This is a genomic window from Candidatus Ancaeobacter aquaticus, assembly GCA_030765405.1.
GTDB lineage: Bacteria > Auribacterota > Ancaeobacteria > Ancaeobacterales > Ancaeobacteraceae > Ancaeobacter > Ancaeobacter aquaticus.
This window is the reverse complement of the sequence record JAVCCP010000067.1, coordinates 1-57,671: the sequence shown is the minus strand read 5'-3', so window position 1 is coordinate 57,671 and position 57,671 is coordinate 1. Positions and strand designations below refer to the sequence as shown.

The window sequence follows — 57,671 nt, the reverse complement described above, 5'->3', positions numbered from 1 at the left end:
GTTATATCTTCGCCAAAATACGTTCTGTATACAGCATTGATGAATATCGTATCCTTAAATTTTTCTTGTAGTTTTTCCCTGTTGGTTGCCTTATCTAAGAACATATCATTAAATCCGTAATATATCGCCTTATCATCCTTAAGCTGCGCCCTCTGAACATATAAATTAAATAAAAGTTCCATTTTCTTTAAATGGCCGGCAAAATCATTTATATCAATAAAACCCGCTTTTTCAATTCTTTCTCTTAGAGCTTTCTTTTTTATATCTGTCATTTCAGGATAACGGCTCAATTCATCGTTTGCGTTTTGAAATACACCGCGTATCCTGCTCATAATCCCTTTTTTATTCAGTAGGTCAAGGTCTTCCTCAACATCCTTACGTACAGCATCAAAAACTTTAAAAAGTCTATCTACCTCATGCCCCGGCTCTTTTCCATAATCAAAATATGACTTAAAAATGCGTTCTACCTCTTCTTGCGTTAACTTCTCCTGACTAAATTTTTTAGAAATTTTATTGTCCGTGCCAAAAGATTTTGCCTCCCCAATCAAGTTTTTCAAACCATCCTTAAAAGAAGTCATGTCCTTTTCCGCGGCTTTATTTAGTTTGGCACAAATATCAAGTAATTTTTTATCAAGTTTTTTATCAAGCGCTGCCTTTTTCTCCCCCTTCGATGTTTTTTTCCATTTAAGGTATAAACTTTTTGCCTTTTTAAGATCAATTTTACCCAATACGTCTTTAGAAACAACAGCGATACCGTCAAAATACTTTCTGAGATCCTGTACGCGCACAAAAGTTGTCCGTGTAGCTTTGGCGTTAAGCCTGTCAACTTCCTCAATAAGCGGTATAAGATTTATGGTTGGAATTTCGGTTTTTTCAATTTTGTGTCCCGCGTCAGGTGGTACTACGCTCATAATTTTTTCAATATCAAAATTTGGATAAAAAACTCTCGGATTTTCTATTTTAATAAGATCGCTCACAAGCTCGAGGTTAATATTTTTTGCCCAGTGAATATTTCCAAAGACTTCCTTTATATCCTTATCTTGAGTAATATCATACTTTCTGAGCCAGTCAACCCAGCTGTTTACCTCTCCTCCTTCAAGGGGACGGAATTCTTTTTTGGCAATTCTGGCCGCTGTATAACGATCTCTTAAAACCTGCTCGGATTCTTCACCTGTGTATCCACTTTTCATTAATTCCATTGTCTTTTGGACAACACCCTGCTCCATAAATTCATGCCAGAAAACATCATCATCATAGTGCGCGTTCGCAAATGTTTTGATATAACCCTTTATCTCCTCATTATCAACATCAACGTTTATCTGTTCAAAACTCTCTTTCGATACCTTCTCGGCATTTTTGACAGCGCCCCATTGCGCGCGATCATATTCTATTCCGCGGTCAGCAAATGAAATGATACCTTCATCAACAAGCCGTCTCACTACCTTATAAATTTCAGCGAAACGACTGGCTGTTTCCGGCACAAATTTTTCTTTTATATTTTTTGCGCGAGAATTAATTTCCTTTTCAGTAAGCTCTATTCTTTTTTCGGATATCGCAACTTTTTCTGCATCATTAACAATTTTATCAATTGGTACATAACTTCCAAGCGGGAAAACAGCCTGAGAATCAAGGTCGTTTTTGATCCGATTTTTAATAAGTTGTATCCTTGACAGGTAAATATCAAATCCAATCGCCGATACTCTGCCTTTTAAGAACTGTTGTTTAAATATTTTTTTGTATGCATCAAGATAAAGATCAATTTCTGCTCGTAATGTTTCTTCCTCTACCCCCATGTCCCTCAAGTCTTGTTTTATCTTTTCCTCTTGCAGTATAAGTGATTTCTCAAGAGCCTTTTCGTACAGGCGTTCTTCAACCCTTTGGTCTTTGAAAGCATTAAGCAACTCTTCTTGAATCTTCATATATTCGCCAATAGCTTCAATAGGTATATTCTTGCGCATAAGTTCATCAGAAACCGAAGATATTTCTCCATTACGTAGAATTATCTTAAATTTTTCTTCCCATACACCCTTATAAAACTCAAGAACATCATCACTTATATGTCCATATATCCCCTTCAGTTTTTCACGCTTAGTGGCACTGTTAAGATTCTCTCTCGCGGCCTCAAAATTTTCATCAGGCGGCATTTCCCGCAAATGTTCAGAAACTTTGATACGGTATGCAATTGCTTTTTTAAATTCTTCTGCATCGCCTTTATACGCAAGCGCAAGTTCCATGGAAAGATTTACCATAACACCCATATGATCGGGATCAGTCGGATCAAAATAAGTGATCGAAGGATTTTTAAGATATGTCTTCAATACTTTCGGAACATCAATTGTAGATGAGAGAAGCACGATATTATTGAAAAGGACATCAAGCCATTCTAAACGCAGGGTGTCGTTTTCATCAACAAAATAGATCTTTGCAAACTCGTCAAAATATCTCAGGAACCCGATCCACTGCTTAAATCTCGGATCAGCAAAATTTATCTTTAAAAATCCCACGTTCTCTGGATCCTTGAGATCTTCAATCATCTTGATGGCTACCTGATCAAGATTTCTCCCAATGAATAGCGGCGGTAACTGTATGCGTAAAGTATCTCTGTTTGCTTTAATGTATGCCTTGAGAGCCTCTGGTGACGGAACCGTACCTTTAAACGCTTTAAGCACTTTTTGGTATTCCGCGGTATATACGTCATTGAGGAATTTACCGGCAACCGGTATAAGCTTTTTAATCGTTTTTGACAGTTCGACCAGATTACCTTTCAGCAGTGCCCGTGTACTCTCATCGGAGAGATCCGGTGTTATATCGAGCTCACCGGTACGGTTTTGGGCAATCAGAAGCTTAACGCCCTTAACAGTAAATGTGCTATCGCCTTTTTCGAACTCGAAAATTTTATTTGTCTTGATATTTGTGAGGATATACCGATCGCCATCTTGTTTAACAAGGTAGCGGCTATCACCCAATAATACGTACTGATATGCCGGTACGGTAACCGGTATATATGTTTGGTATTTCTCTTTCATCCATGTCCCCAGATTAAAGAGATCGCCAAATTCTTTGGTTATTCTCATAGACTTTACTTCATTGAAAAGCGCTTCACAATCAGCATTGTGCTTCTGTATCCATGAACTAACTTTTGGAGGTGCTCTCTTAAGTGCATCGCCATAGGTTATCGCTATATTCAGGTTTAACTCGTCAAGGAGCGGATCAAGCATTTTTGCAAGGTCATTAGTGTTTTGTATCCCTGAATTCTTCTTGAGATCATTTACCATAACCAGCAGTTTTGCGGAATCAGGCATACCCATATATTGACCGAGCTTAAAGTCATAATACCCGTAAAAACTTCTTGATACCTCACTGATATCGATCAGGTAAGCTTTAAGCGCTTCAAGTCTTTCAGGGTCCTTATCCAGCCCGTTTAACTTGATATAGAGGTAAAACGCATTCACGATACCGTCATGTTGTAAATTATCAAATCTATAGAGATCCATATCAAAGAGCCGCTTGTAAAGTCCTGCCGCAAACTTATATGCAGGGTCCTTCATCTCTAGTTTCTGTTCTTTTGTGAGACCAAACTCTACCGTATCCATAAATTTAAAAAGCTCATTCTCTCCCTTAGCTAGACGTAGCACTTCTTCATCACTGAGCTCTTCACCTTGCTGCTTTTTAAGGAACAGTTTAAGCATTGTCTCGATATAAGGTAAAATATAACGTTTATACACATAGTTTCTCACATTACTTCTGGTAATAGGCTCAGGCAAACCACGAGGATTATCGGCTTTTGCTTCCTTATATAAAAACTCAACCATTCTTCCAGCAAAACTGGCAAGACCTATCTCGGATATATTTAAATTCTTATTTCCCACCAACCGTTCATCAAAACGTTCTTTTATGTCTACTCTGAAGAATGAATCAAAATGAACACCAAGCGCAAACGGTAATTCATCACCTTTTTTAAGCATATCATTAATGAGTGGATGAATTCCCTCTGCGAAAACCGCGACTTCTTTAAGATAGCGGAATCTGTCTTTTTTCTGAAGTTGCGGATGAGTCATAAAATATTGCAAAAACATTATCTGGAACGCTTCTTTATCAACAACTTTGTGATCCCTAAGATCTATGTCGAATGCTTTTGCAATGTCTGAAACAAGCGATTTAAATTCCTTTGCATCACTACCAAATAGCTGACTGATATAAAAATCTGCATTTCTGGGCTCAACCGGTTTATCAACGCTCCCTTCGCGAACAACGCGAACAAACGCTTTTTCGACTGTTTTTACCGGACCCATCATACCATCGATAGGAGGCGTTACAGGCCCCTCAGTACCTTTTTCTAACATTTCAATTTCTTTTTCAAGCCGCGCAATATCTTTTTTCGTACGATCGATCAAAAATACGTCTCCTACAGCACCGGCTATCTGAGAGGCCTGTAACGCCTGCTCACGTTCAAGCGCTGCCATACGATTTTGTTTCTTGGTTATCTCTGTCTCGAGTAAATCTCGCTGAATAATACTCATTTTAAGTTCTAATCTCTCACTTTCCAACTTTGTCTGCTCAACTGTACTCAATGCACCTTTTACTGCTTTCGGTAGTTTGTATTCATCCTCCAGAATAAATTGCGCATAATTCTCAAATTGAGCAAAAAGACTCCTATAGACTCCTAATGCCTGGTTATACCCTATTTCAGCATTTACATATTTTTCTTCCAGCGCTCTCACATCACCAAATAACTGCTCACCTTTTAAATACCGTTCAACGACACTTTGCAATGCATCATCAGCGCTCCCATACACAAGTGCGTACGCATTATTTCTCAAGAGGAGCTTATCTTTAACGTCCTGCATCGCATTATTTAGATTTTTTTGTAGTCGTGATAAATATGTCCGTAACTCCTCAATCTTTACATCAAGCGTAAGTTGCCCTATTTCTTTTTCCAATTCAACAATTTTTGTTTTTATTTTTTCTTCTGGAAAATCAAGCTTTTTGGTCCCGGTTAAAGAAAAGCTTTCGGGTGTCGCGGTAAGAATGACAGCATCAATCATGCCTTTTCGTTTACCGGCTATTTCTTCAAGTTCTGCTTTATCAATATCGATCTTTGCAATCTTTATCTTGGGATGCACTCCAAGTGCTTCTTTTAACTCTGCAAATACAGCATTAAATTCTTCCGGTGAAAGTGTGCTCAATTCTATTCTTACATTTTTCTCCGGTGAATACCCATATCCTGTCGCCCATGCAAATGCCTTGAGCCGTGCTTCTGATTTAGACAATTCCTTTTTTGCAACGTCTAATTGTGCGTTCAGTTCTTTGACAAATTGATCGGCTTTCGGATAATCTTTGCGTGTCTTATCAATTTTTATAATTTCTTTTTTATCTCTCTCCTTAATAACCTCACGCAATTTCACTCTTTGATTATAAATCGTCTCCAGAACGGCACACATTTGTTTTCTTGTAAAAAACTCATGTTTGAGACGTTCATATTCTGCACCGCTATCAAGCTTTAACTGGTCAAGCCCTATTTTTTCCTGAGCAATACCAAGTTCTGCCTGTGGAATATGTATTTCAGTAAAATCATGGTGTTTCTGAACATCAAAATAGAGCATTGTCCCAGGAATTTTCAGTGATTTCTTGAGTTCTACCTGAGACGCATACGAAAAGATCGGTGCTACATCAATAAATTCTTCACGTTCAAGAATGTTTCTTTCTCTCTCACTCTTTAGGATTCCGATTTCCAGGATAGTGGATTCGAGTCCACCAATAACATCAGCATAATCGCTTATTTGATAAGGCTCTTCAGCCCATTTGCTCATTTCCTCGCCCTTTATTAAGCGCTCAATCAGCACATCTTCAAGTGACTCAAACAAAAATACTTCTCCTGATATTTTTACTTCTTTCGGGAATTTCAAATCACGTGCGTCAACTCTTTCCATCATAGCATGTACAACTCTCTCAATAACATTAACATTAATATCCCGAACATTACCTTTACTATCCCGCTTTGTTTTTCCGTAATGTTTTGCGACCTTTTGTGCGAAACGCGATGTTTTCACTTTAACTTGAGCCATTTTTTCTTTTTCACGGAGCACCACTTCTTTTAATTCCCATAATAAGAAATTATGGTTCGCAGCGTCTCTGGCGATGACAGCTTTCTGATAATCTATTTCAGCTTTTAGTATTTCACCTTCCTCCGTTACCGTTACATCACCATCTTCCATTCTCTTTTTAAGATCGTTCATCATGTCTTTAAGATAAAGACTATAATCTTCAGCTAGTGTATAACGAAGCTTAGCGATACGGTATTGTGCGAGGATCTCTGCATCATTTTGCGTATCGTTATATATTGTTTTTATCGTTTGCCCTATTTGATGCACAAGATTCGATATGCTTATGCTTGTGTCAGGTATCTTGTATTCAGTGATATAATTTCTACTAGTAAAATCAACACCGCCAAATAATATCATCCAAGGTATCTTATCTATTCGACTCTCCGGATGCGTCTGTTTTCCCCGATAACGATCAAATCTTCGACGTTCTTCAGCCACTTTTATAAGATCAACCAGCATTTCTAGGCGATTTTTCAATGCTCCATACAAAGCATCATAATTATAGGTAATCCCCTTAGCATCCAATACCTCTTTCAAGTCCTTAGAGATCTTCTTCTGAGGGTACGTATCTATATCTTCTAAGATCACGACACTAAAAGGTCCATCACTGGTAAGATTACGGATCATGTCGAAGAATTTCTTTGTCGATGGAAGTTCGGGATTGTAATCACGAATGTTCTTTTTCAAAAACTTAGATAATTCAATAAATAATGCCGTAGGCTTCTTTTTCTCATTATTGCGTATCATTGTTAGCACTTGATCCCATAGCTCTTTACTCATACCATCATCATTTTCAAAGACAATAAGATCATTCTCGCGCCGCCGCGTCGCTTTTTTAAGCCGCGACAATGCAGCGGCGTAATCATCCCGGGCTATTTTCTCTTCATTTATTGCTTCATCTCTCTCCATCTCGGCGCTGGCGATCTTTATCTTATCCGCTGTTTTCTTAGTTTTTTTAACCCACTCATTATAAGTGCCGATAAGCTGCGATTCTCGCTGTTGCCTTATTCTCGCTCTGATAAGGTTATCATAGGCTGCAATCACTTCTTCAATGACAGCGCCTTTTGCTATATCAAGATTTTTCCGGTCAAAATCCGCAAAAGCTTCTCGATACCCAACCTGTGCTTCAGCATCTTGTATATTTTTTCCAGGATGAGGATGTGTCGCATCAATTTTATTTATTTCGACATTCTCTTTTAGAGCTTGAAGCTGCGGATGCTTTCTGAGCGCAGCACGCACGAGGTCAATCAAACCTAACTCCTGAACATCCTCTTGAATATGGACGTCTGGGGATTTACCGGCATGCCGTAGTTTCTTTTCTACTTCAAAAATATTATTCTTTAACTCTTCTGTGACCTTATTTTTTTCCAATCCTTTTTCATCCAGATAACTCATAAGCTCATCGTAAGATAACCCTTGGCTTAACAGCTTCGCTATAAGATTAAACTCAATATCCCTCTTTTCTTTTTCCGTAAGTTCTTTTCCCTCATGTTCCGTCTGCAACCTGTATTCTTCATCCAGTATTTGTGCAAATGTCTTTTTATAATCTCTTTCTGCTAACACCTTAGCCAGTCTCTCTGCAAATTTTAGAAATTCAGTGTTGTTGATTTCCTTTCTTATAGTGCTTCTGATAACACTTTTTACGTGCGCCTCTTCAAGGATCTTTATAGCGGTATTAAGCGCAAGTTTATGAATGTCTGAATCGACATGTTTCCCTTTCTCTTCGGCCTTAACGATTTTTGAAACATCAGAATCCTTTCTTACATCAATACCTCTTTTATTCAACGCATCTATAACAACTCTTATATGTGCGCTGATAGATTCCTTCTTTATCTGAGCTCGGAGTTTCCTTAATTCAAACGCATTCTTCTCTGCTGGAGTTATAACGTCTTTATATTTTTCTAATTCCTTTAATTGGCTTATATCCTTTATTACCTGCGTGTTTTCATCTAACTGGCGTTTCAGTGACACATACAGCCTTAACAGGTCGGCAACGTAATAATACACATTTTGTTCAATATTAATGAGCTCGTATCGTTCACGGATAACCTCGCGTTCTTTTACCTTAGGATCCCATCGTCCTCTGTCACTATATACATATAATGATAATCCTGGTCTTTTTAAGTTGAAGAAGTCAAGCGATATACCCAGATCTATCTGAATTCTGCCGCCATTAGCGATCATCTGGTCTATGATCTCTTCTTTTAGTTCAAATACCTGCTTAAGTGTTTGAACACTTTTTTCGTACTTAAATGTAGTTATCGGAAATTCTTCTATTTTAAAATTCATTATGTCCACTATCTTGATCATATGTCCATCAGGCAAACCAATAACTACTCTGACAATATCACGAAGACGCTCGGTCCTATCAAATTTCTCTTTCCACTTGATGTAGAGATTCTGCACTTCATTCGATTGTGTCTGGATTGTCCCAAAACTTTCTTTCTTCTCAATAAGATCTTCTAATTCTATTTGTGCAGCTCTAAATGCCTCAAGGTAACTCTGCTCATCCTGATAAGCTTGCTGATAAAGAATTATAGCCCGAAGCATCATGTCTTTTCGCTTGTTCTCGTTAGATTCCTCGTCAACTTTAGCGCTCTCGGCTTGTGTGCGAGTTTTTTCAATGATAAGTCTCCCCTTATTGTCATATCTTAATGTGGATGTCATTCCTGCTGAGATCTTGTCAGAAAGAGTAAAATACAATTCCGGTTTCGGATCATGGCCTTCTTCCACCAGTAATGCCATCTCCGCAGCGTTTTTCACTTTGAGTCCGGATATTTTAGTTGGTTTAGCCGCTGCAAGTATCTTAAATATATCCTGAGCATTTCTGATCGTTTTCTTTACGTCGTTATCCCTAGCTCCAATAAGCTCATCAGGATCACCGATCTGCGAGCGAACCTTTGCAATGCGAAGCGCGCGTATATGCTCATTCTCCACTTCTAATTTTGTCCTATCTGCATTTATTTTTGACTTCAAATCTTTAATGCGGGCATCATATTTCTTATTTAACGAACCGAATTTTGTATCATAATCCCTTTCCAACTCGGTAAGTTTACTCTTTTTCTTATTAAGTTCTTTCGTAATCTTATCTTCTTGATCCCGATCCCGTTCGCCCTCAACCAAGGGAATAAGAGTCGGTTTTGTAACTGGTATAATATCTTTTGTATCCGGTTTCTCGGGAGAAGTTGCTTCCTGTCCAGTTGTTGGTTCTGTCGTAAACGGTTTAGGTTCTTTAGTGAGAATTACCGGTTCTATAGTTGGCTTAAATGCCGGCACTTTCTCTTTTATTACCGGCAGTGTCGGTGGTAATACAGGTATTTCTTCACGTCTCTTTTCTACAGTAAACAGGTTACTGAAAAAATTGCGCATTGCAGGGTAAAAACCTTTCTCCTCAACGGTTGTCATCACAGCCTGTTGTTTATCAAACGCTATATCTGCAACCGTCTTTGCATCAGCAGAAAGCGGCATAGCAAATAGCGGCAAAAAGATCAGGAAAAGCTCTAACGATATACGGCGAAACCAGAACAAGCTGTTTTCTTCTTTGTCAGCAAAGCTGTCAGATAACGAATCAAAGAGTTTCTTTTCTTCAGGCCGTATTTCATCCACATCCACATACCCTAAGACATCCTTATATATAACTTTTGATTCAGCCATTAACATATCTTTCAATGTCACCTTAAAGAGCGGTAGGTTCCGTTTTGCGTATCCTTCAATAGTCTTTGCCAGCATCTTGCGTTTTGAATCGTCTTCTGTTGTAATATATCGTGTAATATCTTGTCGCATTTTATCACCCACACCACTAGCAACAAGATCTTCTCTTTTTCTAAAGCCATAATACCAGATCGTTACGGCCATCGAGAACACAAGTTGTACAGCTAAAATAACGCCAAAAGCCATACCTACTGATGGAATGAGCATCACAGATAAAATCATAGGCGCTATCATGTAAACCAGTAGAAACTTATAGAATTCGTTACGGAATTTAAAATCCCTGTACATTCTATAGAGCGACCGCAGGCCGTCAAATCTATCAACCTCTACTCGCTCTATCTTTTTAGAAATATTTTTGTATTGATTATCGTTTGCGAGCTCAAGTTTCTCTATTTCTTGTTTGTACCCACCCTTTTTTTTGTATTCGTTAATCTGAGCAAGCGTATCACCGTACACTGTTGCAAGTGTCTGTATTTCCTGACGCCTTTTTTCTGGCGGCATCTTGGCTAAAGCATTAACAGAGCTAATCAGTTTTGACTGATCCCCTTTCTCTCGAGTCGGATCAATAAGTATTTTTTCTCCCGATGATGTCTTAATAACCGCGACTAACCCCTCATCCCCATAATCAAAGTATCGGTAAACCGGGATGTTTGAGTCTAAGATCATTTTAACCTGAGGAGCTGTAAGTTTATACAGCCGTCCGGTATCATCATATGCATAATCACCGGTCTCATTCTCAACGATTACAGCAACCCTATCACCATCATTGATCATCTGTACGGCCTCATCTGAGAGTAATTCAATCTTCTTACCTTCACTCACATCTTTCGCGGCAGTTTCTAACGCCTCCTGCGGATCAACCGTTTCGGATACGATCGGTGCTATATCGATTGTAATTCCCAACTCAACATCAATTAACTCAGTCAAAGGAGTGTCTCTATCGAGCAGAGTATTGTAAATACTCTCTACCGTCGCTATTGTGCTCTTATCAATGGTCGTATTCATTGTCTTTACAAGTATGTCGCGTATTGTTTTATACTGCTCTTCTAATAGCTCAGGAACTTGCATTGCACCAAAAATCTTTGACTTGAGCTTACTTATCTCGTCTCTGGTAAGATTTTGTTCTTTAGTTATAAACGCGAAGAGGAACTGTCTCAACACCATATAGGGATCAGAATATTCTTTCAATGAAAGCATCAAAGCGGGTAGTGCGGGTATTTCAGAGTCATATATCTTAAACTGCGGTACTAATCGATTTTTATCAACAAACTTTTTTAGTTTTTGTGAAAGCTCTTTTAAGTATTTACTCGTGGCTTCAGTATGCATGGTTGGATCTAACTCAACATGAACATACTCTTGCTCATTGTTGAGTGTATCAACAAGCACACTCAAACTTGGCGGAGGTATCGCGGCAAGATTCTTTATTTTTCGTATGGTATAGGCAAATGTTGAATACATGATAATGTCAGGATATAATACCGCGGCCCCAGTCAATTTCCCATTTTTAAACAGGTTCTTTATTCGTGCATGAAGATATGTCAACCTTTCATCAATACCTTCGTCAAAAGAGCTCACTTCTGATATCTTAGTCGCCTGAGCAAATACTTTATTTACCCAATACCGCTTATTCTCGGAATCATTCATGAGCTTGAAGAAAAGCAATGGACGATTTGCATAGTCTCGCACAGAAATCAGATCTTTGTCATTGGCAACATAATTTTTCCATGTTACGTAGCCATCTTTTAAGAACATGTTCTTAAGAATAAAATCAAGTGCCTGACGGTCATTTTTTACCTTCTTGGCTTCGAGAATAAATTTTTCGATACTAGCTTTCTCTTCCGGCGTTATTTTCAAAGCTTGGAGACGCTTTGTTACTTCGTCCTTAGATATGCTGCCAAAATATTTCCAGTGAGAGGTGGCAATCTTTTTTATGGTGGTGACTGCTTTTTGAATGCGTTCCATCTTCTCAAGGATCAGAGCCTGCTCGCGAGAGACTCCGCTTTTAATAACATCTTTAATATCTACCTTCCCTTCAAGATATTGTTTTGAGATAACAATATTCTTTTTCATTGATCTCAGACTGTCCTGAACTCCGGTCTTTTTAGCCAGAATATCTCCGGCAGTATAATAAAGGTCAAGGAGCTCATCAGCCTTTTCTCTGAGTGTCTTTTCCATCTTTTTTGGCCACGCATTATTTAAAATAAAAGCAGGCACATATTCCAATATCTCATGATTCTCGGGGCTTTCGAAAAGGCTTGCGTACTTATCCGGCCAGCTGAGAGCCATACAAGTCAAGAGCCTCAAATCGTCATCTGTTCCCGTATCTGAATTATAGCGTTCAAAGGCTGTCCTCATATCGGCTGAAATATCAAATCCCGGTATACGCAAATATGCAGTCTTGAATACATTGGTGAGATAATAGAGCTTCCTAATCTCAGATTGTATGCTTTTTGCCAGTTCAATTCTAACATCTTCTATAGTAGCGTTTGCTAAATCATTCCTGAGCAATATAATCTTCTGAGATATTACAAGAGAACCATTATACATTTCTTCAAGAGAGGCTTTATAATCAATCTGCCCGTCCATAGTGTTTTTAAACGATTGGTCAATATATCTTTTTTTCAGCATTTTTTGTAGAGCGGTTGATAACGGCTCATTGTATTTCAACGCCAGTTGCGACGTAAATACGTCACTCTTTATATATGAACCAAACACGTCTTCAAGATTAGACCGCATAACGTCAGGCGCCAGTTTATCCGAGAACTCACCGTTTACGTTTACCTCATTAATCCGTTCAAGGTACGTTGCAAACTGTTCATACGTTTTTTCCGGATTTTCTTTCATCTCGTTAATAATGGTTTCAAGTTCCTCTCTATAATCTACCGATTCGATTAAGGAAGGTTCCCACTTATCTCTGATTCGTATATCTTTTTCTGTTTTCTCTTCCGTTTTCTCTTCCGTTAGTAACTTTTCTTGAGTTCCATCCGCGATACACGCCTTTATAAGATCCATTATCACCGCAGTTATCTTTTCCTTGATTTTCCCCTTAAATTTTTCAACTTCGTTATCAGACAATACAGCCATTAAGTTGTTCAGATTCTTCATCTCAACATCTATATAATTTTTATTAAGCTGAAGCAGAAAAGAGACACGGGAACCAGAAACACCGGGTTCAGAAAACGGAGGAATCTTCACACCAGCAATATGTTTTTTAATTTCATCACCAGCAATATATTCTTTAATTTTATCACGTGCCCGTTTTTTTGCTTTCGCATCAAGTTTTTCATTAGAGTCTAAGAGCATTGATTTATATTCTATCTTTGCCTGATCTGAAAGGCCGATACACTCGACGGCGAGAATTTCCAATTTACTCAATGCTTCGAGAACGCCCTTTGCTTCTGACTCGTCCATTTGAGAAACCTGAGAGAGGGCGTCTTTAAACATCCGAGAGACACTTAAACGTGCAACAGATCGGACGCGTTCATACTTACCTTTAGTAACAGGGTTCAAGAAATCTTTTTTAAACTCTTCGTTATTAAAGTCATATTTGCTAATCACTTTCATAAGTGAATCAATAGTATCAGCCGCAGCAAACTGACTGGCAATTTCGTTCAATTTTTTAATAATCTTAGAAATTACACCATCTTTATCAAAGGTTATCTTTGTATAGTCGGCTATCTTAGAAATTACACCATCTTTATCAAGGGTTATCTTTGTATAGTCGGCTATCTCTGTCATTTTCGAACATTCGGCCGCTTGTTCTTCAGGACCCATAAGTTGGATCTCTTTTATTACTTGCGCGTAAGCTCCTCCCTCTTCATAAAGATCTTTATTGGAAAAAAGCAGCTTTCTCATCCAATCAACATACCCGGCAAAATCTTCCGGCAGAACGGATTTATCTTTTGTGTTCCTTATTGTGGCTATTGCCTTTTTAAGTGTCTTGGTATCACTGAGGTCCTCACGCGCGATAGCTGTCGTATCTAATTTAAGTTTTTCAACTTCTAATTCAAGAAATTTATCAAACTCTATTTTAACTTTCTTGCCTGTTTCAGTCAAACCAAGCGCATTATAATGGACGAGGAGTGCCGCAGGAACATTTCCCATATCTTCATTGATACCAAAAATTTCATTAGCGGCTTCCGGCATTCTTTCTTCAAGAACATACATTGCCTTTAATATATTAAGCTGTTCTTTCTGTGTTTTCCGGTACACATAATCCTGCATTCCCCATACAGAAACATTCAATTCTGCCTGCAATGGAACGCTATGGGTAATAGCTGGATGCAGAACCATTTCGTGTTCCATGATATAGACAAGATAATCAGGGAGCCATGGTTGTGTATCAATAGCTGCTACGATCTCCCACGGAAATTCTGCAACTAAATCTTTACCATAATCATGAAACAAGCCTATTGATCCGCGTCCCTTTTTATCTTTTGCGGACGTGAAACGTACTTTCAGTTTAGTTAGGGCAACATCCGGATACGCAGCTTTCAACTTAGCCAAAGCTATATTGAGTGCATCCTCTATCTTTTCCTGTCTTTCCTCTGGCTGATAAGACCAATTCTCTTTAAAGTTGAACGTACCTTCAGCATTAACTGTGATGTCATCTTTCGGAGCATAAATCGGCATAGACGAGAATGCCGTTATCTTAGGAAGAGGCATCAACCCGCCGAAAAACGGCTTTGTTTTTGGCAGTGCTACAAACTCAAAAAGGTTGGGGTTCTGTAACCACTTTAATCCAGAGATATCTGATGACCTATTTTGGATATCTTTGATATCTTCACTAGTTACGATGTTATCATATTTCCCTTTTTCTTCACTAACAATAGTCACCAGGAGATTCATAAACGATGCACGTAAATCTGTCTTCAAAAGACTATCCCATTGTTGTGTGAATCCTGTTTTAACCTTATCTATGAACTTTTCCGGCTGTAGGTTGTTATCAACTGGGACATCGCCAAGCGCTTCTAAAATATTTATATATTTAGAATACATTTTAAATACAGCGCCATTCTGCTCAGAGATATATGAGTTATTAATAAAATCTTTATCCTTTTCAAGCTTCCCTAGAGAATTGTCTTTTGCATCACTAAACGATTTATCAAGTGATACTCTGATACGTGACAGTATCCCCATCCCCTCAACACCGCTCTGAGGTTTATCCCTAAAAACAGATAACAGATCGTCAACATTATCTTTTTGACACCCAACCTCATACACCGGCAAGTCTTTTAGATTTTTATTCATTTTACGTATCAACTCAAAGAAATCGTCGAGTTTTACAAGATCTTCTTCGGTATATACTTTTTTATTAGCCGCTAACTCTTCCTTGAGCTCCAATGCTTCGTCGTAGAGCGTGTTAAACGCAGCTACAACAGGAATATTAGATTCGTTCAGTCGATAATCCCCTAGTAACAAAGCCAGCTCAGAGTACTCCTTACTCCATCCATCTGCATTAACAACATCGAGGCCTAGTTCCTTCTTAGAAACCTTTTCAACCTGATTAAGAATCTCTACCAGTTTGCTTATAATCTCCGGAGCAACATCCATTGACTTATTATTCAATATTTTATTATAGAGCGGGGTAAACATTAGATTAATACTGTCAGACAATTTTTCCTCCAAATCACTGGTCAACAGCTCATATTCGCTCGCATCATATCCTTTTACAATCGCTGCATATTCAAGCGGTATTTCCTCTAACTGTATTTGTAATGATTCAAGCACTTTATCTAATTCCTTACGCTTTGCTGCTTTAAGCATTACTTGCCCATCAGGCAATTTATCAACGCTTTTCATAAGATCAACAAACTGCTCTAATGTTAGGATGATCTTTGCCTGACGCTTTATGATTCTGTTGATACTTTCTTCCATCTGCGACTTCATCTCCGGATTAGCCTTTATTAATTCCCTGAGTTTATCCATAAGTGCAATATAAATATTCGGAACGAATTTTTCAATATCGCCTTTATCTGGAAATTTTTTACCGGATTCCATATTGCCTTTTACATTTCCCCAAATTGTGCCGAGATTACCAAAGTCTTCAGGTTTAATGTTTTCGACATCAAGCTCGATTTCAGCCAACTCGTCGTCTACCCTCGCAAGTAATCTCTTATTCAATTCATCCATACGTAAAACAATATCATCTTTTTTATTTGATACATCTTCTTGCATCGGTTGAACTTCAGAAGATATCTCACCAGAAGGCGCCTTTTCCATAAATTCTTTTGCAAAAGCTTCTTCAAATGTATCTTCGAGTTCGGACTTAAACTTCTTAATGCGTATTCCCATATCTTTGCTAAAAGCTTCTATCTCTTCAGATGTTTTTCTCTCTTTAGCGTCAAACTCTGTGATTACTTTTTCTTCCTGCTGGATGGATAGACTTAACACTTCAAGGAAACTTTTAAGCGTATTATACCGATCCGTATATAGTTGAAATTTATTCGTCAGAGCCTCAATTTTCTTTTCTTTATCTTCCCCGCCGGCAAGTTTTGAAAGATCCGCCTTAAGTTCTTCAAGCTTTTCATTCATCTGCTTAATTGCTTTATCGGTACCGACCATACGACGTGAAAGATTCTTCTTCGCCTTCCTGAGGGTTTCTAGTAATTCCTTAGCATTCTCATCTTTCTTAAATGCTTTTTCAAGTTCAGAATCATAATCATATATGGGTAAGCGTTTTACGGCTTCCTTCATCTTCTCGGCTTCTTTAACATCGAGCGTATTATCAGACACAACAGTAGGCTTATCGGTAGGTGAAGCTTCATCAAAAGCGCGCTGTAATTCCTTCTCTGGAAGTAAAATATTCTTTGCATTAATCAACTCGAGCCCTGCCTCAATCTCTGCATTATTGAGCTGATTTACTGTCCATAGTTCTGGAGGCACCACATCATCATCCTCGACCACTTCGACCACTTTGCTTGTAATGGGAATATCTTTAAACTTCTTGCTTAACTCACTTATTTTCTTTCGTAGCCCGGCAATCTTCCGGCTATATCTGACATCCACATCGAACGTGGCTCCCGAATTAATAAACGTCTGAATATTCTCTTCAAGATTGTCCATATCGGCTAACGTAATAACCTCAGCATCGAGCTGTTTATCAATAGCGCCCAGCTGACCCCAATATATAATGAGCATCTCAATCTTCGGGAACATGCTATTCAAGAACTCTATATCAGCGTCCTGCAAACCCGATTGTTCTTTAGTTTCTAATAGCGATTCGAACTGTTTCTTCAGCGATGCTACTGACTGGACAACTTCCTCACTGTTTTCAGCTAATTTTTCAACCAGGTTCTTATCTATCAGCGTGATTTCGATGAGCATATCAATCTTCTTGAACATGCTATCCAAGAACTCTATATCAACGTCCTGCAAACCCGATTGTTCTTTAGTTTCTAATAGCGATTTGAACTGTTTCTTCAGCGATGCTACTGACTGGACAACTTCCTCACTGTTTTTAGCTAATTTTTCAACCAGGTTCTTGTCTATCAGCGTGATTTTTCCGTGTATTTTTTTAAGATCAACAAGAAGAGATTGTAATCGCTTTGCCTCTACCTTTAAAACCACGAGCTGTGCATCCGTAAGGGTGCGTAACAGGTCGGTCTTGAAAAAGCTCTTAACCCACTCTACCCTAGATAACGATTTGCTCAATAAATCTATTTGTTCGTTCAAAACATCTAACGCTGCCTGATTTTGTTCCCAGTGATCAGGAAAAAAACCGCGATTTCTAATTACATGTAAAGATTCAAAAAGCGTGTTAAGCTCTATTCTTCGGACAAGGCCTTTTTCAAGTGTGTCTATCTTATCCTTAATACTTTTTTGCACGGCTAGTGACTGTTTCGTGATGAGTTCATCGGTAATATTGGTCTGGGCTTTCTTTAACGCGACCATGGCCTCAGAAAGTTTCTTTTTACGAAGTTCAACCTTATCATTTTGCAACAGATCTATTTCACCTATCACTTTCTCAATATTCTCAACATCTGTTACGATTTGAGTTACATCTTTTACACGCTGTTCTTCCTCTAGACGCTTGTTCTCATCTCGAATACTCGTAACCTTATTATCATATTCTTGTAACTCCTCAATATCAGCTGCATCCTCTTCAATGTGCATGTCTGCCATTGCATCTATTATTTTTATACGTTGTGCTTTAATTTCATCTTCTGTTGATATAACGGTAATACTTTCGGTGATTTCTTGAGTTAACTTCCGAAAAGCTTTCATTTCCGCTTCTTCAACCATAAGTCTTTGATCTTCTCTTATAGAAGCAACTTTTTTAGCGTATTTTTTCATTACTTCCAGATTAGCCTCATCAGAAAGATCCGGCGTTTCATCAATGAGTTCACTAAGCTTATTTTGTACTTCAATAAAATCTTCTTCCGAAGAACTTTCAGTCATTGAATCAATAAGCCCAAGTGCATTCACTTTAAAATCAGCTATAGTCGCGAGCGCTTCTCTCTCTTTTGTCTCTAATTCTCTTTTTTCTTTTTCAATCGCTTCAGCTTCTTCTTTTTTATCACGAACAGCGATCATCGCATCTACCTTTTTCTCGAGTTCCCCTAATCTTTCGTTAGCAACAGCTTTAGGTAGACCCTCAAGGATATTGAGGTCTGCGTTGTTTTGAAGCACGGTACGCGCATTAACCAAATCTTCTTTGGTTGATTCTTCAGTAATGCTGGAAATAATGATATCAGCACTTTTATTAAACTCCTCTGTCAGCATAGGCACTGCTTCGTTTAATATGTAAGATTGATATCCTTCCTTTAAGGATTTAAACTCCGCTTTGACATCATCCATCATTTTTACCGGCACTGCATAGATTTCTGTCAGTGTTTTGTCCATTTTTTCTTGAAGTGATTCTATTTCCTCAGAAAAGATATTTTTGTACCCCTTCTTGTTAAACGCGGCTATTTCATCTCTTATTTCATTAAGTTTCGCTGTGTCCTCACCGAGTGCATTAAAAAATTTAACTGATTTAATGTTCTCAGCATAGACCGTGTTTTTCTGTATCTGCCATCCGATTTTCGCAGCGTCCTGTTCCAGTGCAGACAAAGCTTTTTCTATATCAACAATCTTTCCGGAAACCTGTGTTATCATATCCGGATTTTTTTCAATTTTATCAGTAAGCTCTTTTATTTGCCCCTGTGTCAATGCAAGCGCATTTTGAAGTTTTATTTCCGCGATCAAGTTCCTGATGCTCGCCACTTGCAGAGCTAACACAGTATCTTCAGAAAACCCCTTATACCCTTCAACCTTTTGCAATTTCCCCTCTACAAGATCAATCTTTGTACCTACCGACTCAACAGTATCAGCTGTTATGTTTATTGCGTCAAGCACCAGGCCATTCAATTCTTTTCTTACCGTAATAGCTGCATTAAGACTGTTGATGTTTTTTATAAGGGCCGCAACTTTTTTATCTATGATTTTGTTTTGTTCATCAGTAAGTTCTGCAAGCGCGGCTTCAGTGGATATCTTGTTCACATTAAGCTTATCTGTTGCAATAACAACTGACAAACGGATAAGATCAACAAGTGGTTCCATGGAAAGAGGATCTCTTTCAATAGAGGTATTCAATGTCTGGAGACTATCGGTAATAATCTCTAAAGACGCTTCTTTTTGCTCGAGCTGTGTTTCAAATTCTATGAGTTTGACCGCTGATTCTCCCGTAACTCCCTGAATAAGTTTACTGATTTTTAGGGCTCTCTCCCTTAAAGAAACAATGTCTTTATCCTGAATTAAATCAGTTTTCCCTATATGGCCTAAAAAAGCATAAAACTGATTGAGCCCGCCATTTGAAGCTCCTGAACCAAACTTTCGCCCACTAATAATCCATATGCCACGTTTTGATAATCGGTTAAGCAGTTTTTTTGTTTGCGTAGAATCAAGTTTTTCGAGGTCTAACTGTGTATATCTTTCATGCAACTTTTCAGCGGCAATAATGTCATTTTCCAATATAAGTAATTTCTTACATATTTCGAACTTATTGTCAAACTCTGGACCAACTTCGTGTGCACTCCACTCTATTGTTCTAATCAGCCTAAGATTGGACCTTGCAGCATTAACCAACTTATCGTCTGACGCATACGACCTAGAGGATTCTCCTTTAAATTCTTTTACGCTTATTTTATATTTTTCAAATTCAGACTCTACCGTTTCCGCGCTTTTCTTCTGACCATCTGTCGGTGGAGGAGCAAGTTCTTTTTTAGGTTCTTCAACCTTTTTACGTTTATCAGCAGCTTCAAATGCTGATAGATCCAATGCAATCTTTTCTCGTTCTTTCCTGAGCACGTCGAGTTTAGAAGAAGATTGTTTAATCTCTTTCTGAAGGCCCGTGATGCTTTCAGAAAGAGTTGTTATTGAAGAGGTTATTTCCTTTCCTTTGCCAAGCAGGCCTCGCATTTCTGAATGTTTATTGTTACGATCCTTTAGCAAACGTTTAAGCTCTTTAGCCAACGCCACTTCTTCTTCAACCAAAACATCTATATTAGCTGTTATAACACCAGTTTCACCATCGGAAATCTTCTGTGCGGCGGCTTGTATTCCGGTTTCTGACAGATCTAGCACAGTTTGTAACTGCTTTAATTCATTAGCAATATCAGCTTTATCAGACGGCACTTCCATTTCAAACAATACAGCATATGTCGGACCAAATGATTCGATATTTTTTTGCAATTGTCTTTTCCTCTCCTCAGCTTGTTCTTTCGTTGTAAACTCTTGTCCGCTGAGATATTTTAATTCCACCGACAGATATTCTTCGATAGCACCAATTTGCAGTGCCGATTTTGACCCAAGCAATTCCTTCTGTCCTTCCATCACTTTATCACCAACATCTTTGATCTCTTTCTTCAAATCTAAGAATGCAAGCATCAGATAATTGGTAACAAGCGTTTTTTCGGAGAGATCAGTAAATACCGCATTAAGCGCACCGATCGCCTCCGTAATATCCTTCTCAGTTATTGCGCGTTGTGCAGTTATACCAATATCAACACCCTCTTTGATATCAGCTTCAATAAATTCTCTAAAAAGACTTCTTATCCTCTTAAAAGGACTGATCTTTGCCAGAAGGAGCTCTTTTTGTTTCTCAGCATCATCTTTTTTATCTACAACTACTGTTAACTGCTTTTCAATAGTCATTTTTTCAGCGATCAATGCCTCACGATCTTTTACTGTTTGTTTTATTTTGTCTTTTACACCCGCAAGCTCTTCTTCTTTTTCGCGTATATCTTTATCAATCCCTTCCAACTCTTCCTGATAGCTGGCTGCAGACTCAGATAACGCATTATGCTGATTAGTTTTCTCTTTAAAAGTTTTTTCCTGTAAAGCTATATCTTTTTCCAATGAGCCGATATTAGCTGTAAGCTCTTCATTCTTCTTAAACATATCCTCAAGACTAGCATTTACACCTTCTACATCCCGGACAAGCTTTTCATTGTTCTCCTGAGCTGTTTGAAGTTTTTCATTTAACCCTAATTTTTCTTTTTCAAGCTCCTTTTGCAAAACGGTTAACTGCTTAAGACTTTCAGACACAGTTTCTTCATTTTCTTTAAGAGTATCAATACTGCTTAAAAGCGACTTTTTCTGCCGTTGCTGAAGAGCATTCGCGCGCCCCAGATGCTCGACTTCCCTCCCCAATTCGGGTATAACAGTTTTCTTGTAAGCGGATATCTCACCCTGGATCTGCGTCACTTTCTCTTCTAATTCCTTTTTCTGGACGTCCAAAAGCATGAGGTCTCTATTTAAACCCACTATCTTATCACCCAGTTTAGCAACAGCATCTTCTTGTTTCTCTCGTTTCTCTTTAATATCAGCGGTTATATCGTCCTCAATCGACTTGAGTTTAATATTATTTCTCTCCACTTCAGCCTGCAAATTTTCCTTTGCTTGTGTTTTGTCTTTAATTCGCTTAAGAAGACCGTCAGATTCATCGATTAACGTCTGAATATCCTTAGCCAAACGGGCAAGCTTTTCGGTTTCGTCGAAAACCTTATCAATTAGCTCTTGTTTTTGATTCTGAAGATCTTCAGTCTTCTTCCGAACTACTTGTAACTTTTCTTTTTCCTCGGACAACTCTTGCCTCGTTACAAGCTGTTCTTTCTTCGCCTCAGGAATCTTCACTTCTTGAAGATCTTTGATCTCACTCTCTGTATCCTTGCTTTCCGCTTGTATCTTTTGTCTTTCTTCAAGAAGATTATTTTTTTGGGTATTGAGCGCCCTGAGATTCTCTTTTACGTCGGAAAGAGACGTTTCCAGGTTTGTTTCTTGTTTTTTTAACTCGGATAGATCTTTATCTAAATCTTTATTGTCTTTTTTACTAACAGTAATATCAGTCTCTACTGTTTTTAAAGATTCTTGCTTAGCCTTCAATTCTTTCTCTAATTTTTGTTTGCTATTCTTTAATTCGACAAGTGCCACAGCTAAACCGTCTCTGTTTTTTGGCATCTTATTTATTTGATCGTTAAAATAGGCGATATTTTTATCTAAACTCGTTTTTTCTTCTTCAAGAACACCCTTCATATTCTCCAGCCCTTCAAGCTCTGCTTTAGCTGTTTTTACCTGATTTTTCAGTACGGTAATTTTTTCTATGAGTGTGGCATCTGTTTCGTTTATATTCTGTATAGCGGTAACGATCTTTGATTTAAGCGCTTCAAGGGTGATCTTCATCCCTTCCCATTTAACCTTTACAATGTTTCTCTGTGCAACTTGCTCATCTTTGAGATCACCGATCTCAAGCGCATCCCTTTCAGCCTGAGCGACTTCACCCAATAGTGTTCCAATATCCTTATAACCGGCTATTTCACCACTAATCAACGTTCCCAAACCGGCCTGTAGATCACTTACTTCCTTCATCTTGCTTTCGAGCTTGCGTGCGCCGTTAAGCACTTCACCACAGAGCAAGATTATCTTACTGTCCTGATCCTCAATCTTTAGTACCAATCCTGCATTTTTTGCAATAAGCTCTCTGTTTTCTTCTTCCCTTACCGTAGCAATAAGCTTGTCTCTTTGAGCTATGATATATTCCCCAACCTGTTTCAGTACATCTTCGGATGAAACAGCACTCAAATTCTCGTCTATTTTGCCCTGCACCGCTTTAAGCTCATCCAGTTTGCCTCGTGCAGACATGCCTGAAGTCGCAGAAATAAATGCGCCATACTCAGATAACACATTCACTAATGGAGTAAGTGCTTTAATAGATTCAACTTGTTCCTTTAATTCCAGATTTGTCACCTGTGTTTCTTTAGCAAGCACATTTTCGACAGCTGTCTTCATGGTTTCAACATACAAAGGCTTATTTTCCGCATCAATAAAACCTTGCGTAATAGCTTCGCCTGAGGGCACTTGCTCAACAAGCTCTTTCACTACCGCATCGCGCTGTGCTTGTCCGTCATATTTTACAAGATCAAATTCATCATAAATATCAGCAACGAGTTTTTTTATATCTCTTTCATTCGGCTCGATCTCTACTTCTTTCATTTTTAATTCTGTTTTCGCGTGATCCATAAGTCTTTGCGCCTGATCATTAAGTTTGACCACTTTATCATATAAAGCTTTACTTGGTGGCTGTTGCTTATCGAGAATACCAACCAATAATGCATTGACTGTTTTCATTAAATCTATATATTCCACACGGTCTTTCGGCATTTCAAAAAGAACTATAGTCCCTTGCGAAATCGCTTGAGCAGTTTTTTCTATACGCGAAATACGTGTATCGAGTTTCTCTCCCAACAGTTTGATTTCTTCAGGATTAAGATATATCTTAAGTATGCCAAGGTTGGTGTTCATCCTATACTTATATCCTGCAAGTTTTGAATCAATTATTTGCGCCGCCTCAGCAATAAGTGGCGACCTCAGATCCTTATTGACAACATTAATCTTTTTTATCCATTCATTCCATTTGAGGATATTTTCATCAATATCCTCAAAAATTTCAATCTGCAGATCAACCAATGAGGTAAGTGCTGGATTAGATGGCACACCACTAAGAGCTTTTTTCATTTGATTTATCAGTGCAGTTTTTTCCTTTACAAATATTTCCTGAGAAATGGAAAGATCATCATTAATGCTAATAAATTCTTTTTGCTTAATTTTTACCAGCGCTTTATTATGAATGTACGCAAGAATGCTGTTACACTTGTCCTTTTCAACTAATTTATCTTTTAGATAAAGATCAAGCTGATTACGCATGCTCTCGTCAAGATCAATGCGTGCTAAAACATCGTTACTCAGAATATTATTATAATAGTCTTTGTTATCAGTGTATCGTGAAACAACCTCGTTATCAGAACTCAATCTGATATTTTTATACAATAAGTTATTAAAAAGTTCAGCGTATAAGCGCTTAAATTGTTCTGAAAAATTTTCTATAACAGCTTTTTTATATTCTTCGTCTAAAGAAAAACATTTCTCTTTTTCAAACTGATCAAGTAATTGATTGATTTTGAGTTCTTTTTCTTTAGCCGCCTCAGATATACTGCTTATGCTTACATCATTTTTTACTACATTAAATATATTGTAAAATTCACTATCATTCAGCACATACTGCTCGGAAACCAACTTATCTATCTCTTCATAATATTTTTCTCTGTTTAAAACCAACTCGATATTTGCAACAAGCGGATTCAAGACCTTCTCATAATCTGCAACCTCCTCCTGAATAATTACTCCTTTATTAAAATAGGTATCTTTTACCCCTTCAATGCCGTCTCTAATTATCGCATATGCCCCCTCGTCAAGAGTATTAAGCTCAGTTGGCTTCAGACCTAATTCCTGAGCTATTATTTTAAGATAAGGCCCAGCTTTGCTTTTATCTTCAAGCGCAACGATCTTCTGAAGAGACTCCTTCATACGATCTCTTTTTGCAATAAATTCCTTTGCCTGTCGGCTCTTGTATTCCAACCATACAAGCTCACTGTTTCTTAATATAAGATCACGATACCTATTTACCAGTCTGCTATATTCAGGATACACATTTCTATCGCAAATAATATCAAGTATCCCACCAATCACTTTGTTGCTTTCGAGATACCGCTTTGTCTGTACATCCTCAAGAATTTTTACAAATGGATTTGCCTCACCGGAAATTTTCTTCAAGCCGCTAATAATATTAGTCTGCTCGGCCTCTGTCTTAGTAATAAAATCCTGTATATCACGTAAATTAACCACCACTTCCTCTATAACAGAAGGGAAATTCACACTATCTCTATCTATTACACCTTCATAGGTAATCCTGTTAGCAACATCTTTCATCACTTTATTCACTTCAGGATGACCTATTGCCTCATGCGAATATACATACACAAACAGATCTTCCAACCCTTCGTCCAACAGCAAATCAATATCAATGTCGATACGGGCAGTGCTTGACGTGTCAGGATGGACAATATTCATATTCTTTGTTTTGGCAAGTCTGCCCTCTTCAACAATATTAAAAAACGGTACCATCACTATTTTTGGATATCGCGCGCGATACTTCCCCTTTTTTCTAAACATATTGTTTATACGTGAAATTAGGCTTACAAGCTGTTCTTCTCCTCCAATTCTTTTTAAGAACTCAACATAATCATACCCCGCTCTTTTAATCTCTTCGGGAGTATTTAATGTATATATCCAGTCTCCGTTCTCATTTTTAGCCAACCTACCAAATGCCAGTTTTAATAGCGAACCAGCAGCTTTTGCACTTGCAACCCCACCGGCATCTTTGATCTTTTTATAAATATCTTTTTTCACAACGGAGAATCCCTGCTCAGGATACGTATCAATAGTCGTCTTGGTTCCCGCAACGTCTACTATATCCTGCTTAATAATATTCTTGAGATCTTCTATCAATGTTGTCGGATCACCTTTGTATGCATCAACTATAAGTTCTTTCCCATCAATAGAAAGTGGAATATACAGATGCCCATCTGTATCAAAATATGCGGTTTCAATGGAAATTGCGTCAATCAATTTCGTGAGTTTCTCTACCCTCTCATCTATATTTTCTTCACCTCGAACAACAAGATCTTTTCTGTAGTTTTTAAGCCATTGAGATTTTCTCTCTCCGAGCAAGGTGATAATATTCTCCGGTGTAAGGTCCTTATTTTTAATAACTTCTACCACTTTCGCGTCAAACACAAGCTCTTTCAAAACCATGTCTTTACGCTCAGGATCAAGCTCGGTATCATCAAATACTAAAGGTGGTGCAAGACGTGTTCCTGAGATAGCAATAAACTTTTCAAAAGGTGTCATCTCTTTAAGCATTATTTGTTTGTATCTCTTATCTTCAAATGACTTTGTCAAACGCGGCGTAATAATCATGTATGATACATTTAGTGCCTTCAATTTCTCTGCAATGCCTTTTGAGTGAAATCCACCAGTAACAAGGATAGCAACATTGGTCTTTTTATCACCCATCTCTTTAATGGTGTTATCGACAATGATCTCATCGCGTTTGAGAGCGACTTGATAGAAAACATCCATATTTTCAACCTGTTTATCAACAGCGAGAATATCAGGGTTAAAGTTATACACAAGACCACGTTTCTCAAACTGCTGCTTGATAAAACCGAAGAACTTCTTCATGGAAATTTCATGTTTGTGCTCGTCATAATACTTAAGATCATCACGGGATAATTTGAGATCAACAAGCCTTTCAAGAATCATGAAGTTTTTAAGTGTTCGGTCGAGCTGGGCTTCATCATCATTGCGGTACAGTTTCTTTTTTACATCTGTTTCAAGCTGGTCTACTTCAATAAAGAGCCTATCAGTGTCGATCTTTGAATATATACCGACAATATCCATATATTTTTCCATGTTCGGATACTTTTTGAGATCTATACCCGCTTTTTCACACAAACCCTTTAAATACTGATAAAAATCTTCACTTGAAATTCTTCCCAATCTAAAAAACAAGCTCTTTTGAACCAAATCCTGCACATCTTCTTTTACAAGCTTATTAGGTAGTTCCTTAAGTAATGCTTCACGTTCAGTATCAATAACTTTGAAATCGGTTGTCTTTTCAATTTCAAGGGCGTCCATTAATTGAGCAAAATTCCTGTACCGTCTCCAATTAACGTCATACTTGTCAGCATAAACCCTCATGTCCAGGCAAATATCGGCAAATGAAAGCTTATCTGCCCGATAATCATCCATTTTTGAAATAAGAGTATTAAGCTCAGGTGAAAAGACATTTCTACGTAATGTGGCAAGAAGCCCTTTAACCACTGAAATATATGCTTCAATATTTTTGCGTGCTTCCTGAGATTTTCGGTATACATCAAGGTTCTTCAAATATGTGGTAGGGTCTTCAATGCCCTGAACCATAATTGCTTCGTCCGCAGTTGATGAAAAATATTCAGAACCGGTGATATTGCCTCTTTTTAGGAGATCTTCTGCAACAACGTTTCTGACCTCTTTATCAGGATATGAACTCAGGATCGAGGTATCGACTGTTCCGGCAGCACCTTCAACGAGAATCAGGTTAATATTCCCCTTAAACTTGCTTTTCTTAAGCGCTTTTAAGATTTTAACGTAATTTGACTGCGCTTCATAATTAGCGTGAGAATCCTGGATGTGTATAACAAGCTTGTTCTTTGTTCCCTTGAACGTTTTCTTCACCGAGCCATATGTTTCAGGAAGACTAATCGAGAGTACGTCATTAACGTTGGTAAAAACGGGTGCCTGCACCATCTGAGGTAGAAGCGCCGCTGTTTCACTGGCAGCTTTCTTTGATGCATATTGATACGTAGGCCCCTGAGCACTCCAAAGGATACTTTCAGAGGTGAAAGTAAAGATAACTACAGAGGCAATAATCTTCAACCATAACTTATACTTGTGTGAATATGTAACCATTTACACCTCTTAATCTATGACTTGAAGTATGTATATAACTTTTGTACTTCCGTACTTATAATAAGTTTTTTGATTATAAATTTTCATAACTCACTAATCAATGAACACATTATAGAACATAAGTGAGCGTTTGTCAAGGGCTCAAGGTCTTTTTTCGTAAAAAACATTGTTGGTAAAATTTTTTGAGGTCTTTGGACAACATCTTGTTAAAGTGCGGAATTTAGAAACATAGCACTCATTTAACTAAAAAGACCTAAATTGAAGAATATGAGGCGTACAATTATTTCGATTTATTCTTGTATAATTGTGCATGAAACCAGTCTACGGTTCTCTTAAGTCCCTCATCTAACGTCACTTTTGGAGTCCACCTAAGCAGTTTCTTCGCTTTTTTGATATTCGGCTGACGTATACGAGGATCGTCTTTTGGTAATGGCTTATAGATGATCTTACTTTTTGCACCAACAAGAGCTTTTATCTTTTGAGCAAATTCTAAAATCGAATATTCGTCCGGATTACCAATGTTAACAGGATCATTTATATCGCTCATCGCAAGTCGATAAATCCCTTCAATAAGATCTGACACATAACAAAAGCTCCGTGTCTGTTCCCCATCACCATATACGGTAATAGGCTTACCCTTTAGCGCCTGACACATGAAGTTTGGAACAACTCTCCCGTCATTGAGCCGCATGCGTTCACCGTAAGTATTAAATATCCTTACTATTTTTGTATCAACGTTATGTGTGCGGTGATATGCCATTGTTATTGCTTCTGCAAATCTCTTTGCCTCATCGTAGACACCTCGTGGGCCAATAGGATTAACGTTTCCCCAATAGTCTTCCGGTTGAGGATGCACCAAAGGATCTCCATAAACTTCGGATGTCGATGCCAATAAAAAACGGGCATTCTTCGCTTTTGCTAATCCCAGAGCTCTATAAGTCCCAAGTGATCCGACTTTTAAGGTCTGTATGGGAAGTTCAAGGTAATCTACGGGACTTGCCGGAGAAGCAAAATGAAATATTATGTCAACTTTTCCGTCAATTTTGATATTTTCAGTAACATCTCGTCTCTTAAACTCAAAATGGGGGTGTTTCTTCAAGTGCTCAATATTCTTTGGGTTGCCGGTAATAAAATTATCCAGAACTATGACCCGATAATCCTTCTGAAGCAAATATTCACATAAATGAGAACCCAGAAATCCTGCACCACCTGTTACAACACACGTTTTTTTCCTCATTATTCCCCCTAATGTCGTTTATCGTTTATTGTTCATCGTTCATAGATAAATATCCCACCATCCAGAACAGAGAACCAAACATCTAGATCCTTTATTGTTCTTGGTCCTTCGAAAAGAACACCATCACTCAAAACCTAAAACACAGCACATGTTATGGAGGTGACGGGATTCGAACCCGTGACCCCAACGTTGCGAACGTTGTGCTCTCCCAGCTGAGCTACACCCCCATAAAGCCGTTATTCGTAACTCGTATTTCGTTAATCGCGCAATGAAATATTAACGCTATATGCTAACCACCATCGATTCACTATCCACGATCCACAAATCACGAGTTAGCCCATTAAATCTTTATCGCCAAATTCTGTGTTTTCGTCATCTTTAACCGTTTTTTTTCTTTCAAAGATTTTAGCTGTCCAGACACAAAACTCAAACAGGAGATACATCGGTAGTGCCACAACAATCTGAGTTATAATATCCGGTGTAGGAGTAATTGCCGCCGCTAAAACAAACACGCCAACTATCGCATATTTCCTACTCTTTCGCAAAACCGCATGTGACAGGACACCCACTTTAACGAGTGCCAGCACAATGCAGGGTATTTCAAATACAAGCCCAAATGCCACTAAAAACTGCACAACAAAAGATACATAATTTTCAATGATCCACTCATTCCGTATACCTAAACGCTCAGTGTATCCCCAAAAAAACTTTAATGCAAACGGCAGAATAACAAAATAACAAAAAGCCGCTCCGATACAAAACAAAAAAAAACTCGCGGAGAAAGCGGGAATGATAACCTTTCTCTCCTTTTTCGTCAAACCAGGAATAAGAAATGAGCCAAAAAAATAGAGAATGACCGGAAGAGAAAGCACAATACCAAAAAGAAACGCAGCTTTAAGCCCCACAAGAAAACCGCCTGTTGGCCGAAGTGTCCTTAAAATACTTTCGGGGCTAATAGTGCTTCCAACCGCAGCCAAAACGTGCTGTAATGGATATACAAGCCAACGAATAATGGAAGGTGCAAGCATAAAACCGAGTGCGGTCAATATAAGAAAAACAGCTACACTTTTAATAATAACTAATCGCAATTCCTCTAAGTGATCAATAAATGCTTTTTCAGTCGAAGTGGCCATTTCATCCTTTATTTTCCTGACGAGGCTCCTCTTTTTGAGAACTATCTTCTTTCTTTTCAGCACCCGAAGATTTGTTTTCCTTTTCATCATCGGTAATGTCGCTTACAGATTTCTTAAATTCTTTTACGCTTTTTCCTATTGACCGTGCCATATCAGGTAGTTTTTTTGCGCCAAACAATAAAAGTATTATTACGAGAATTACAATAAGTTCAGGAAGACCGATCCAGCTAGGCATTACATACCCCCCTTTTTTTGATTTTATATTTATGCGATTTATATTATCATTATATATTGCATACAGCAAATAAATTCGTGGTTCGTGATTCGTGGTTCGTGATTCGTATTTTTTAAATGATTTCAGTTCAAGCGCGAAACACGAGGCACGAACAAAATGTGAGCACCTAAAACGGAGTGTATATGATCTTATCAGCAATTGATGTTGGGACAAATTCTATTCGTTACATGATCGCCCGTTACGAAAACCAGTCGTTCTCTATTCTTGAGCAAGGCGGCACAATAACAAGGATAGGCAAAAATCTCCATCGTTCAAAAAAGATCTCGTTATCACATGCAGATAAAAGTGTATCCGTCATAAAAGAATATATGCGTATATGTAAGCGGTATGAATCTGATAAAACAACTATCATCGCTACCAGTGCTTTAAGGGATGCAGAAAATGGTATAGAATTTATTACCTCAGTCTCACGCTCGATAAAAACTCCGATACGTATTATTAGCGGCACAGAAGAAGCACTGCTCGTACACTTAGGAGTATCTCATTCGCTAAAAGTATCCCCACACAGTCTTATTGTAGATATTGGAGGTGGGAGCACTGAATGCATTATCCGGAACAAAAAAAAGCTTATTACACATAGCTTTGATATCGGCGCGGTAAGACTGAAAGAAAAATTCCTTTTTTGCAATCCTCCAAAATATTCAGAATATAAACGTATGGATACATATATTAAGAACTATATCGCGACAAATATACCTTCTGACTTACAAAAAGTACCGCCCCGACATATTATTTGTGCTGGTGGAACAATAACAACACTTGCAGCTATTAAACTCATGTTAGAACAATATGATCATGATTCAGTTCATGGCTTAAAGATTACACGAAACACTATCACCAACATCACAGATGCTCTTATGTTCATGAAACTCAGCGAACGAAAAAAAGTGATCGGTCTTTCCTCTAAACGTGCTGATATTATTGTGCCGGGTTTGTACATATTAGATGCTCTCATGAATTACTTTTCTATAGATAAAGTTACGGTAAGTGACCGGGGCATACTCTTCGGTATACTTGTTGACGCTACTAAGAACTCCTAAAAAACAGACAAGAGACAACAGGCAGAGCCCCAGACCAAAGACTCCAAACCGATCACCTCCCCCCATTACAATTATCATCATAATTTTATATCTTTTTTATTTATTTATTGATATTATGTATATATGAAAAGAAATAACGGATTCACATTACTTGAACTCCTTGCAGTAATCGCGATAGTGATTATCTTAGCGGGAATACTTATTCCTTCAGTGGGGGTTGTTAGAAAAAAAGCAAAATCTGCACGTGCGCAGGCTGATATTGAATCATTGTGTGTAGCCCTTAAAATGCTTGAGGCGGATTTTGGATTATATCCAACGGCCACAAATCCAAACGATTTAGCAGACTATCTTGGTGAACCAATAGGTAAAAATGCTGACGGAAGTATAAATTTGACTCCAGCAGCAACTGACGTAACGTATGGGCCCTACATGGAGTTTAAACAAAAAAATCTTACAGGCGTTCGATTCGATGACCCTTGGAGTAATGCATATATTTATACACTCACTAATCCCGATCCCACTAATATCCCTAATCGTGATTTTTATATTCATTCTTTTGGACCTAATGGCACCAATAATCAGGGTGGCACTGACGATGTGTATAACTGGTAGTCCTCTATGATTTCTAGATCAAAAAATGGATTCACTCTTGTAGAAATTCTCGCAGTGTTATTTATTATAGCACTCATTGCAGGTATCACTATCCCCGTAATGCATTCAATGTATTCAAAAAGTAAAACGGCAAAAGCAAAAAGTGATATCGCGAGACTTACTGCTGCTGCTGACTTGTATAATGCCGAATGGGGCACCTATCCTGCAAGCAGTAACGCTAATCTTGTAATCGCCCTAGAGTCTGAGAGCCCCTTCACAAAAAAGCCGTACCTTTCCTTCAAAACTAAAGATATTGAAAATAATAAGGTTGTAGACGCGTGGGGAAAACCATATATATACGTACTTATTATTGATCCTGATAACGAGACTGAAACGATAAGCATAGAGTCATCCGGGCCAAATGCAACTGCCGGTGATAGTGACGATATTACGAGTGCGCAATAGACAATTCAGACCAGAGACACCAGACCACTGACCACAGACTGGAAGGAACACTTATGAAGAAAAAAAATAGCGGAGTGACACTCATTGAGCTTGTAGCAGTGATTGGGATCATTGCTGTCTTATTCCTTATTACCGCACCATTTTACCGGAACTTTCAGACAAAACTTTTGTTAAAAAGCTCCTCTGAGTCAATCTCAAGCTATATTAAGAACGCAAAATCACTTGCAATAAATTACAATAGAAAATTCAGCATCATAATCGACCCCATTCAGTCTAAAATATCAACTTATGACTATATCGATACCGATCCAGACAATCCATTTGTTAGCGATACAGATGCAATAGCACGCAGAGATCAAGAAGTAGCCGAGGCAGGTGATGTAAAATCAGATGCAATACAAAATGTAAGTGATTATACTCTCCCCGGACAACTCGAAATAACAACGAGCGGTGCAATAACCCAAATAACCGTAAGCTCATCCGGAAGCATGAATGGTTGTTCAATATGGATTAAAAATAAAAGTGGAGATTCTTGCTATACTGTTACTACAACAACCACCGGAGCGATTAGGATATATGATTACGAGAAACCACAGAATTAGAAGCAGGCATCATTCTTTTTTGCCCCACATTATACAGTGAACTAAATATTCCCAGATTAGAATATATCAAACTTTACTACATATTATTCATCATTAATAGAGTAGGAGGGAATTAATTATTTTAATCCCCGTCCTCATCTTTGCACATGTATACGTTCCAAAAGCTTTCTTCTTTTTATACGGTTCTACCTGTACATGAATCTTTCCCCACTTCAAAAGAATTACTTCCGTTACTTTGTATTTTGGAATATTTAGTATTTTCTTGATAATATACTTTCGCATCGGTTGCCTCCTGATTAGTTCTTTTTCCAAATCAATTTTATCAGGCTTTTAATGGTAATCGATGCTTTTTTATTTATTCCTACACAGCAAACTCTTATATAAAATACTCCAAGTTATTTACGAATGAACCGATAAACTTGTACAGTTTGTATAAGTAATATTTACTTTTAGGTTGAAATCAACCTAAAAAGACCAAAAAAAAGACCCTGAGATCACTCTCAGGGTCTTTTAAATTTAACCCGGCAACTTCCTACTCTCCCAACCGCGCAGGTTAGTACCATCGGCGTAAGAGGGCTTAACGGTCGTGTTCGGAATGGAAACGGGTGTGTCCCCTCTACTATAATCACCGGGAAAATCATCTTCGTTCATTGTTGATCGATTTTCGTTTTTCGAAAAACAACAAACAAAATAACTTTAACTAAATAGTTGTAAGATTACATACTTTCTAAAGATTAACCAAAAATCTTTCAATGAAAAAATTATGGCCAAGCCTCACGGCTTATTAGTACCAGTTAGCTTAACACTTTACAGTGCTTACACACCTGGCCTATCAAATTCGTAGTCTTCGAATTGCCTTTAGTTGCTTACGCAAGTGATATCTAGTCTTGAAGGAGGCTTGGCACTTAGATGCATTCAGCGCTTATCCTTTCCAAACATAGCTACCCTGCAATGCCTTTGGCAAGACAACAGGAACACCATTGGTTTGTCAATCCCGGTCCTCTCGTAGTAGGGACTGCTCTTCTCAAATATCCTACGCCCACGATAGATAGGGACCGAACTGTCTCACGACGTTCTAAACCCAGCTCGCGTACCGCTTTAATTGGCGAACAGCCAAACCCTTGGGACCTTCTCCAGCCCCAGGATGCGATGAGCCGACATCGAGGTGCCAACCCGCTCCGTCGATATGAACTCTTGGGAGCGATCAGCCTGTTATCCCCGGAGTACCTTTTGTCCGATGAGCGACGGCCTTTCCATTCAGAAACCGCCGGATCACTAAGTCCTGCTTTCACACCTGCTCGTCTTGTAGGACTCGCAGTTAAGCTTTCTTATACCTTTACGCTCTACGCACGATTGCCGACCGTGCTGAGAAAGCCTTTGAACTCCTCCGTTACTCTTTAGGAGGAGACCGCCCCAGTCAAACTGCCCACCTGACACTGTTCTTCGCCTGGATTCACAGCACGAAGTTAGAAACTCAATACGATAAGAGTGGTATTTCACTTTCGGCTCCACCCCAACTAACGCCAGGGTTTCAACGCCTCCCACCTATCCTACACATAACGAATCAAAATCCAATATCAGGATACAGTAAAGGTTCACGGGGTCTTTCCGTCTAATCGCGGGAAACCTGTATCTTCACAGGTACTACAATTTCGCCGAGTTCCTCGTTGAGACAGCGCTCAAATCGTTACACGATTCGTGCAGGTCGGAACTTACCCGACAAGGAATTTCGCTACCTTAGGACCGTTATAGTTACGGCCGACATTCACCGGGGCTTCGGTTCAGAGCTTCGCCTTGCGGCTAACCCCTTGCCTTAACCTTTCGGCATTGGTCACGTGTCAGTCTATATACATCGCCTTACGGCTTGGCATAGACCTATGTTTTTAGTAAACAGTCGCCTGAGCCACTTTACTGAGATCCCGAGAAGCTTGATCTGTAAAAGATCTTACTAACCGGGACACCCCTTCTCCCGAAGTTACGGGGCTAATATGCTGAGTTCCTTAACGAGGATTCTCTCGCGCGCCTTAGGATTCTCTCCTCAACCACCTGTGTCGGTTTGCGGTACGAATACCCTGAAAACTAACTAGAAGTTTTTCTTGACAGTGTGGCGTCAGTGACTTCGCTCCATAAAGGAACTCGACATCACCTCTCAGGGTTTAATAGCGGCCCGGATTTGCCTAAGCCACCCCCCTACCAGTTTAAACGTGCACTTCCAATCGCACGATCACCTAGCCTACTGCGTCACTCCATTGTTCAAGCATTTTCAAGGTAGTATCCGAATATTAACGGATTGTCCATCGTCTACGCCTCTCGGCCTCGACTTAGGGATCGACTAACCCTGGGCGGACGAACCTTCCCCAGGAAACCTTGGTTTTACGGCGGAACAGATTCTCACTGTTCTTATCGCTACTCATTCCGACATGATCACTTCTATACCGTCCACCAGTCCTTACGGTCTGGCTTCTACCAGTATAGAATGCTCCTCTACCACTTAATAATAGATAAATCTATTTTAAATCCGAAGCTTCAGAAATGAACTTAGTCCCAATTATTATTGGCGCAGAATCGCTCGATTAGTGAGCTATTACGCACTCTTTAAATGATGGCTGCCTCTAAGCCAACATCCTAACTGTTTGTGCAATTCCACATCCTTTACCACTTAGTCCATATTTAAGGTCTTTAGCTGTCGGTCTGGGCTGTTTCCCTTTTGACTACGAAGCTTATCCCCCGCAGTCTGACTCCCATGATACGGTTAACAGTATTCAGAGTTTGGTTGGTTTTGGTAATCTGGTAAGATCCCTAACCCATCCAGTACTTTACCCCTGCTAACTATTACATGAGGCTAGCCCTAAAGCTATTTCGAGGAGAACCAGCTATCGCCGAGTTTGATTAGTCTTTCGCTCCGACCCACAGTTCATCCAGGCAGTTTTCAACCTGCAAAGGTTCGGGCCTCCATCTCGTGTTACCGAGACTTCACCCTGACCATGGGTAGATCACTCGGCTTCGGGTCTACTACATGCAACTAAACGCACACTTCGCACTCGCTTTCGCTACGGCTCCAAACGACACTTGCATATCGTAATTAACCTTGCTGCATACAGTAACTCGTCGGATCATTATGCAAAAGGCACGCAGTCAGGCATTCTCCGATAAATCGGAGCATAGCCCTCCTACACCTTGTAGGCATACGGTTTCAGGTACTATTTCACTCTCCTAACAGGAGTTCTTTTCACCTTTCCCTCACGGTACTAGTTCACTATCGGTCGTCAATTAGTATTTAGTCTTACCACATGGTCGTGGTTGCTTCCCGCAGGGTTTCACGTGTCCCGCGGTACTTAGGTATTCTACCCAAAGAGATCATGCCTTTTCGTTTACGGGACTTTCACCCTCTACGGTTAACCTTTCCAGGCTATTCAACTAAAACATGATTTTTTGACTCTTCGATCCTTCTGTACAAGAATCTGGTAAAACCCTACAACACCTTATATGCAACGCGCACAGGCTTACACATATAAGGTTTAGACTGTTCCCCGTTCGCTCGCCACTACTTAGGGAATCACTATTGTTTTCTTTTCCTCGAGTTACTAAGATGTTTCAATTCTCTCGGTTCGCCCTTATATCCTATGTATTCAGATATAAGTTCATCGATATTAATCGATGAGGGTTTCCCCATTCGGAAATCTCCGGATTAAAGCCTGTTTGCGGCTCCCCGAAGCTTATCGCAGCTTACCACGTCCTTCATCGCCTTTGACGCCAAGGCATCCACCGTACGCCCTTACTAGCTTGGCCAAAAATTTTCCAATGGAAAATTTCTAGCTTACTCTTTGAAATTGTATGTAACCTTACATTACACTATTTAGTTGTCAAAGATCAAATTTATCAATTGTAATAATGACTTAGCATCACTACGTAATATTCATAAAAATGGTGGAGCAGAGGGGAGTTGAACCCCTGACCTCCGCAGTGCAAGTGCGGCGTTCTCCCATCTGAACTACTGCCCCCTCAAAACTGATCTATACGTGTTACTATAAATCTAAGCTTTAAATCATGGTGGGCCTGGATGGGGTCGAACCATCGACCTCACGCTTATCAAGCGTGCGCTCTAACCAACTGAGCTACAGGCCCAAACACTATCGTATCTGCACCCAAGGCAGCTGCTTAGGCAGCTCTCACATATAAAAAGAACAATTCCTTAAAAACTAAATAGTGCAATACACCAGAGGCCAGCATTTTACAACTGTCATATACTAGCAAGCTAATATATAATCGACCTCGGATATATGTTAATCAATGATTAACATATTACCTGCTCCTTAGAAAGGAGGTGATCCAGCCGCACCTTCCGGTACGGCTACCTTGTTACGACTTCACCCTAATCGCCAACCATACCTTCGGCATCCGCTTCCTTTACAGGTTAGCTAAAATGACTTCGGGTACAATCAACTCTCGTGGTGTGACGGGCGGTGTGTACAAGGCCCGGGAACGTATTCACGGCGGCGTAGCTGATCCGCCATTACTAGCGATTCCAACTTCATGAGGGCGAGTTGCAGCCCTCAATCTGAACTGGGGCCGGTTTTAAGGGATTTGCTCCACCTTACGGTTTGGCGTCCCACTGTACCGGCCATTGTAGCACGTGTGTAGCCCAGGGCGTAAGGGCCATAATGACTTGACGTCATCCTCACCTTCCTCCCCGTTAACCGGGGCAGTCTCCATAGAGTCCCCAACTGAATGATGGTAACTATGAACGAGGGTTGCGCTCGTTGCGGGACTTAACCCAACATCTCACGACACGAGCTGACGACAGCCATGCAACACCTGTGTACATGTCCCGAAGGAGGTTTCTGCTTTCACAAAAATTTCATGTACATGTCAAGCCCTGGTAAGGTTCTACGCGTTGCGTCGTATTAAACCACATGCTCCACCGCTTGTGCGGGCCCCCGTCAATTCCTTTGAGTTTTAATCTTGCGACCGTACTCCCCAGGCGGTGCACTTAATGCGTTAGCTGCGGCACAGGTGGGGTCGATACCACCTACACCTAGTGCACATCGTTTACTGTTAGGACTACCAGGGTATCTAATCCTGTTTGCTCCACTAACTGTCATGCCTCAGTGTCAGTATCAGAGTAGAGAGCCGCTTTCGCCACTGGTGTTCTTCTTAATATCTACGCATTTCACCGCTACACTAAGAATTCCACTCTCTCCCTCCATACTCTAGCTATATAGTTTCGTATGCAATTCCTCGGTTGAGCCGAGGGCTTTCACATCCGACTGTTATAACCACCTACGCATCCTTTACGCCCAGTAAATCCGAACAACGCTTGCCCCCTCCGTATTACCGCGGCTGCTGGCACGGAGTTAGCCGGGGCTTCCTCTCCTGGTACCGTCAAGGCACAATGATATTAGCATTATGCTTTTCGTTCCAGGTGACAGAGTTTTACAATCCGAAAACTTTCATCACTCACGCGGCGTTGCTTTGTCAGGCTTTCGCCCATTGCAAAAGATTCTCGACTGCAGCCTCCCGTAGGAGTCTGGACAGTATCTCAGTTCCAGTGTGACCGTACATCCTCTCAGACCGGTTATCCGTCATTGCCTTGGTGAGCCATTACCTCACCAACAAGCTGATAGAGCATGGGCTTATCCACAAACGATAGCTTATAAATAGAGGCCATCTTTGATCACACGGCGAACCGTGTGATATTATTCGGTATTAGCTCCGCTTTCGCAGGGTTATCCCCAATTCGAGGGTAAATCACCCATGTATTACTCACCCTTGCGCCACTATCCCCTTGCGGGGATCGTTCGACTTGCATGCCTAAGCCACGCCGCCAGCGTTAGTTCTGAGCCAGGATCAAACTCTCCATAAAAAACGTAAAATTGAACTAACGGAGTGTTAGTTCAATTATTTAACCCTTTAACACTTGCTTGGTGTATTACACTATTTAATTTTCAAAGATCCTACTCTATTGTAAATCTCGTTCCAAAGAAAAACGTGTTGAGGTAATCTTGGAAGACAATAAAATTCTCAATTAAGAGAACAGTTAATTTACTCGAAGTTGTATAGTATGTCAACATCTTTTTTTAATTATTTTTAATTATTTTATTACGCTTAAAAATACGTGTATTAATCAGTCATTTTCGATCGTAATTTTTACGTATTTCTTCTTCCCAACCTGCAAAAAATACTGCTTATTTTCGATCAGGATTTCAGCTTTACAATCAGATATTTTTTGATTATCTAAGGTAACACCACCTTGCTCAATCAATCGCCGAGCATTGCTATTACTGCTTGCACAGCCGGCAAGCAGTAATAGCTTACACACCCAAACAGAATCGCTATCGAGCTGTGAACGCTTAATTACCACCTCTTCGGCTGATGAATCAAATACCACTTTAGTATCTGCACTCTTGCCATGTTTTGCTTCAAATAATTTCTCTGATTCTTCCGCTGATTCTTCGCCATAATATCCAGAAATTATCATACGCGCTAAATTTTGTTTGCACTTTTTTGGGTGTAATTTCCCTTCTTTAATCTGATGTTTCATGCCCTCAATATCATCAAGTGACACATCAGTTAAAAGATCCCAATAACGCATCATCAACTCATCAGAGATCGACATGAGCGGGCCATACATATTATATGCTTTTTCCTGCACCGTATCGCCGCTATCCAGGGGAACATAATTATCAAGGCTCTTACTCATTTTCTGCACGCCATCAGTCCCCTCAAGTATAGGCATCATGAGAAGAACCTGAGGATCCTGCCCATAGTCTTTTTGCATTTCTCTCCCCATAAGAAGATTGAACTTTTGGTCGGTCCCCCCGAGCTCAACATCAGATTTTAGGTGCACCGAATCGTATCCCTGCAAAAGAGGATACATAAACTCCAACACACTTATATCTTTTTGATTTTCATAACGTTCTCTAAAATCTGCACGCGCTAAAAGTTGTGCAACCGTAGCATGGCCAGTAAGTTTGATCATTTCAACAGATGTCATTTTCTCAAACCACGCACTATTGAATACTATTTTTGTTTTCTTTTCATCCAGTATCTTAAAGACCTGCTTCTGATATGTCTTTGCATTCTTATCTACATCTTCTTTTGAAAGCTGTTTGCGGAGCTCATTTTTTCCTGTCGGATCACCAATGCGACCGGTGAAATCGCCAATTAAAAAATAAATCTCGTGCCCACAATCCTGAAAATGTTTTAGTTTTCTGAGTAAGACGGTATGCCCCAAATGAAGATCAGGAGCACTTGGGTCAAATCCTGCCTTGATACGTAAGGGCCTTTTTTCTTTTTCTGCGATCTGTAATTTCTTTTTAAGATCTACCTCAGAAATGATCTCAAAAACGCCCTTTGTAATTATTTGTAATTGTTTTTGTATATCCATAACGTGTCCACTCGAATGACCAATTACCAAACATACTTACTGTATTACGATATTCCTTATGTTTGATTATTGGTACTTGGTGATTGTATATTTAGAAATAATGGGCTCTTCAGCGATAACACTGAAGAGCCCCTTATCATGTACTAAAGTAAAATAATGAATTATTCTTCTTTAGATTCTTTATTCATTTTTAGGTATTCCTTCACGCTTAAAGCAATCTTTCTCTCAGAAGGATCTACCTTTATAACCATCGCGGTAATGTTATCACCTTCTTTAATGATGGTTGTAATATCGGCCGGTGTTTCATCTGAAGCCGTTAGCTGCGATACATGAATTAATCCTTCAAAACCATAATTCAGTTCAACAAATGCGCCAAAACCAGTTACTTTATTAACTTTGCCTGACACAATCGTTCCTGCCTTACATTCTTCTTCTATCTTTTCCCACGGATCAGTTTCTAGCTGCTTAATACCCAATGAGACCTTTTTGGATTTTTGGTCAACAGAAAGCACTAATGCTTCAACTTTATCGCCTTTTTTTAATACTTCAGAAGGGTGATTGAGTTTTTTGGTCCAAGACACATCAGAGACATGGATTAATCCGTCAACTCCCTCTTCTAATTCAACAAAGGCCCCATATGCTGTAATATTTCTTATTTTACCTTTGATCTTTGCGCCTACAGCATACTTTTCTTCAACGTTGTCCCATGGGTTGGCTTCGGTTTGTTTGATCCCTAGAGATATCTTTTTAGCGTCTTTTTCAATATTCAAAACCATCGCCTCAACTACATCACCAATTGCCAACACTTCGGACGGATGATTTATTCTCTTTGTCCATGATAGCTCTGAAATATGGATCAACCCTTCGATCCCTTTTTCAAGCTCGACAAATACGCCATAAGGCATCAGATTAACCACACGACCTTTCACCTTTGTACCCACAGGATATTTCTTTTCTACCTCTTCCCATGGATTGACTGTTTTCTGCTTAAGGCCAAGTGATACTCTCTCTTTTTCATTATCAATATCAAGGATTACCACATCTATTGAATCACCAATAGCAACCATTTCAGAAGGATGGCTTATCCTTCCCCATGTCATATCAGTAATATGCAACAGGCCATCAATACCGTTTAGCTCAACAAAAACACCAAAGTCTGTGATGTTTTTCACTGAACCATTTCTTACATCACCGACTTTCATTTCTTTGATCATCTTAGATTTATCTTTAGCAACCGATTCTTCCAAAAATTGCTTCCTTGATACAACAATATTCTTTCTCTCAAAGTTTATCTTCACCACTTTAAAATCATACTCATTACCGACAAACTCGTCCATATTCTTAACTGGCCTTAATGAAATTTGTGAAGCAGGAAGAAAAGCCTCAATACCGATATCAGCCATTAACCCGCCCTTAACTTTTCTGGTAACTTTTCCTTTTACGAGTTTACCTTCTTCGCAATCGGCAATAACCCGTTCCCAGCTTTGCATCTTATCAGCTTTTTGCTTTGATAATGACACCATGCCGTTTTGATCTTCTAACTGCTCGATCAACACTTCGACTTCATCGTCAATCTTATATTCTGATATATTTCTAAACTCTGAAACAGGTATAACCCCTTCAGATTTATATCCAACATCAATTAACACTTCATCAGAACGAATTTCAACTATCGTTCCAATTGTGATAGAATTTTCTTCAAGTTTACGGAATGTTTGCGCATACATCTCGCGCATTTTTTCGATCTCAGGATCGCTCGATTCACCTCCTTTTATCAATTTCTTATTGTCTTTCTTTTTTAATAATAACATTGCTTACGTCCCCCTTTTTTTATTTTTTGAAGCGTCGTACAGGATACCAGAATAGCAACAATTGTCAATTGTAAACTCAATATTTTTATACAGAACCGCGCCACTTAACGGCACGCAATAGGTTTTTTGCCCTTACCTCATCTTTTTTAATCTGCTCAATAAGTTCGTCTTTATGAGGGAATTTCATTTCTTCTCTTAATTTTTGCACAAAGAATATCTCAAGATACTCATTGTAAATTTCTTTATTAAAATTGAAAATGTGTATTTCAACGGTCAGCTTAACATCATCCGCATTTTTAAATGTCGGTTTCACCCCGATATTAACAACGCCATTATACCATGACTGGGCATAGAGCACTTTTACTGCATACACGCCACTCGGCGGCATAATTTCATTATCAGGAATGATATTTGCTGTTGGATAGCCGAGGATACGCCCAATTGTATCACCCTTAACAACCGTACCATAAAGAGAATATTTTCTTCCCAACAAACGCGACGCTAAAGAAAGGTCTCCGGAATGCACAAGTTTTCGAATCACAGTGCTACTCACACAAATAGTATCTTTAATTACCGGCGGCAACACATGTAAATTGTATCCATATGTATTTTTCATTTTTTCGAGAAGAGCAACATCACCTTTTCGTTTAGAACCAAACATAAAATTATATCCGACATATATATTTTTAGCATCAAGCTGTTTTACAAGAAAGTGTGAGATAAATTTTTCCGCACTCATATGAATTACGCCTTTTTTAAAATCCAGCAAAATACATACATCAACACCAAGCTCTTCTATCATTCTGATTTTGTGTTGAGGCGACGTGATATGCACACGTGTATCCTCTCCCTTTATGGTTTTGTGCGGATGAGAATAGAATGTTACAACGACACTTTTACCCTTAATTTTCTTTGCTGATCGCACAACAGCTTTTATCACCTTCTGATGCCCGATATGCACGCCATCAAAAGTACCTATCGTAACAGCTGTGTTCTTGAGCGGTTGTCGCATAGACTCTATATCTTGTATAATTTCCATTATTTCTATCCTCTATTTGTCAACATACGCCATAAGTTTTTCAATCGGTATACTATTATTGCCACTTTGATCAATTTCGTCTAGAGAAAGTGCATCATCAATCGTAAAGGGACCTACCGCAAGACGTTCAAGCCCTGAAAGAACAGCACCACATCCAAGGCGTGATCCAATATCATGGCAGAGAGTTCTTATGTATGTTCCCTTTGAACATTTTACGGTGAAATACACTTCCGGTAAAGCGTATGACACATCATACATATCATGTATTTGTATCGTACGGCTTTTCCTCTCGATTTCGACTCCTTCTCGGGCATACTTATATAATGGTTTTCCTTTATGTTTCAGGGCAGACACCATTGGCGGAACCTGACTAGTCTCACCCAAAAAGTTTTCCATAACAAGTCTGACTTCTTCTTGAGATATTGCTCCACATTCTTTCTTTGAAAGTTCCTTTCCTGTTGAGTCTTGAGTATCAGTCGTAACCCCAAGTGTCATACGCGCCTTATAGACTTTATACATACCCTCAAAATATTTCATGCATTTGGTTGCCTTCCCTACTCCTACTAAAAGGACACCGGTGGCTTGGGGGTCAAGAGTTCCCGCATGTCCCACTTTTTTTACATTACATATTTTTCTTATTTTCCGAACAACATCAAATGATGTCATATGTGTTGGCTTATTAATAATAAATAATCCGTCCATTATATATCTCGCTATTTATTTTTCTTTCCTTGTGAACGTGCCCAATAATACAGATATTGTTGCACATATCCTCTGTAAGGCCCAAAATATTTTTTTGCAAACTGACCTAATTTCTTGAGTGGCACTTTGTTCCCCTTAAAATAACATTCTTCCAATATCCGCTTCATCCAGACATCTATTGGAAAAGCATCATACCGATTACAACCATACAACAATATACAGTTGGCAACTTTTGGCCCAACACCCGGAAGCGTTTGCAACACGCTAAGTGCTTCATCAATGCCCATCTTTTTTAAGTTCGATAGATCGATAACACCATCTTCTATCATTTGACTTGTCTTGGATAGATATTCTGCTCGAAACCCCATACCGCTCTCCCTCAAAGCACTTGGCGTTGTGCGGGCAATCGTTGCTATATCCGGAAAAGAATAATGATCCTTTAGATCAAGTGATGTCCCCACATCTATTTTCTTACCGTACTGCATCGATAGGTTTTCTATTATTGTAATAATAGCCGGAATATTTTTATTGATTGAAATAATGAATGATGCAATTGTTTCCCAAAGATCCTGTTTAAGAATTCGTATACCTTCTGAAGCTACCATTGCCTGTTTGACATATACATCTATGGGAAATGATTTCAGTATTTCATCGGAGGAAAATGCACAATTAAAATAATCCCGAACGAACTGATCGTTAGAAACAGAAGGGCTTACCGTTACATGTAATTGCGTGTTGTTTTGCCGAACACCTAACAGATGCGATTCCACAACGCCATAATATGTATCCGAATGAAGCCGCCATCGAAAACATTGACCACAGAGCAATGTGTTTTTGAGGTTAAACTTGGGGTCTATATATGTATACATATTCCGTACCAACTGTGTATCTTATGATATGACCTTTGAACAAATAGCGGGCTAGGATATTTTACCCAAAAAAGACCTACTAACTACACCTTCACAATAACTTTTTTGATCGTGTTTATTACTTTTTTCTCTACCACTTTTTTTGCACCACGTATGGTACATCCCGCGGCAGCACTATGTCCGCCACCGCCAAAACACGCAGCAATTTTATTTACATCAGCTTTTTTTGATTTTGAACGTAGACTGACTTTGATCACACCTCTTTTTTCCGTTTCCTTAAAGACAACTGCAACAACAGATCCTTCAACACTTCGCGCATAGTTAATAACATCTTCGGACAATTCCTCGCGGGCATGAGCTTTCTTAAACATTGTACGCGTTAACCACATTGACACAATTTTACCATGGCCATCTATCTGTAAAGTCGCTAAAGCATATTGAAGAAGTTTTAGTTTTGCAAGAGGTACATTCTCATACACATGTTGATATATACGGAATTGGTCTATTCCCGACTCTAAAAGTGCACCAATAACCGCATGTGTAGAACGTGTAGTATTTGCATATTGGAACATACCGGTATCAGTCAATATCGCCACATAAAGCGGTGCTGCAATATCAGGGCTTATCTCTACGGCAGCTCTTACAAGCAAAGTGTATATCATTTCCCCAACACTTGATGCGCTAGCATCTATCAGGTTATAGGTTCCGAAACGATCATTACTAACGTGATGGTCTATGTTAATCAATGTTTTATATTTTTTTAAGTCGCTTACTGAAGCACCCGCAACTCTATCTAATGAGGTTGTGTCGAAGAATACCGCAACACGACTAGCCGTATCTTTGCGCGGATCTCGGGCATGTATCGTTTCTTGAGAATAGAGAAATTGATACTTAAGCGGAACACGCTCTCCCACACAAATGACGTCTTTCTTTAATTTTTTTAATGCTCGGGCAAAAGCAAGCTGGCTTCCGATACAGTCTCCATCGGAAGACTCATGAGTAAACAAAGTAAACTTTTTCTCGTTTTTTATAACCTGAATAATTTTTTCAGTATTATTGCACTGCATTTTCTTTCCTCATCAAAATTTATTGATCATCTTCTATAGTATTTTCCTCTAGAGATATCGGCTTTTCATCATGTATTTTCCTTAACATTTCTTCTATATGCATACTATAATCAAGAGTTTCATCTAGGATAAAATGCAATTCTGGAATATATCTAATTCTTATGCGAGACCCTAATTCACTTTGTATATATCCTTTGGCATTCTTTAGACCCCTCATAGACTCATCTTTTTTGGCTTTATCGCCCATCACAGAGCAATATACTTTTGCATGCCGCAAATCATTGGCTACTTCGACACCAATAATCGTAACAAATCCTATACGCGGATCCTTGAGCTCTTGTTGAACTATCTGGCTTATTTCCCGCTTCATCAAACTGTTTACCTTCAACATCCGTGAACCCATTTTACACCCTATATTCGCTCTCTTGTTATCATATCTCTATTCATATAATCATGAAGTTCAATTGCGCAAAACCAAGCAGCAATATTATTTGTTATTAAGTCTCTGAATGAGGGCCAACCATTCGTTTCTCCTTGAAAGAGCAACAACCTGGTGTATTTATGGCCATTTGCAGGATACCCACAGTAGTTTTGCATACTGCTTGGAAGGTTACAATTTTGTTGCTGATGATTCTAGAGTATATGCTTCTATCATATCTAGTTCTTGCCAACTATCAAAACTCACAAGTCGAATACCGCATTCAAAATCACGGCCAACTTCTTTTACTTCATCTTTAAACCGTTTAAGAGAACTAAGCTCACCATCATGTACAATTTCATCCCCTCTTAAAACACGGACCTTAGCATTTCTGAGTATTTTTCCATCTTTCACAAAACATCCGGCAACTTTTCCTGCATTAGATACCGAAAATACTTTTCTCACTTCAGCATGCCCCATAATTGTTTCAGTATACGTTGGCTCTAACAATCCTTCCATAGCATTTCTTACATCATCTACCACGTTGTAAATAATACTATATAGGCGCATTTCAACAAGCTCTTTTCGTGCCAGATCGCGCATTTTAGAATCGGTTTTTACATGAAATCCTATTACAATAGCGTTCGATGCGGCAGCAAGCATAATATCATTTTCGCTAACATCACCTGTTCCTTCATGTATTACTTTAACGGTCACGGCCTTTGTGCCTAACTCTTCGAGAGATTTTCTCAGTGCTTCCAAGGAGCCCTGCACATCACTTTTTATTATTAATTTCAACTCTTTTGTCTTGCCCTCAACGATCTCGCGATATAAGTCCTCAAGAGTCAGATGTTTGTAAGCAGTCCATGATGCCATTTTACTCCTATGTGAACTTATTTCGCTGATTTCACGTGCCTCTTTTTCTGTTTTGGTAACAAAAAATTCAGATCCGGCTTCAGGTGCACCGCTAATACCTAATATTTCAACAGGTGTCGCCGGCCCGGCTTTTCTAATACTTTGCCCCCTATCATTAAAAAGGGCTCTCACTTTACCGCTATACTTATCGCAAAATATTGGATCCCCTACCTTGAGAGTACCTTTCAAAATTAAAACCGTAGCAACATGTCCCTTCTTTTTTGATGTCTTTGCTTCAACAACAACACCATATGCACGCCGGTTGGGGTTTGCTTTAAGCTCCATAATTTCGGCTTGTAAGAGTATCATTTCGAGAAGATCATCGATCCCCTCGCCCGTTTTTGCAGATACTGGCGCATAGATTGTCTTGCCACCCCAATCTTCAGGGGTAAGCTCTTTTTCAGATAATTTTCGTTTTACCGTATCAGGATTTGAGTCGGGAATATCAATTTTGTTTATCGCGACAAGGATAGGCACCTCTGCAGCCAACGAATGATCAATTGCTTCGTACGTCTGGGGCATCGGACCATCATCAGCGGCAACAACCAGTACCGTAATATCCGTTACATTAGCACCACGTGCACGCATCTCAGTAAACGCTTTATGGCCAGGAGTATCAAGAAACGTAATGTGCCCCCGATTAGTCACTACTTCATAGGCACCAATATGTTGTGTGATACCGCCTTTCTCTCCTGCGGCCACTTTCGCATTACGTATATAGTCTAATAATGATGTTTTGCCATGATCGACATGCCCCATAAAAGTAACCACCGGCCACCGTGGACGCAAATCTTTTTCATCATCAACTTCATCAACACAAAGAACTTCATGCTGAATGATCTCTTCAATAATTTGCTCTGGTTCTTTTTCTACTATCTTGAAACCAAATTCGCTAGCAAGAGCGCTGCACGTATCAAAATCGAGTGTTTGATTGATTGATGCGAATACCCCTTTTTTCATCAGCTTCATGATTAATTCATTTGGCTTTAATGCTAACTCATCAGCAAAATCTTTCACAGAAATAGGCATAAGAAGTTCGATAATATCTTCAGAAATATCTTCGGGGGAAACCTCTTGATCAACGATTTCTTCTTTTGGTTCTTCAACATGGGGGATAGTTTCTTCTATAGTCTCTGAGGGAACTTCTTCTGAGGTCTTCTTTATTTCTTTTACCGCATCATCTTTAGAAGGGTCTTGTTCCTTCTTCTTGCGGCCTCTTTTTTTTACTTCCTTTTCAGTTTTTGCGGGAATTTCTTTAGCTGGTTTACTGCGGACAGTGACATCTTGGGCCCCAGCTGCACCTTTAACCTTATTAACTGTATCATCATCAATACTGCTCATATGACCTTTTACATCACACCCAAGTTCTTTGAGTTTTGTAATAAGGTCTTTACTCACCAGGCCAAGCTCTTTTGCAAGTTCATGTACTCTCATATTCACCTTAGATAACGTGCTATATCAAACCTCTTAAATAAATCTGTTCAATATAGAACTACTTTTTCTTTTCTTTTAACTCCATAGCTGTTTCAACGATTTTTTCCGCCTTTTTTGCTCCAATACCAGAAATTGCACATAAATCTGAAGGGTCAGCTTCAACTAAACCGTCAATACTGGTAAACCCTGCCTCAACCAAACTGTGCGCCATCTTTGTTCCTATGCAAGAAATTTGCATTAAGTTCGCTGCTGCTTGTTCTATAGCACCTTCAAATTTATTTACAGTTGTCTTCTGAGTTGGAACATGTATTAAGTTCGGGGTTATATCACCGATCCCATTTTCTTCATCAATCTTTTTAACATCGACTTTTACGCCAACAAGTTTAGATGTTAATCGGACATTCTGTCCCTTTTTACCAATTGCAAGAGACAATTGATCGGCTTCAACAATTACCGTTGCCGCATTATGCTCTGTATCAAGATCTATATGTTTAACTTTAGCAGGACTCAACGCATTTTTTACAAATGTCGCTACATCCTCACTCCACGGAATAATATCAATCTTCTCTCCACTAAGTTCATTAACAATATTCTTAACGCGAGAACCTCTCATACCAACACATGCTCCCACGGGATCAACCTTTTCATCGCTTGAAAACACCGCGATTTTTGTGCGATACCCAGCCTCACGTGCTATTGCTTTAACCTCTACGGTTTCATCATATATTTCAGGTACTTCCAGCTCAAAAAGCCTTTTAACAAAATTCGGATGAGATCTCGAAAGCACAATTTCAGGTCCTTTTGACGATGTCTTAACAGAAACAACATAACCGCGAAAACGACTACTAATAGGATAATCCTCTATAGGGCATTTTTCATTATACGGCATAATAGCCTCAGTTTTACCAAGATCAATAACCACGTTTCCATGATCATACCGCCTGACTAAACCGGTAACAATCTCCCCTATACGTTCTCTATACTCATTAAAAATTATGTCTCTTTCTGCTTCCCTGATCTTTTGTATCATAATTTGTTTGGCAGTCTGTGCAGCAATACGCCCAAAATTCTTTGGGGTAACCTCAATCTTTATCTTATCACCTATTTGACAATCAGGATCAATCGTTTTTGCTTTTTCAAAATCAATCTCTTGTTGTGGGTCAGAAACCTTTTTAACAACATCAAAATCGCCAAAAGCTCTTATCTTTAATGTTTTTCTGTCAACCTCAATGGAGACATCTGTTGCGGTACCCACGCTTTTACGCGATGCGGAAAGTAGAGATGATTCTATAGCCAATATGAGCGTTTCCCTTTCGATACCCTTTTCTCTCTCCAAATAATCTAATACGGCAATTAAGTCACCACTCATAGTGAGCCTCTCATATTTTTTACGTAATTAATTCCAATTTTCGTTTAGAATACAAAAGAGTGGGTTTTGCCCACTCCTCTCACGACATTCCGATAATTCAAAAGATAATTAAACCAGAGACGATGCCTGTTGTCAATATAATTATTATTGCTTCGATGAACTATCTTTTTGAAGGCATATTTAACGTTAAAAATTAATTGACAAACACCATTTCTCGCTGTAAGATGTTAGACTAAAAATATTTATGAGGGATACATGCCAAAAGAGATTACCAAAGAAACACCAAAAAAAGCGGTAGATTTATTTGAAAAGGGAGAGCAGGCACTCGATAATTCCAATTATGATTATGCCATCCCCCTATTTGAGGGTGCACTCTCAGTAGCACCATTCTATTCTGTATGCAGAAGGAAATTACGTCTTGCACAATTTAAAAAATATGATCTTGAACATCCGCCTATTTTTGTCACGTACCTTAAGCTCATATTAGGAGCTGTGCCATTTCTCAAAGCGCATTACTATTTTTCTAAAGAATATTGGAGCAAAGCAATCAATGAATTAGAGAAGATATTGCTCATTCACCCTAAAAATAAGTTTGTACTCTTAAAGCTTGCGCAGACCGCTGAAAGAAATGGCATGATAGACATCTCTATTGATACCCTAAATGCACTGCGACTTGTTGATCAAAGAGATGTCTCTACTATTAAGGAGCTCGCACGGATCCATAAGGATTTAGGACACCTTAACGATGCTAGGCTGTGCTACGAAGATGTACTATCTATATCCCCTGATGATCCTGATGCAAGCCCGGAATTAAGGAAAATCGCCGCATTAGGAACAATCAAGCAAAGCTCATGGGATAGACTCGAAAGTTTTAGAGAAAAAATCAAAGATGAAGAACAAGCCAAGTTGTTTGAAAAAGAGGCAAAACATACAAAATCTGAAGATGAATTAAATGAAATAATTTATTCTCTGGAACGAAAACTTGACTTCTCCCCTGACAATCTTGATACCTTGAGCAATCTTTCAGAGCTTTATTTTCAAACACATGATTACAATAAGGCTGCTGAATATATTAAAAAGTGTATTTCGCTCAGCCCATCTGATCTGACATACAAAGATATTCTTGCACAGATCGAGAGCAAAAGTATTGATCTTAAAATACACAAAATTAAAGAACAGCTTGTTGATAGCCCGGAAAATAATGATCTACAAACAACACTCAAAAACCTAGAGCAGAAAAAGACTAACCTTCTCCTGGCTTCATGCCTGCAACAAGTGGAACAATTTCCTACGAATTTAAATCTTCGTTTTGATCTCGGCTCACTGTATATGAAAACCGGTATGATAGATAAAGCCATCACCGAATTCCAACTCGCTGTTAAGAATCCTAATAAAACAATTCAAACACTGAATAATCTTGGTGTATGTTTCACCTCTAAGAAAATGTTTGATCTTGCAATAGAACAATATTCAACTGCTATAGAATCCCTCACAGAAATGACTCCCCTGAAAAAAGACATTATATACAATTTGGCTGCTACGTACGAAGAAATGGGGAAAATCCCAGAAGCGCTCAATGAATACAAAAAAATATATACCATTGATATATCATTTAAGGATGTAGCCGAAAAAATCGAGAAGACGTATAAAAATAGATTCTAAAAATATTTTTGGTACAATCACACATACTTTTCTAAGATAGCTACCAGTTCATTTTTGTCCAACCCGGATATTCTAAACATCTTATTTTTCGAGGTAAGACCTTTAACAAGCGATACGCCCCCTTTAGGAATGCCCAGTAGCTTGGAAAGAAACGACTCACACGCCTTATTAGCTTTACCATCAACGGGAGGGGATTGTATCTTTATCTTAATGCCACCATCATACATGCCTATAACCTGATCATGATTTGCTTTTGGCTGCACTTTTACCTTAAGAATAAGCCCCGCTTTTGTTTCAGTAACGTCTATCTTTGTCATGCACCGCTCGAAAGTTCTTTAGATCTTTTAGCGGCTTGTTCCAGAGCTTTACCCATATGTTCATGAAACTGTATCTCATCAAGATACCGCAAAGCTGCCTCTGTCGTACCGCCGGGCGAAGTCACTTTTTTTCGTAATTCTCCCGGTGACTCATTATGTTTTTCCAGTAATTGTAATGACCCTAAAACGGTTTCATACACACATTGAAAAGCTAGTTCTTTAGATAATCCAAGATTAACGGCACCATCAATGAAACTTTCAAGAAAATAGTACACATATGCAGGGCCGCTCCCACTGACTGCAGTTATAGCGTCCATCATACGCTCTTCTACAACAACAACCTTACCTACTGCATTAAATATAGCTTTTGCATACAGCATATGCTCTTCAGTGGCATTCTTCCCCGGAGCAATTGCAACGACTCCGCTTCCTGTTACCACAGGCAAATTTGGCATAGCGCGAATTACAGGACTCTGGACAAGAACAGTTTCGTATTTTTCTAAACATACACCTGCGGCAATAGATATAATGAGAGTGCCTTTACTTAATGAGCCTACTATTTCCTCTAAAACACCATGTATTGTTTGGGGCTTTACCGCAAGAATAACAATATCCACAAGCGTGACAAGCTCTCTATGAGAGTTTACCACATTAATCCCAAGATCTTTTTTTGAATCGCATTTGGCCGGCACACAATCACAAACATATATCCGTGATACATCAACAAGCTTTGACTCAACAATACCATGAACAAGTGCACTTCCCATGTTCCCCACACCTATCACACCAATTTTTTTATTACTCAACATATTTTTTTCATTCATAAGTATTTACTCCATTAATTAATATATTTTTATATTTCACTACTGGCTTCAAAAAGTGCAGTACCTACCCTGACAACTGTGGCCCCCTCTTCAATTGCAACAGGATAATCATTACTCATACCCATTGATAATTCAGACAGCTCTTTATCAACACTATTTTTTGCATTAATGGATTCCTTTAACTCTCTTAGTTGTTTAAAATATGGCCGAGCACATTCAGGATCATCAGTGAAAGGAGCCATAGTCATCAAACCAACAACCTGAATATTATTCATTAACAACATTTCTTCTATCGCCGGAGCCACATCCTCGTGGGAAAATCCATACCTTGTTTCTTCACCGGAAACATTTACTTCTACAAAAATTTTTATTGTCTTACCTATCTCTTCAGCTCTCAGAGATATTACCCGAGCCAGTTTTACACTATCAACTGAATGTATATAATCAAAGATCTGTACTGCATGCTTGACCTTGTTTGTCTGCAGATGACCAATCAGGTGCCAGTTAACCTCTTGAGAAATATGAGAATGTTTCCGCGTTGCATCCTGTATTTTACTCTCGCCTATATCTTTTATCCCACATGATATAATTTCTCTTATCGCGTCGACATCTACTGTTTTGGTAACGCCCATAAGCGTTACCTCACGCGTAGATCTTCCGGATACCCTACAAGCTTCATCTATATTTCTTTTTATTAATGTCACATTTTTTTGTATATCTTCAGCATACATACACGGTTACTCCAGATAATATCTACATAATAATTACTACTATATACTCAGAGGATAACAACTACAAATCATTTTTAGCGTTTCTTTATTACCGGCTTAATTCTTACTCCAACTGCGCGACCGTAACCAGTCTACCTTGGGTTCCCTTTTCTTTCCTATATGAAAAAAAAGTGTCTGTATTACATGAAGTACATATCCCCACATTATGGATCTTTGCTATGCCAGCTTTCTGCAGCTGTGTTTCATTATTACTCCACAGATCAATTTCATAACAACATGGGCCTATAGAAGGACCAATAATTGCGTGTACTATATTTTGGCCCATTTCTTTTATTTTCTTAGCAACTTTGTACGTTATCTCTTTTTGCGTTCCCATCTTCCCTGCATGAATGAGGGCACACACGGTACACGCCTCATCAAACAACAGTATGGGAAGACAATCCGCAGTATACATTGCTATGGGAAAACGCTTAGCAGTTGTGATAATCGCATCAGCGCATTCTCTCTCTTTATGCTGTCCAGCCATATAATGATCTTTTACCAACACATATCTATCACCATGAACCTGACTGACAGTAAATACTTTTTTGGGTGAACCACTGATAATGCGTGAAGCAATTTTGGCTACCTCTTCACGCTGCAGGATTGAACGAAGTGTTGTAATGCACTTAATGCCAGCATAAGGGGTTAACTCATCATACTCAATATAGGGTACCCCATATGCTTCTTTGTGAGATATCATTACCGTCATATATCACCAGGGGATTGAGAAATAATACTTTTGTTATATTCTTTTTTTAAATATTCTTTATCAATCCCATTATCAATAAAATCCCACGGAAGAGCCTCATCCAAAGATATCTTACGTATAGAAGGATTGTGTTTTATTATTTCCTGCGGTTTCAGGTTAACGGTATTTTTATCAAATATAACGTCGCCGCGTGCAAGTAACGCTTCGAGAAGGACGGACTTAGCACTTTCACTGGTAATCTTAATTCGGCGCTCACCCTTTAAGCGAGCTTTAATATACGACAGTTTTTCTTTAAGGTTACCGCCAGACTCCATAGAACACCATTGAAACGGTGTGTGTGGTTTAGGTACAAATGGTGTTAGGTTAAGCCGTAAGGGCAGTATACGAGATATTTCAATAGCCTCACTAACAATGCCATCAATATCATCAATCGATTCGGTCGGCAATCCATACATATAATATAATTTAAGTCGGATAATACCATGCCTTTTTGCATTTTCTGCACTTTCAATGATATCTACGAGTGTAATCCCCTTTTGAATGAGATTTCTCAACCTCTGTGTCCCTGCTTCCGGAGCTATAGTTATCTCCCGTTGTCCGCCTTGAGTCAGTGCTCTGAGCAATATATCACTCACCGAATCCGCCCTGAGACTTGATACAGACATCTTCAAGTCATGTGCCAAAACATACCTGCACAATTCTTCGATATAGGGGTAATCTGAGACACTCGCACCAACAAAACCAACAAGATTAGTAAAGGCCATTCCTCTTTCGATCATGGGGATTATATTTTCAATATCCCTGTATCTAGCATTTGAATATATATATTTGGCGGCACAAAAACGGCATCCTCTAGGACATCCTCGTGACAATTCTATAAGATTGCGATTCGCAAATTCAGTACCGGTAGCGAGAACGCTCGACGATGTATTGCAGGTATTAATATCGGCTACATATTGTTTTTTTATTCGCTTATCATTGTTTTTGTTGTACAACGCAGGTACATATACCCCCTCTACAGATGATAGCGATTGTAACAGGGTATCTCTTTGCATAGTTTTCTTATCACTATATATATCCATAAAAGGATCGAGAATAGCTTCAGCCTCACCAATAAGGAAAACATCAACAATGTTTCGTAACGGTTCGGGATTAATAAAAGAGCATACCCCTCCGGCTATTACAAGAGGATCCTTATCGGACCTCTCAGAGCTAAAAAGCGGGATACCTGACTCCTGAAGCATTGTAATTACATTAAGGAAATCATTCTCATACGATATCGAAAATGCGACAATATCAAAGTCTCTGAGTGTCCTTCGTGTTTCCAGGGTAAATATTTCACCAGTATCAAAAGAAAACGCGCGGTCACACTGGGTATCATTTCGTGCATTCAGCATGGCATAAACACTTTGGTATCCCAAACTACTCATCCCGATATAATAACTTTGTGGATATACCAATGCGACACTGTTATAGGCGGAGCGTTTAAACGGAATGAGAATCTTTTCAGAAGATGTGAGTTGACTGATTATATCTCTTGTTTTGCGTTGCATGAGCCCTCAGGCATCCAATATTCTGTGAGAATCATCAAGAAATATGCCCTGCAAATTCAACTTGAGCGCCTCAGGATTGAGTGAATGTGTTAACGCAACTTCTTTTGTAATTATTTCATCATTAACTAACTGTATAAAAGATTGATTAAAATTGTGCATACCAAATTCTTTTCCCAGTTCTATTGCAGCGGGCAATTTATCCAACTGGTTATTATAGATAAGTTTTTTTACCGTAGGGGTGACAATCATGACTTCAAGAACTGGAACAAGACCTTTGTCGTCAGCTCTGGGCACTAAACGCTGACATATAACAGCATGTAAAACATCAGATAATTGTCTGCGTATTTGATCACGCGTTTCCACTTGATAAAACTCAAGCATCCTTGCTACTGATTGGGCAGCAGTCACTGAGTGTAATGTTGTTAACACCAAATGACCAATTTCTGCAGACATCATTGACGCATTGAGACTTTCAGCATCTCTCATTTCTCCTATAGCAATCACGTCCGGATCCTGCCGCATAATATAACGGAGCGCATCCTTAAAGGAATGAGTATCTATCCCCACTTCTCTCTGATTAACTATACTTTTTTTATCTGTATGGAGAAACTCTATGGGATCTTCAACGGTAACGATATTCACCCTCTCGACCCTATTGATATAATCAATCAACGCTGCAAGCGTTGATGACTTTCCGCATCCCATTGGGCCACACACAATAATAATCCCATTATTCTTATTAATAATGTTTTCAAATAGTTTTCCAGGTAGTGTAAGGTCACTAAATGTAGGAATAACAGTCTTCACCGATCGCATCACAATGCCGATCGTTCCGCGTTGGACAAAGATATTTGTTCGAAAACGACCAACTGACGGCAATGAATACGCAAAATCAATTTCAGATTTTTTATCAAAAACATCTTGCTGTCGCTCATTCATTAGGCCAGATGCTATAGCCTGAATCTCATCATCGCCAATCGCATCCATTTCCATTGCAACAAGCTCTTTATTAATCCGCATTGTCGGGGGACAATTGACTTTAAGATGTAAGTCTGAGGCGTTCTTTTCAATCATTATTTTTAATATCTGTTCTATCGTAACCATAGAAAACTCCTGGTTAATTACTCAAACCATCTCTGCATAATATTTTATCAAAAAACAGTGATAAAAAAAACAGATTATTCACATAATCTGCACTTTTTATCACGAACATCTTATCACGAACATCTACTGTATCAACATACTGTTTTCTTTGCTCCAACCTTATGCTCTATGTACTTCTCAATACACATTTTTGATTCTTTAGGTATATCAATAAAGAACAATGCAACATCAAACCACTTTGATCCTTTCGGTTCACAGCGCACAACAACACTATGGCATTTTATTTCTTCAATATTACGATTTTTGGACACATGATTAATAGTCAATGTTATTTCAAGCTCTCTAAAAAGGGGAATAGCAACCGCACTCATGAAATGAATTCCAGAAGAACTGATATTGATAGTGTTCGCCTTTATGAAGTCTTGGCTACGCACATCGAGAAGCATCTCTCCATCAACTTGAATCCTCGGTGATTTTCTTCTTTCCCTATATGCTTTCATATACCCCTCCTTAATTATCTTGCACTCTTAACTGTATTATACATCATTCAAATGTGCATGTCAAGGGGTAGAGAGTAAAATAAGGTAACCGGTGAGTAAAGGGGGGAATTATGGGGGGGGCAAGAGTGAATAGGGATCAATATCAGGATTATGGATATAAATTTCTAATGTTTTTTTAATCCATTCTTCCAAAGATCCATGTTTAAGACGC

The 57,671-nt window shown here is 39.0% G+C and carries 26 protein-coding genes, 3 tRNA genes and 3 rRNA genes (1 of these 32 running past the window's edge); 5 read left to right on the top strand and 27 right to left on the bottom strand.

Features of this window, described 5'->3' with window-relative positions; all coding sequences use genetic code 11:
- The 5 genes from P9M13_08865 to tatA form a co-directional block, all read right to left on the bottom strand.
- Nucleotides 1–27,644, bottom strand: the 5' portion of a protein-coding gene (locus P9M13_08865) for a hypothetical protein (GenBank protein ID MDP8263395.1). The gene continues 13,882 nt to the left of window position 1, outside the view; the window shows 27,644 of its 41,526 coding nt (coding positions 1–27,644); its start codon is at nt 27,642–27,644; the stop codon falls past the left edge of the window.
- A 280-nt stretch (nt 27,645–27,924) separates the two neighbouring features.
- A complete protein-coding gene (locus tag P9M13_08860) occupies nt 27,925–28,881 on the bottom strand; it encodes an SDR family oxidoreductase (GenBank protein ID MDP8263394.1) in 957 nt (318 codons plus the stop codon).
- Between the two features lie 154 nt (nt 28,882–29,035).
- Nucleotides 29,036–29,108 (bottom strand) — tRNA-Ala (locus P9M13_08855).
- Nucleotides 29,109–29,213: 105 nt separating this feature from the next.
- Nucleotides 29,214–30,014, bottom strand: a complete 801-nt coding sequence (gene tatC / locus P9M13_08850; GenBank protein ID MDP8263393.1) for a twin-arginine translocase subunit TatC — start codon at nt 30,012–30,014, stop codon at nt 29,214–29,216.
- Between the two features lies 1 nt (nt 30,015).
- On the bottom strand, nt 30,016–30,249 hold the full coding sequence (gene tatA / locus P9M13_08845) for a twin-arginine translocase TatA/TatE family subunit (protein ID MDP8263392.1): 234 nt from the start codon (nt 30,247–30,249) through the stop codon (nt 30,016–30,018).
- A gap of 182 nt (nt 30,250–30,431) precedes the next feature.
- Between tatA and P9M13_08840 the strand changes: the two genes are divergently transcribed.
- From P9M13_08840 to P9M13_08825, 4 genes are all read left to right on the top strand, one after another.
- The gene (locus P9M13_08840; GenBank protein MDP8263391.1) at nt 30,432–31,349 is read left to right on the top strand and encodes a Ppx/GppA phosphatase family protein; all 918 of its coding nucleotides are present in this window, start codon (nt 30,432–30,434) and stop codon (nt 31,347–31,349) included.
- Between the two features lie 123 nt (nt 31,350–31,472).
- Nucleotides 31,473–31,961, top strand: coding sequence for a type II secretion system protein GspG (locus P9M13_08835; GenBank protein ID MDP8263390.1), 489 nt, complete (start codon nt 31,473–31,475; stop codon nt 31,959–31,961).
- Nucleotides 31,962–31,967: 6 nt separating this feature from the next.
- Complete coding sequence (locus P9M13_08830) at nt 31,968–32,405, top strand: type II secretion system protein GspG (protein MDP8263389.1); 438 nt, start codon at nt 31,968–31,970, stop codon at nt 32,403–32,405.
- A gap of 53 nt (nt 32,406–32,458) precedes the next feature.
- Nucleotides 32,459–33,007 carry a prepilin-type N-terminal cleavage/methylation domain-containing protein gene (locus P9M13_08825; GenBank protein MDP8263388.1) on the top strand — a complete coding sequence of 183 codons (549 nt, stop codon included), beginning with the start codon at nt 32,459–32,461 and terminating at the stop codon, nt 33,005–33,007.
- Between the two features lie 93 nt (nt 33,008–33,100).
- Here the strand turns inward: P9M13_08825 and P9M13_08820 are convergent, their stop codons facing one another.
- The 15 genes from P9M13_08820 to nusA all read right to left on the bottom strand — a co-directional run bounded on the left by P9M13_08820 (nt 33,101) and on the right by nusA (nt 50,018).
- The gene (locus P9M13_08820; GenBank protein ID MDP8263387.1) at nt 33,101–33,289 is read right to left on the bottom strand and encodes a hypothetical protein; all 189 of its coding nucleotides are present in this window, start codon (nt 33,287–33,289) and stop codon (nt 33,101–33,103) included.
- A gap of 237 nt (nt 33,290–33,526) precedes the next feature.
- Nucleotides 33,527–33,640, bottom strand: a 5S ribosomal RNA gene (gene rrf, locus P9M13_08815).
- Nucleotides 33,641–33,770: 130 nt separating this feature from the next.
- A 23S ribosomal RNA gene (locus tag P9M13_08810) occupies nt 33,771–36,796 on the bottom strand.
- 136 nt (nt 36,797–36,932) lie between these two features.
- Nucleotides 36,933–37,008 (bottom strand) — tRNA-Ala (locus P9M13_08805).
- A 47-nt stretch (nt 37,009–37,055) separates the two neighbouring features.
- A tRNA-Ile gene (locus tag P9M13_08800) sits at nt 37,056–37,132 on the bottom strand.
- 192 nt (nt 37,133–37,324) lie between these two features.
- A 16S ribosomal RNA gene (locus tag P9M13_08795) occupies nt 37,325–38,870 on the bottom strand.
- Together the 16S, 23S and 5S rRNA genes with 2 tRNA genes alongside form the textbook arrangement of a ribosomal RNA operon.
- 261 nt (nt 38,871–39,131) lie before the next feature.
- A complete protein-coding gene (tyrS, locus tag P9M13_08790; GenBank protein MDP8263386.1) occupies nt 39,132–40,394 on the bottom strand; it encodes a tyrosine--tRNA ligase in 1,263 nt (420 codons plus the stop codon).
- 161 nt (nt 40,395–40,555) lie between these two features.
- Nucleotides 40,556–42,205 (bottom strand): 30S ribosomal protein S1, encoded by a 1,650-nt coding sequence (rpsA, locus tag P9M13_08785; GenBank protein MDP8263385.1) that lies wholly within the window; start codon nt 42,203–42,205, stop codon nt 40,556–40,558.
- Nucleotides 42,206–42,290: 85 nt separating this feature from the next.
- Nucleotides 42,291–43,244: a bifunctional riboflavin kinase/FAD synthetase gene (locus P9M13_08780; GenBank protein MDP8263384.1), complete on the bottom strand. Its 954-nt coding sequence runs from the start codon at nt 43,242–43,244 to the stop codon at nt 42,291–42,293.
- Nucleotides 43,245–43,256: 12 nt separating this feature from the next.
- Nucleotides 43,257–43,946: a tRNA pseudouridine(55) synthase TruB gene (gene truB / locus P9M13_08775; protein MDP8263383.1), complete on the bottom strand. Its 690-nt coding sequence runs from the start codon at nt 43,944–43,946 to the stop codon at nt 43,257–43,259.
- 11 nt (nt 43,947–43,957) lie between these two features.
- A complete protein-coding gene (locus P9M13_08770) occupies nt 43,958–44,815 on the bottom strand; it encodes a DNA glycosylase (protein ID MDP8263382.1) in 858 nt (285 codons plus the stop codon).
- Between the two features lie 83 nt (nt 44,816–44,898).
- Nucleotides 44,899–45,882: a DHH family phosphoesterase gene (locus tag P9M13_08765; protein MDP8263381.1), complete on the bottom strand. Its 984-nt coding sequence runs from the start codon at nt 45,880–45,882 to the stop codon at nt 44,899–44,901.
- Nucleotides 45,883–45,901: 19 nt separating this feature from the next.
- Entirely contained in the window at nt 45,902–46,285 is a 384-nt protein-coding gene (gene rbfA, locus P9M13_08760) for a 30S ribosome-binding factor RbfA (GenBank protein ID MDP8263380.1), read from the bottom strand.
- Nucleotides 46,286–46,492: 207 nt separating this feature from the next.
- Entirely contained in the window at nt 46,493–48,649 is a 2,157-nt protein-coding gene (infB, locus tag P9M13_08755) for a translation initiation factor IF-2 (protein ID MDP8263379.1), read from the bottom strand.
- A 58-nt stretch (nt 48,650–48,707) separates the two neighbouring features.
- Entirely contained in the window at nt 48,708–50,018 is a 1,311-nt protein-coding gene (gene nusA, locus P9M13_08750; protein MDP8263378.1) for a transcription termination factor NusA, read from the bottom strand.
- 255 nt (nt 50,019–50,273) lie between these two features.
- Here nusA and P9M13_08745 point away from each other — a divergent pair, with 255 nt between their 5' ends.
- A complete protein-coding gene (locus P9M13_08745; protein MDP8263377.1) occupies nt 50,274–51,680 on the top strand; it encodes a hypothetical protein in 1,407 nt (468 codons plus the stop codon).
- A 17-nt stretch (nt 51,681–51,697) separates the two neighbouring features.
- On the opposite strand, the gene P9M13_08740 is transcribed toward P9M13_08745, so the two are convergent.
- The 7 genes from P9M13_08740 to P9M13_08710 form a co-directional block, all read right to left on the bottom strand.
- Entirely contained in the window at nt 51,698–51,997 is a 300-nt protein-coding gene (locus tag P9M13_08740) for a DUF167 domain-containing protein (GenBank protein MDP8263376.1), read from the bottom strand.
- The gene (gene proC / locus P9M13_08735) at nt 51,994–52,821 is read right to left on the bottom strand and encodes a pyrroline-5-carboxylate reductase (protein MDP8263375.1); all 828 of its coding nucleotides are present in this window, start codon (nt 52,819–52,821) and stop codon (nt 51,994–51,996) included. Before proC ends, P9M13_08740 begins: the two co-directional genes overlap by 4 nt.
- 29 nt (nt 52,822–52,850) lie before the next feature.
- Nucleotides 52,851–53,552, bottom strand: coding sequence for a YggS family pyridoxal phosphate-dependent enzyme (locus tag P9M13_08730; GenBank protein MDP8263374.1), 702 nt, complete (start codon nt 53,550–53,552; stop codon nt 52,851–52,853).
- Nucleotides 53,553–53,655: 103 nt separating this feature from the next.
- Nucleotides 53,656–54,303 carry a polyphenol oxidase family protein gene (locus P9M13_08725; protein ID MDP8263373.1) on the bottom strand — a complete coding sequence of 216 codons (648 nt, stop codon included), beginning with the start codon at nt 54,301–54,303 and terminating at the stop codon, nt 53,656–53,658.
- Complete coding sequence (locus P9M13_08720; protein ID MDP8263372.1) at nt 54,300–55,856, bottom strand: radical SAM protein; 1,557 nt, start codon at nt 55,854–55,856, stop codon at nt 54,300–54,302. The genes P9M13_08725 and P9M13_08720 overlap by 4 nt, the downstream gene beginning before the upstream one ends.
- A gap of 6 nt (nt 55,857–55,862) precedes the next feature.
- Complete coding sequence (locus tag P9M13_08715; GenBank protein ID MDP8263371.1) at nt 55,863–56,960, bottom strand: PilT/PilU family type 4a pilus ATPase; 1,098 nt, start codon at nt 56,958–56,960, stop codon at nt 55,863–55,865.
- Between the two features lie 131 nt (nt 56,961–57,091).
- Nucleotides 57,092–57,460: a PilZ domain-containing protein gene (locus tag P9M13_08710; protein ID MDP8263370.1), complete on the bottom strand. Its 369-nt coding sequence runs from the start codon at nt 57,458–57,460 to the stop codon at nt 57,092–57,094.
- Between the last annotated feature and the right edge of the window lie 211 nt (nt 57,461–57,671).

Coding starts and splice junctions, on each gene's coding strand:
- P9M13_08860 (MDP8263394.1), bottom strand. CDS start 28,881: ATGAGGAAAAAAACGTGTGTTGTAACAGGTGGTGCAGGATTTCTGGGT.
- tatC (MDP8263393.1), bottom strand. CDS start 30,014: ATGGCCACTTCGACTGAAAAAGCATTTATTGATCACTTAGAGGAATTG.
- tatA (MDP8263392.1), bottom strand. CDS start 30,249: ATGCCTAGCTGGATCGGTCTTCCTGAACTTATTGTAATTCTCGTAATA.
- P9M13_08840 (MDP8263391.1), top strand. CDS start 30,432: ATGATCTTATCAGCAATTGATGTTGGGACAAATTCTATTCGTTACATG.
- P9M13_08835 (MDP8263390.1), top strand. CDS start 31,473: ATGAAAAGAAATAACGGATTCACATTACTTGAACTCCTTGCAGTAATC.
- P9M13_08830 (MDP8263389.1), top strand. CDS start 31,968: ATGATTTCTAGATCAAAAAATGGATTCACTCTTGTAGAAATTCTCGCA.
- P9M13_08825 (MDP8263388.1), top strand. CDS start 32,459: ATGAAGAAAAAAAATAGCGGAGTGACACTCATTGAGCTTGTAGCAGTG.
- P9M13_08820 (MDP8263387.1), bottom strand. CDS start 33,289: ATGCGAAAGTATATTATCAAGAAAATACTAAATATTCCAAAATACAAA.
- tyrS (MDP8263386.1), bottom strand. CDS start 40,394: ATGGATATACAAAAACAATTACAAATAATTACAAAGGGCGTTTTTGAG.
- rpsA (MDP8263385.1), bottom strand. CDS start 42,205: ATGTTATTATTAAAAAAGAAAGACAATAAGAAATTGATAAAAGGAGGT.
- P9M13_08780 (MDP8263384.1), bottom strand. CDS start 43,244: ATGGAAATTATACAAGATATAGAGTCTATGCGACAACCGCTCAAGAAC.
- truB (MDP8263383.1), bottom strand. CDS start 43,946: ATGGACGGATTATTTATTATTAATAAGCCAACACATATGACATCATTT.
- P9M13_08770 (MDP8263382.1), bottom strand. CDS start 44,815: ATGTATACATATATAGACCCCAAGTTTAACCTCAAAAACACATTGCTC.
- P9M13_08765 (MDP8263381.1), bottom strand. CDS start 45,882: ATGCAGTGCAATAATACTGAAAAAATTATTCAGGTTATAAAAAACGAG.
- rbfA (MDP8263380.1), bottom strand. CDS start 46,285: ATGGGTTCACGGATGTTGAAGGTAAACAGTTTGATGAAGCGGGAAATA.
- infB (MDP8263379.1), bottom strand. CDS start 48,649: ATGAGAGTACATGAACTTGCAAAAGAGCTTGGCCTGGTGAGTAAAGAC.
- nusA (MDP8263378.1), bottom strand. CDS start 50,018: ATGAGTGGTGACTTAATTGCCGTATTAGATTATTTGGAGAGAGAAAAG.
- P9M13_08745 (MDP8263377.1), top strand. CDS start 50,274: ATGCCAAAAGAGATTACCAAAGAAACACCAAAAAAAGCGGTAGATTTA.
- P9M13_08740 (MDP8263376.1), bottom strand. CDS start 51,997: ATGACAAAGATAGACGTTACTGAAACAAAAGCGGGGCTTATTCTTAAG.
- proC (MDP8263375.1), bottom strand. CDS start 52,821: ATGAATGAAAAAAATATGTTGAGTAATAAAAAAATTGGTGTGATAGGT.
- P9M13_08730 (MDP8263374.1), bottom strand. CDS start 53,552: ATGTATGCTGAAGATATACAAAAAAATGTGACATTAATAAAAAGAAAT.
- P9M13_08725 (MDP8263373.1), bottom strand. CDS start 54,303: ATGACGGTAATGATATCTCACAAAGAAGCATATGGGGTACCCTATATT.
- P9M13_08720 (MDP8263372.1), bottom strand. CDS start 55,856: ATGCAACGCAAAACAAGAGATATAATCAGTCAACTCACATCTTCTGAA.
- P9M13_08715 (MDP8263371.1), bottom strand. CDS start 56,960: ATGGTTACGATAGAACAGATATTAAAAATAATGATTGAAAAGAACGCC.
- P9M13_08710 (MDP8263370.1), bottom strand. CDS start 57,460: ATGAAAGCATATAGGGAAAGAAGAAAATCACCGAGGATTCAAGTTGAT.